The organism is Paenibacillus ilasis, assembly GCF_043195395.1.
Lineage (GTDB): Bacteria > Bacillota > Bacilli > Paenibacillales > Paenibacillaceae > Paenibacillus_AQ > Paenibacillus_AQ lautus.
Genome location: NZ_JBHDJG010000001.1, coordinates 1,945,986 through 2,003,656, shown reverse-complemented (window position 1 = coordinate 2,003,656; position 57,671 = coordinate 1,945,986). Strand labels below are relative to the sequence as shown.

The 57,671-nt window shown below is 51.5% G+C and carries 49 protein-coding genes and 3 riboswitches (2 of these 52 cut by a window edge); of the genes, 15 read left to right on the top strand and 34 right to left on the bottom strand.

Translation table 11 applies throughout. The features are described 5' to 3' along the window. A protein-coding gene (locus ACETK5_RS09445; protein ID WP_394055265.1) for an NAD(P)/FAD-dependent oxidoreductase crosses the window boundary here: on the bottom strand, positions 1-268 show its 5' end (the start). Its footprint begins 917 nt before the window's first position; the window shows 268 of its 1,185 coding nt (coding positions 1-268); it begins with the start codon at positions 266-268; its stop codon lies off the left edge, out of view. 68 nt (positions 269-336) lie between these two features. Then, positions 337-1,812: an aminotransferase-like domain-containing protein gene (locus tag ACETK5_RS09440; protein WP_394055263.1), complete on the bottom strand. Its 1,476-nt coding sequence runs from the start codon at positions 1,810-1,812 to the stop codon at positions 337-339. Positions 1,813-1,910: 98 nt separating this feature from the next. Between ACETK5_RS09440 and ACETK5_RS09435 the strand changes: the two genes are divergently transcribed. Continuing rightward, a complete protein-coding gene (locus ACETK5_RS09435) occupies positions 1,911-2,825 on the top strand; it encodes a DMT family transporter (protein WP_394055261.1) in 915 nt (304 codons plus the stop codon). Between the two features lie 116 nt (positions 2,826-2,941). Here ACETK5_RS09435 and gcvH read toward each other — a convergent pair whose 3' ends face one another. Then, positions 2,942-3,331 carry a glycine cleavage system protein GcvH gene (gcvH, locus tag ACETK5_RS09430; protein WP_394055260.1) on the bottom strand — a complete coding sequence of 130 codons (390 nt, stop codon included), beginning with the start codon at positions 3,329-3,331 and terminating at the stop codon, positions 2,942-2,944. Positions 3,332-3,509: 178 nt separating this feature from the next. Continuing rightward, positions 3,510-3,631: riboswitch (glycine riboswitch) on the bottom strand. 189 nt (positions 3,632-3,820) lie between these two features. Continuing rightward, a riboswitch (glycine riboswitch) is annotated at positions 3,821-3,922 on the top strand. A gap of 3 nt (positions 3,923-3,925) precedes the next feature. Continuing rightward, positions 3,926-4,031, top strand: a riboswitch (glycine riboswitch). A gap of 109 nt (positions 4,032-4,140) precedes the next feature. Here gcvH and gcvT point away from each other — a divergent pair. The 4 genes from gcvT (at position 4,141) to ACETK5_RS09410 (ending at position 9,244) form a co-directional block, all read left to right on the top strand. After that, entirely contained in the window at positions 4,141-5,253 is a 1,113-nt protein-coding gene (gene gcvT, locus ACETK5_RS09425) for a glycine cleavage system aminomethyltransferase GcvT (RefSeq protein WP_394055258.1), read from the top strand. After that, positions 5,250-6,599 carry an aminomethyl-transferring glycine dehydrogenase subunit GcvPA gene (gcvPA, locus tag ACETK5_RS09420; protein WP_100537620.1) on the top strand — a complete coding sequence of 450 codons (1,350 nt, stop codon included), beginning with the start codon at positions 5,250-5,252 and terminating at the stop codon, positions 6,597-6,599. The genes gcvT and gcvPA overlap by 4 nt, the downstream gene beginning before the upstream one ends. Then, positions 6,596-8,053: an aminomethyl-transferring glycine dehydrogenase subunit GcvPB gene (gcvPB, locus tag ACETK5_RS09415; protein ID WP_100537621.1), complete on the top strand. Its 1,458-nt coding sequence runs from the start codon at positions 6,596-6,598 to the stop codon at positions 8,051-8,053. The genes gcvPA and gcvPB overlap by 4 nt, the downstream gene beginning before the upstream one ends. A 408-nt stretch (positions 8,054-8,461) precedes the next feature. After that, positions 8,462-9,244 carry an arylamine N-acetyltransferase family protein gene (locus tag ACETK5_RS09410; protein WP_100537623.1) on the top strand — a complete coding sequence of 261 codons (783 nt, stop codon included), beginning with the start codon at positions 8,462-8,464 and terminating at the stop codon, positions 9,242-9,244. A 41-nt stretch (positions 9,245-9,285) separates the two neighbouring features. Here the strand turns inward: ACETK5_RS09410 and ACETK5_RS09405 are convergent, their stop codons facing one another. Next, positions 9,286-9,786: a nucleoside deaminase gene (locus tag ACETK5_RS09405; protein WP_165789717.1), complete on the bottom strand. Its 501-nt coding sequence runs from the start codon at positions 9,784-9,786 to the stop codon at positions 9,286-9,288. 196 nt (positions 9,787-9,982) lie between these two features. On the opposite strand from ACETK5_RS09405, the gene ACETK5_RS09400 reads away from it, so the two are divergent. The 3 genes from ACETK5_RS09400 (at position 9,983) to ACETK5_RS09390 (ending at position 12,700) form a co-directional block, all read left to right on the top strand. Continuing rightward, on the top strand, positions 9,983-10,324 hold the full coding sequence (locus ACETK5_RS09400; protein WP_100537624.1) for a hypothetical protein: 342 nt from the start codon (positions 9,983-9,985) through the stop codon (positions 10,322-10,324). A gap of 65 nt (positions 10,325-10,389) precedes the next feature. Next, positions 10,390-12,096, top strand: coding sequence for an ABC transporter ATP-binding protein (locus tag ACETK5_RS09395; protein ID WP_100537625.1), 1,707 nt, complete (start codon positions 10,390-10,392; stop codon positions 12,094-12,096). Positions 12,097-12,352: 256 nt separating this feature from the next. Continuing rightward, positions 12,353-12,700: a hypothetical protein gene (locus ACETK5_RS09390; RefSeq protein ID WP_100537626.1), complete on the top strand. Its 348-nt coding sequence runs from the start codon at positions 12,353-12,355 to the stop codon at positions 12,698-12,700. A 74-nt stretch (positions 12,701-12,774) separates the two neighbouring features. On the opposite strand, the gene ACETK5_RS09385 is transcribed toward ACETK5_RS09390, so the two are convergent. Continuing rightward, positions 12,775-13,428 (bottom strand): response regulator, encoded by a 654-nt coding sequence (locus ACETK5_RS09385; protein ID WP_100537627.1) that lies wholly within the window; start codon positions 13,426-13,428, stop codon positions 12,775-12,777. Then, a complete protein-coding gene (locus tag ACETK5_RS09380) occupies positions 13,425-14,252 on the bottom strand; it encodes a sensor histidine kinase (protein WP_100537628.1) in 828 nt (275 codons plus the stop codon). The genes ACETK5_RS09385 and ACETK5_RS09380 overlap by 4 nt, the downstream gene beginning before the upstream one ends. A 239-nt stretch (positions 14,253-14,491) precedes the next feature. Between ACETK5_RS09380 and ACETK5_RS09375 the strand changes: the two genes are divergently transcribed. Next, the gene (locus ACETK5_RS09375; protein ID WP_100537629.1) at positions 14,492-15,337 is read left to right on the top strand and encodes a chemotaxis protein; all 846 of its coding nucleotides are present in this window, start codon (positions 14,492-14,494) and stop codon (positions 15,335-15,337) included. 41 nt (positions 15,338-15,378) lie between these two features. On the opposite strand, the gene ACETK5_RS09370 is transcribed toward ACETK5_RS09375, so the two are convergent. The 6 genes from ACETK5_RS09370 to ACETK5_RS09345 all read right to left on the bottom strand — a co-directional run bounded on the left by ACETK5_RS09370 (position 15,379) and on the right by ACETK5_RS09345 (position 21,554). Beyond that, a complete protein-coding gene (locus ACETK5_RS09370; RefSeq protein ID WP_100537630.1) occupies positions 15,379-15,855 on the bottom strand; it encodes a GNAT family N-acetyltransferase in 477 nt (158 codons plus the stop codon). Positions 15,856-15,923: 68 nt separating this feature from the next. Continuing rightward, the gene (locus ACETK5_RS09365) at positions 15,924-17,786 is read right to left on the bottom strand and encodes an ABC transporter ATP-binding protein (protein WP_394055252.1); all 1,863 of its coding nucleotides are present in this window, start codon (positions 17,784-17,786) and stop codon (positions 15,924-15,926) included. Continuing rightward, positions 17,783-19,570 (bottom strand): ABC transporter ATP-binding protein, encoded by a 1,788-nt coding sequence (locus ACETK5_RS09360; RefSeq protein ID WP_394055250.1) that lies wholly within the window; start codon positions 19,568-19,570, stop codon positions 17,783-17,785. The genes ACETK5_RS09365 and ACETK5_RS09360 overlap by 4 nt, the downstream gene beginning before the upstream one ends. 239 nt (positions 19,571-19,809) lie before the next feature. Continuing rightward, complete coding sequence (locus ACETK5_RS09355) at positions 19,810-20,055, bottom strand: hypothetical protein (protein WP_127593143.1); 246 nt, start codon at positions 20,053-20,055, stop codon at positions 19,810-19,812. A 378-nt stretch (positions 20,056-20,433) separates the two neighbouring features. Next, on the bottom strand, positions 20,434-20,988 hold the full coding sequence (locus tag ACETK5_RS09350) for a chromate transporter (protein WP_100537634.1): 555 nt from the start codon (positions 20,986-20,988) through the stop codon (positions 20,434-20,436). Continuing rightward, positions 20,988-21,554, bottom strand: coding sequence for a chromate transporter (locus tag ACETK5_RS09345; protein WP_394055247.1), 567 nt, complete (start codon positions 21,552-21,554; stop codon positions 20,988-20,990). The genes ACETK5_RS09350 and ACETK5_RS09345 overlap by 1 nt, the downstream gene beginning before the upstream one ends. A gap of 107 nt (positions 21,555-21,661) precedes the next feature. Between ACETK5_RS09345 and ACETK5_RS09340 the strand changes: the two genes are divergently transcribed. Beyond that, positions 21,662-22,540 carry a LysR family transcriptional regulator gene (locus tag ACETK5_RS09340; protein ID WP_394055245.1) on the top strand — a complete coding sequence of 293 codons (879 nt, stop codon included), beginning with the start codon at positions 21,662-21,664 and terminating at the stop codon, positions 22,538-22,540. Between the two features lie 121 nt (positions 22,541-22,661). Here ACETK5_RS09340 and ACETK5_RS09335 read toward each other — a convergent pair whose 3' ends face one another. Then, positions 22,662-24,899, bottom strand: coding sequence for an MMPL family transporter (locus tag ACETK5_RS09335; RefSeq protein ID WP_394055243.1), 2,238 nt, complete (start codon positions 24,897-24,899; stop codon positions 22,662-22,664). A gap of 167 nt (positions 24,900-25,066) precedes the next feature. On the opposite strand from ACETK5_RS09335, the gene ACETK5_RS09330 reads away from it, so the two are divergent. Then, positions 25,067-25,690, top strand: a complete 624-nt coding sequence (locus tag ACETK5_RS09330; RefSeq protein WP_100537637.1) for a TetR/AcrR family transcriptional regulator — start codon at positions 25,067-25,069, stop codon at positions 25,688-25,690. A gap of 130 nt (positions 25,691-25,820) precedes the next feature. Here the strand turns inward: ACETK5_RS09330 and ACETK5_RS09325 are convergent, their stop codons facing one another. The 4 genes from ACETK5_RS09325 to ACETK5_RS09310 form a co-directional block, all read right to left on the bottom strand. Continuing rightward, a complete protein-coding gene (locus ACETK5_RS09325) occupies positions 25,821-26,456 on the bottom strand; it encodes a nitroreductase family protein (protein ID WP_394055240.1) in 636 nt (211 codons plus the stop codon). 123 nt (positions 26,457-26,579) lie between these two features. Then, on the bottom strand, positions 26,580-27,029 hold the full coding sequence (locus tag ACETK5_RS09320; protein WP_127593148.1) for an RrF2 family transcriptional regulator: 450 nt from the start codon (positions 27,027-27,029) through the stop codon (positions 26,580-26,582). Between the two features lie 129 nt (positions 27,030-27,158). After that, positions 27,159-29,162, bottom strand: a complete 2,004-nt coding sequence (locus ACETK5_RS09315; protein WP_100537640.1) for a Na+/H+ antiporter — start codon at positions 29,160-29,162, stop codon at positions 27,159-27,161. Positions 29,163-29,354: 192 nt separating this feature from the next. Beyond that, positions 29,355-30,113: an SDR family oxidoreductase gene (locus ACETK5_RS09310; RefSeq protein ID WP_326113297.1), complete on the bottom strand. Its 759-nt coding sequence runs from the start codon at positions 30,111-30,113 to the stop codon at positions 29,355-29,357. Between the two features lie 224 nt (positions 30,114-30,337). Between ACETK5_RS09310 and ACETK5_RS09305 the strand changes: the two genes are divergently transcribed. Further along, a complete protein-coding gene (locus ACETK5_RS09305) occupies positions 30,338-30,946 on the top strand; it encodes a TetR/AcrR family transcriptional regulator (RefSeq protein ID WP_394055237.1) in 609 nt (202 codons plus the stop codon). Between the two features lie 186 nt (positions 30,947-31,132). Here the strand turns inward: ACETK5_RS09305 and ACETK5_RS09300 are convergent, their stop codons facing one another. After that, positions 31,133-31,549, bottom strand: a complete 417-nt coding sequence (locus ACETK5_RS09300) for an Lrp/AsnC family transcriptional regulator (protein WP_326113296.1) — start codon at positions 31,547-31,549, stop codon at positions 31,133-31,135. Between the two features lie 170 nt (positions 31,550-31,719). On the opposite strand from ACETK5_RS09300, the gene ACETK5_RS09295 reads away from it, so the two are divergent. Further along, positions 31,720-32,700 (top strand): oxidoreductase, encoded by a 981-nt coding sequence (locus ACETK5_RS09295; RefSeq protein ID WP_394055235.1) that lies wholly within the window; start codon positions 31,720-31,722, stop codon positions 32,698-32,700. Positions 32,701-32,834: 134 nt separating this feature from the next. On the opposite strand, the gene ACETK5_RS09290 is transcribed toward ACETK5_RS09295, so the two are convergent. Further along, positions 32,835-33,425: a TetR/AcrR family transcriptional regulator gene (locus tag ACETK5_RS09290; protein ID WP_394055233.1), complete on the bottom strand. Its 591-nt coding sequence runs from the start codon at positions 33,423-33,425 to the stop codon at positions 32,835-32,837. 70 nt (positions 33,426-33,495) lie between these two features. Continuing rightward, positions 33,496-35,181 carry a glycoside hydrolase family 2 protein gene (locus tag ACETK5_RS09285; protein WP_394055231.1) on the bottom strand — a complete coding sequence of 562 codons (1,686 nt, stop codon included), beginning with the start codon at positions 35,179-35,181 and terminating at the stop codon, positions 33,496-33,498. A 199-nt stretch (positions 35,182-35,380) separates the two neighbouring features. Between ACETK5_RS09285 and ACETK5_RS09280 the strand changes: the two genes are divergently transcribed. Continuing rightward, complete coding sequence (locus ACETK5_RS09280; protein WP_326118337.1) at positions 35,381-36,217, top strand: helix-turn-helix transcriptional regulator; 837 nt, start codon at positions 35,381-35,383, stop codon at positions 36,215-36,217. A 205-nt stretch (positions 36,218-36,422) separates the two neighbouring features. Here ACETK5_RS09280 and ACETK5_RS09275 read toward each other — a convergent pair whose 3' ends face one another. The 14 genes from ACETK5_RS09275 to ACETK5_RS09210 all read right to left on the bottom strand — a co-directional run bounded on the left by ACETK5_RS09275 (position 36,423) and on the right by ACETK5_RS09210 (position 57,025). Beyond that, the gene (locus tag ACETK5_RS09275; RefSeq protein WP_394055229.1) at positions 36,423-37,433 is read right to left on the bottom strand and encodes a LacI family DNA-binding transcriptional regulator; all 1,011 of its coding nucleotides are present in this window, start codon (positions 37,431-37,433) and stop codon (positions 36,423-36,425) included. A 103-nt stretch (positions 37,434-37,536) separates the two neighbouring features. After that, on the bottom strand, positions 37,537-38,337 hold the full coding sequence (gene iolB, locus ACETK5_RS09270) for a 5-deoxy-glucuronate isomerase (RefSeq protein ID WP_100537648.1): 801 nt from the start codon (positions 38,335-38,337) through the stop codon (positions 37,537-37,539). Between the two features lie 65 nt (positions 38,338-38,402). Then, positions 38,403-39,434 carry an inositol 2-dehydrogenase gene (iolG, locus tag ACETK5_RS09265; protein ID WP_394055227.1) on the bottom strand — a complete coding sequence of 344 codons (1,032 nt, stop codon included), beginning with the start codon at positions 39,432-39,434 and terminating at the stop codon, positions 38,403-38,405. A gap of 24 nt (positions 39,435-39,458) precedes the next feature. Continuing rightward, complete coding sequence (locus ACETK5_RS09260) at positions 39,459-40,904, bottom strand: CoA-acylating methylmalonate-semialdehyde dehydrogenase (RefSeq protein ID WP_326113288.1); 1,446 nt, start codon at positions 40,902-40,904, stop codon at positions 39,459-39,461. Between the two features lie 248 nt (positions 40,905-41,152). Continuing rightward, entirely contained in the window at positions 41,153-42,166 is a 1,014-nt protein-coding gene (gene iolC / locus ACETK5_RS09255; RefSeq protein ID WP_394055226.1) for a 5-dehydro-2-deoxygluconokinase, read from the bottom strand. Positions 42,167-42,418: 252 nt separating this feature from the next. Further along, positions 42,419-43,333: a myo-inosose-2 dehydratase gene (iolE, locus tag ACETK5_RS09250; RefSeq protein ID WP_394055224.1), complete on the bottom strand. Its 915-nt coding sequence runs from the start codon at positions 43,331-43,333 to the stop codon at positions 42,419-42,421. A 79-nt stretch (positions 43,334-43,412) separates the two neighbouring features. Next, positions 43,413-45,278: a 3D-(3,5/4)-trihydroxycyclohexane-1,2-dione acylhydrolase (decyclizing) gene (gene iolD, locus ACETK5_RS09245; protein ID WP_394055222.1), complete on the bottom strand. Its 1,866-nt coding sequence runs from the start codon at positions 45,276-45,278 to the stop codon at positions 43,413-43,415. 135 nt (positions 45,279-45,413) lie between these two features. Continuing rightward, entirely contained in the window at positions 45,414-47,639 is a 2,226-nt protein-coding gene (locus tag ACETK5_RS09240) for a glycoside hydrolase family 88/105 protein (protein WP_326118333.1), read from the bottom strand. Beyond that, a complete protein-coding gene (locus ACETK5_RS09235; protein ID WP_394055220.1) occupies positions 47,636-49,408 on the bottom strand; it encodes a hypothetical protein in 1,773 nt (590 codons plus the stop codon). Before ACETK5_RS09235 ends, ACETK5_RS09240 begins: the two co-directional genes overlap by 4 nt. Before the next feature lie 27 nt (positions 49,409-49,435). After that, positions 49,436-50,311, bottom strand: a complete 876-nt coding sequence (locus tag ACETK5_RS09230; RefSeq protein WP_100537656.1) for a carbohydrate ABC transporter permease — start codon at positions 50,309-50,311, stop codon at positions 49,436-49,438. A gap of 26 nt (positions 50,312-50,337) precedes the next feature. After that, entirely contained in the window at positions 50,338-51,240 is a 903-nt protein-coding gene (locus tag ACETK5_RS09225; protein WP_100537657.1) for an ABC transporter permease, read from the bottom strand. Positions 51,241-51,333: 93 nt separating this feature from the next. After that, the gene (locus ACETK5_RS09220; protein WP_394055217.1) at positions 51,334-52,962 is read right to left on the bottom strand and encodes an extracellular solute-binding protein; all 1,629 of its coding nucleotides are present in this window, start codon (positions 52,960-52,962) and stop codon (positions 51,334-51,336) included. 447 nt (positions 52,963-53,409) lie between these two features. Continuing rightward, positions 53,410-55,662, bottom strand: coding sequence for a helix-turn-helix domain-containing protein (locus tag ACETK5_RS09215; RefSeq protein WP_326118330.1), 2,253 nt, complete (start codon positions 55,660-55,662; stop codon positions 53,410-53,412). Positions 55,663-55,984: 322 nt separating this feature from the next. Beyond that, complete coding sequence (locus ACETK5_RS09210) at positions 55,985-57,025, bottom strand: Gfo/Idh/MocA family protein (protein WP_394055215.1); 1,041 nt, start codon at positions 57,023-57,025, stop codon at positions 55,985-55,987. Between the two features lie 191 nt (positions 57,026-57,216). Here ACETK5_RS09210 and ACETK5_RS09205 point away from each other — a divergent pair, with 191 nt between their 5' ends. Beyond that, positions 57,217-57,671, top strand: the 5' portion of a protein-coding gene (locus tag ACETK5_RS09205) for a helix-turn-helix transcriptional regulator (RefSeq protein WP_394055213.1). 433 nt of this gene lie beyond the right edge of the window; only the first 455 of its 888 coding nucleotides appear in the window; its start codon is at positions 57,217-57,219; the stop codon falls past the right edge of the window.

The window sequence follows — 57,671 nt, the reverse complement described above, 5'->3', positions numbered from 1 at the left end:
GCATGCTCTGCTTATCAATGCCAGTTACCCTGCCCTGTATAAACCGGGTACCTTCCGGCATGACTTGTTCCCATGGAACCGTAATTCCCTCTTCGCTCACTGCAGGACGGAACAAAAGCACTTTCCGCACATGGGCGGAACCTTTATCGATAAGGATCAGGCGCAGCTTCCTTCCGTTAAGTCCTTTGTGACAAGCTTTTTGAATCGCTTTTAGGGTGTGTATACCCGCAAAGCCTCCACCAACAACAACACATGTAAGATCCTTCATGAGACAACCATCTCCTTTGTTTTATGCGATTTTGCACATAACACGAGAAGAGGGCTGTTTTTGTGACATTAAATTAGACCATTTTTAGAATAGGATTCTTGCTTCACCCGTTCCGATATCTCGATGAGACGACGTATCCCTTCTTCCAGCTGAATCTCGCTGATATACGAATAACTCAACCTGATCCACGAATCCATCTGATCCAGCGGGTCGCATATACGCCCCGGTACAAAAGCTACCGACTCCGCTAGGCATTGCCGCAACAACGCATCCACGTTGACGTTTTCCGGCAGCTGTATCCACAAATTCAAGCCGCCGCCGGGGCTGTTCCATCGCCATTCTGTGGGCTCAAGCAGCTTCTCCATCCTCGCTTTACGAAGCTCCAGCGCAATCCGAAGCTTGGCCACATGCTCCTGAAGTCTGCTCGAGAAGAAATAGTGCTGGAAAATCTTTTGCGTCAACAGCGGCGTCCCGTTGTCCGACAGCGCCTTGATCGGAAGGATGACATTCATCAGTTCCGGACGGGCAGCCAGCACCGATATCCGCAAGCCGGGGGCCACATATTTGCTGAAGCTTCGAATGTGAATGACATAGCCTTCAGTATCGTAATAAAAAAAGGGCAGCGGCGGCGGATCTCCAAAATAAATGTCGTGATATACCTCATCCTCCACCAGAATGCACTGATATCGTTCCGCCAGTTCAACCAGTGCTTTGCGCTGTGCGATCGGAACCGTGTATCCCGTCGGATTCTGAAACGTTGGGTTCATGTAGAACAGCTTCGGTTTCTCCGTTTGCATAAGACCTTCAATTCGTTCAAGGTCATACCCTTCCGGCGTTATCTCAATTGGAAGCAGCTTGACATTTTGCTGCACAAAAACATCGATCGCCGGACTATACGTCGGTCGTTCGATCAATACGCAATCTCCGCTTTTGACGAGCGAACGCGAGATTAGGTCGATCGCTTGCTGGGATCCCGTCGTAATGAGCAGCTCTTCCGGATGGACCGTTATGCCTTGTTTGTCCATAAAATAGCGAGCCATCTCCTCGCGCAGCTCCAAATCTCCGGACACGGAAGAATACGTGCTTAATACTTTCGGATACATGTCAAACACTTGTTTCACGTGATTGGACAAGAATGCATTCGGCAGCAGTGTAGGATCAATCAGCGCTTCCGACATCTGGTAATCGACTTGATGCCTGTGTATTTCGGACAAGCGGCTGCGATTGACGTATATCGATTTGGCTTGATATGCCCATGGCGGGCTGGATGAACAGCGTTCCGGCAATGTGACAGGGGCCTTCGCCGCTACGAAATATCCCGATCTGTATTTAACTTCCACGATCCCGTCCTCTAACAGCTGCTGATAAGCCTTCAGCACCGTTAATCGATGAACGTTCAAACGTTCGGCCATCGCCCGCACGGACGGGATTTTGCCCTTCTCCTTCCACTCTTCCCGAGCAATTCCTTCCAGAATGGTGTCATAGACCGACTGCTGTAATGTTCGCTTCCCTTGATGTTTGTCGTCCAGCATTGATATTTCCATCTGTTCTTCCCCCGATCCCAATAAAGCATATCTGTTCTACCTATCACCAATCTGTTCTATTAACTACCTATTATAGTATAGAAAAAGGAGGATGCTACATGATTATTTTTAACTACTTGCTAATGTGCGCCATTTTCAGCACGACGTTTCTCGCCATCAAGATTGGAGTTGAAGCAGGATTGCCGCCGTTTCTCTCAGCGGGACTTCGATTTCTTCTGGCGGGCGCCTTCATCTTCCTATGGATGATATTACAGCGGAAGGCAAAACCAAGTCTTCTCCTGCGAAAGGAATTCCTTCTAATCGGGATGACCAGCACATTCTTGACGTTTGCAACGCTGTATTGGGCCGAGCAGCACGTATCCTCGGGGATCGCTGCCATTCTATCGGCAACAGGCCCCATGATGATTCTGATGATCCAATCGGTCGTGATGCGGAAGAATGCCCGGCGCAGTGATTATTGGGGGTGCGCGGTCGGTTTTGCGGGGGTATGTTTGCTTATCATGCCCGAGATGGCGATGGGGAGCGATCTCATCTGGATTCTGAGCTGTATCGCCATTCTTATAGGTGAAATCGGCTATAGCGTGGGCTCCCTGGCTACCCGGAAGTTATCCTTTGACATGCCGGTTATCTCACCGATTACGATCAATGCGGTGCAGATGATGTATGGCGGCGCAGCCCTATTGCTGTTATCCCTATTCAGTGAACATGTACAATGGAATGGTATTCAAACGTTACCAGCCATCGGATCCGTCTTGTATTTGACGATGGTTGGCTCGATGCTGGGCCATAGTCTGTATGCCTGGCTGCTAAAAGCAACCAATGCTTTTTTTCCGTCCACCTGGCTCTTTGTTTCTCCCATCATCGCGCTGGGGCTGGGCGCATTTATGTACGGCGAAGCGATTTCTCTCTATTCCATCGTTGGCAGCATGCTCATCATCGGCGGAATTCTGGTCGTGAATCTGCCTGAGCTTCGAGCACGCCGGATCGCACGCCGTGTGGCTTCGAGCACTTGATATCGAACCTGCTAGGTTCCTAGAATTAACGCCAAAAATAAAAACGGCTGCTACTCGTAAACCTCATCACGAGTAGCAGCCGTTATGTTTCATGATTCAATGTTATGATTCCATACTTAATCCACTTTAGCCCGATAAGCTTCCGCAGTCAGCAGTTGTCCGAGTGCTTCCTCCAAATCGCCTTCCACCTCTACCTCAATGATCCATCCGCCTTCGTACGGCTCTCCGTTCACAAGCTCCGGCTGATCTTCCAGGGAAGCATTCACTTTCGTAATGATTCCTGCTACAGGGGAATACAGTTCCGATACGGTTTTGACCGACTCAATGGTACCGATGCTGTCACCTGCTGAAACGACAGCGCCCGTCTCGGGGAGTTCAACGAATACGATATCGCCCAGCTGGCATTGCGCATGATCGGAAATACCGACGCGCACCACATTTCCATCTACCTTCAATGCCCATTCATGATCGTCGCTGTACACCAAATTCTCTCTGATTTCGCTCATTTACGGATACTCCTCTTTTCTTAAAAGAAATGAAATTAGGGTGAATAAATGAAAAAAAAGGACGCGAAAAAAGGCATTCGCCTTTTCTCTGTCCTCGGTACCTGAGAGTTTATGATCGACCGTTTCTTGCACCGGTTCGATCTTTCCCCTTGGGTGGCTTGCGCACTCTCCAGAGCTGCGTCAGATGGCGGTTCGTGTACCTGAGAGATTACTCGTCAGCCCGGCAGGCATAACGGTTTGCTCCTTCGGTGCCGCCAAGGTTTCAACCCTCGTGGGGCGGTCTCTCCCATCCATCGTCATCCGCATATTCGGTTGGCTTATTCTCCCACAGAATAAAACAGGGACGAGATGATGTCAAGATATCTGACAAAAATTTTAAGAATGAAAATAATTTGGTGAAATAAAAGGTTGACACTTTATGGAGCGACACGTTTATAATAATCACAAGAACGCAAGGAAGCTGATGACAACTCAATAATTTTCACGCGGATGATGGTAGCGGGAGAGATTACCGACAGGATTGACAGGTAGCGCCGAAGGAGTAAGCCGTAACACGGTGAATCTCTCAGGCAAAAGGACCTTTACCGGACGCACCTCTGGAGAGAATTCTGAATGTAGAATCACCCACGGGGAAACTCACACACGCTTGACATTATACTTACATGACATGTGGGGTAACTCTCAGGTACAAAGGACAGAGCAGAAGGACTACGCAACGGGCGGGCTTTTTTAGCACGGCTTGTTATCCTTCTGTCTGTCCTTTTTTGGTGTTTCCCCGATTGATCATGCCAATTAGAAGAGGTGAAGAGATGAGTTCATTACAACGTACACCGCTTTACCCGCTTTATTCCGATTTTCCTTCTGCCCGCTGCATCGACTTCGGCGGCTGGGAACTGCCCGTGCAATTTTCCGGCATTGTTCAAGAGCATGAAGCCGTACGCAAGCACGCCGGCCTGTTCGACGTCTCCCATATGGGTGAATTTATCGTCACCGGACAAGACGCTGAAGCTTTTATCCAGAAGATGACCACGAATGACGTAACCCGCATATCAATTGGCCAGGCCCAATACACGTTAATGTGTTACGACAACGGCGGTACGGTAGATGACCTGCTTGTGTATAAACTGTCGGCAGATCGATTCATGCTGGTTGTGAACGCATCCAACATCGACAAAGACTTTCAGTGGCTTCAAGACCATCTTGCAGGTGATGTCACCATCCGGAATGTGTCCGAAGAAACAGCTTTGATTGCACTTCAGGGACCTGCCGCCGCGAACATCATGTCACAGGTAACGACCGAGGCGCTAGGCGAACTCCCTTCCTTCCATTTTATCCAGAACGCACAGGTATGCAGCTGTACCGCCCTACTCTCCCGTACTGGTTATACCGGAGAAGACGGCTTTGAAATCTATTGTTCCGCTGGGGATGCTCCCGTCATTTGGAGAGATCTTTTAGCAGCCGGAGAACCACATGGTCTTGTTCCAACCGGACTCGGCGCCCGCGATACACTCCGTTTCGAGGCGAAATTGCCCTTGTACGGCCAAGAGCTCTCAAACACGATCTCTCCGCTTGAAGCCAGTCTCGGTTTCTTCGTGAAGCTGGACAGCGGTGATTTCATCGGTCGGGAAGCGCTTCAACAGCAGAAGCAAGACGGTGTGCAGCGTAAGCTGGTTGGCATTGAACTCATCGATCGCGGAATTCCGCGCTCCCACTATCCTGTATACAACGATGAAGGAGAACTCATCGGTGAAGTGACCAGCGGTACCCAATCCCCTTCACTCAAGCGAAATCTCGGATTGGCCCTCATCGAAACCCCATATACGGGCCTCGATACCGAGGTATGGGTCGAGATCCGCGGTAAGAAGTTAAAAGCCAAAGTGGTAAAGACACCATTCTACAAAAGAGGAGCTGCCTTAACATGAAGCATCGTTACTTGCCTATGACGGATCAGGATCAAGCCGATATGCTTGCTGCGGTCGGCGCGGAAACGATCGAAGATCTGTTTGCCGATATCCCCAAAGCGGTCCGTTACAACGGCGTCCTCCCCATGTCAAAACGGCTGGGTGAGCCTGAGCTTCTCAAGCATATGCGCCGCCTGTCAGACCGCAATGCCGATTTCGACCGTTATACAAGCTTTCTGGGGGCTGGTTTGTACGACCACCACATTCCTGTCGTGCTCAATCATGTGATCTCCCGCTCTGAATTCTACACCGCGTATACGCCATACCAACCGGAGATCAGCCAAGGCGAGCTGCAAGCGATTTTTGAATTTCAATCCTATATCTGTGAATTGACCGGCATGAAAGTTGCCAATGCCAGCATGTATGACGGTTCCACGGCACTTGCCGAGGCTGCGGCGCTCGCCAGCGGCGCAACCAAACGGAAGAAAATCGTCATTTCGCGTGCTGTCCATCCCGAAGCCCGTGAAATCGTTCTGACTTCGGCCCGCGGACTCGATCTGGACGTCGTGGAAGTCGGCATCGTCAATGGCGTTACCGACCAGGATGCACTCGCTGCAGCCATAACGGATGATACCGCCGCCGTGCTGCTGCAATCACCAAATTTCTTCGGCTGCATCGAAGACGTGAAATCAATCGAGCCGCTGGTTCATGAGAAAAAAGCACTGCTTGTGCTGAGCGTTAACCCGCTGTCCCTCGGTTTACTGGAATCCCCTGGCGTGCTCGGAGCCGACATCGTTGTCGGCGATGCCCAGCCTCTTGGCATTCCAGCTTCTCTCGGTGGACCGACCTGCGGATTCTTCGCGGTATCCGAGCCGCTGATGCGCCGCATTCCCGGTCGTATCGTGGGCCAAACCGTCGATCAGGACGGCAAACGCGGATTTGTACTGACGCTGCAGGCGCGCGAACAACATATTCGCCGCGAAAAAGCAACGTCCAACATTTGCTCTAACCAGGCCCTGCTCGCCTTGTGCGCGTCCGTATATATGTCCACGCTGGGCAAAGCCGGCATGCAGGAAGCCGCGCTTCTGAATGTGCGCAAATCCCATTACGCTGCCGACCGGATCGCCAAAGGCAATTTCTCCCTCCCGTTCAGTTCGCCGTTCTTCAATGAATTTGTGGTAAAGCTGCCTGAAGGAACGAACGTGAAGGAGGTCAACTCGAAGCTGCTGGGTGCAGGTTATATCGGCGGTTATGATCTTGGTACAGCTTATCCAGAGCTTCAAGGATGCATGCTGATCGCCGTAACCGAACGGCGGACCAAGGAAGAAATCGACCAATTTATTGGTGAATTGGAGGCGATCGTATGAAACCGGAAAAAGCCTTGATATTTGAACTCAGCAAGCCCGGCCGTGTCGCCTATTCCCTTCCCGAATGCGACGTTCCGGAGACCGATGCCGCTTCATTGATTCCGGAAAGCCTGCTTCGCAGCAAACCGGCGGAACTGCCTGAGGTATATGAAGTGGATGTGATTCGTCACTATACCGAGCTGTCGAGACGGAACTTCGGTATCGATAACGGCTTCTATCCGCTCGGCTCATGCACGATGAAATACAACCCGAAGATCAACGAGGATGTTGCCCGTTTTGCCGGCTTTGCCAAGATTCATCCGTACCAGCCTGAAGAAAGCATACAAGGCGCTCTGGAGCTGCTCTATACTCTGCAGAATGATCTCGCTGCACTGACCGGCATGGATCAAGTAACGCTTCAGCCCGCTGCGGGAGCGCATGGGGAATGGACAGGGCTGATGCTGATCCGTGCTTACCATGAAAGCCGTGGCGAGAAGCGAACCAAGGTGATTGTTCCCGACTCCTCGCACGGTACTAACCCCGCCAGCGCAACGGTGGCCGGTTACGACACGATTACGATTAAGTCCAATGAACGCGGCATGGTGGATCTGGATGCCCTTCGTGCTGTCGTTGGTGACGATACGGCGGCTTTAATGCTCACGAACCCTAGCACGCTGGGACTGTTCGAAGAGCAGATCTTGGAAATTGCGGAAATCGTACACGAAGCCGGCGGCCTGCTTTACTATGACGGAGCCAATTCCAACGCCATCATGGGCATTACCCGCCCAGGCGACATGGGCTTTGACGTGGTCCATCTCAACCTGCACAAAACGATGAGTACGCCGCATGGCGGCGGCGGTCCCGGTGCAGGCCCTGTCGGCGTGAAAAGCCTGTTGATCCCGTTCCTGCCCAAACCGATCGTGTCCAAACGCGAGGACGGCACCTTCTATTGGGATTACGACCGTCCACAGTCAATCGGGCGCGTAAAGGCGTTCTATGGCAACTTTGGCATCCTGGTCCGCGCCTACACGTATATTCGAACCTATGGACCGGAAGGACTTCGCCGCGTCTCGGAGCTCGCCGTACTAAATGCCAACTACATGATGCATCGTCTGGCCCCATACTACGAAGTGGCCTACCCGGGGCTGTGCAAGCACGAATTCGTGCTGTCCGGCAGAAAGCTGAAGGAGTACGGCGTGCGAACCCTGGATGTTGCCAAGCGGCTGCTTGATTTCGGCTATCATCCGCCAACCATTTATTTCCCGCTCAACGTGGAGGAATGCATCATGATTGAGCCGACCGAGACGGAGAGCAGAGAAACGCTGGACGGTTTCATCGACACGATGATCCAGATCGCCAAAGAAGCCGAAACCACGCCGGAGGTTGTCATAGGCGCCCCTTATACCACGGTCGTGAAGCGGCTCGACGAAACGACGGCGGCACGCAAACCGGTTCTGAACTGCACCTGCGGTTAATGTTGAGTTGATCGATTATATAAGAAAAACGTCTATCGACGTACTTTCTCAGAAGACAAACCGCATATAGCGAAAGTTTTTCTTTCTTACACGGCAAAGGTTGTAAGCCTCTGAAGTTTATACTTTCTTCTCTCTTAAGAAAGGGTGTCCCTCGCCAGAGGATTGGCGGTCGGGACACCATTTTTGTGCTGCATAAGACCAGTCGATGGTGATCTTCATCCCCTTCCATGTCGTATTTAGCAGGAAGCCTCATCAGCTGCCCGAAGGGACGTGATATCCATGGGCATAGTCCCTCTTCCGCCTCCTTCTTGTTCTCTATTAGAACGCCTAAATATATGATATAAAGGATATAATTATATACGGCTTACTTCTACCAAGCTGACAAAAGACGAAAGATGCGGTGATCGAATGAGTAACCCGATACAAGGCCTTGACGTAAACCAATATCTTGAGCGTATTGGATACACGGGCCCGATTGTAAACAGCGCTTATATGCTCGCCAGATTGCAGGAACAGCATGTGCATACCGTACCCTATGAAAATCTCGATATCCTTCATCAAATTCCGCTTTCCCTGGATATCCCCGATCTTTACGATAAAATCGTAACTCGGCACCGCGGCGGCTACTGCTTCGAGCTTAATGCGTTGTTTGGCTGGCTGCTGCAGGAACTGGGATTTAAGGTCACTCATTACTTCGGACGCTTCTGGCGGGATGAAACCGATACGCCTGCTAAGCGCCGGCATCATATTCTGCAGGTGGATATCGAAGATCAGCGATATATTGCCGATGTTGGTGTCGGAGGAGCCGGACCGCGTCACCCTTTGGAATTGGTTGATGGCCTTGAGCAAACCCAGGGAAACGAAACCTACCGGCTCGTCCAAACCGAAGCGTATGGCTGGATGCTCGAAGAGTGGAAAAAAGAAGCGTGGGATCCCGTCTTCTCCTTTACGGAAGAGCCTAACTTACCGAGAGATTTCATCACCACCTCATTCTGGTGCGAGTATGCCCCCGATTCGCCTTTTAATAAAACAGCTCGGGTATCCATACGCACGGCAGAAGGCAGAAACACCGTGGATGATGACGAATTCAGAATTTATAAAGCCGGCGGCGTCCACACCTTCAAACCGGGTAATGCGCAAGAATATGCTGAAGCGCTCTATACCTATTTCGGCATCCCTATCCATAAATAAGAATAAACCGGGCTTCCCTTGAAGGGAGCCCGGTTTTATGTTTAATATTCGATTTTGCGCTCGGAGGAGCTCCACGCTTGGAATGGCAGCAAATAATCCGCTGTTTGAATCTGCTTCATAGGGATGGAGCGCTGGTCCATCGGCATCGCGATTTCATCGTATATGAAATGATCGTCGAATCCGATCTCAGCCGCATCCTGCTTCGTGCTTGCATAATAAACGGCATCGGGCCTGGACCAGTAAATGGCCCCTAGACACATCGGACAAGGCTCGCAGCTGGTATAAATCGTACAGCCTTTTAATTGAAAATCCTCCAGGTGCAAACATGCTTCCCTTATGGCTTGCACTTCGGCATGAGCCGTCGGATCGTTCAGCGCAGTAACCAGATTCCGGCCCCTGCCGATCACTTGACCATCCTTCACCACAATCGCTCCAAAAGGACCACCCTCCACATGTTGAACGTTTCGATGGGCCTCCGCAATCGCTTGACGCATCCAGTACTCATGATTATGTTCGCTCACTATGTACAGCTCCCTTCCCATGTTCATCCTGATCCCGGTGTTCGTATTCATCCATGTCAATCTCCTGGGACTGCTAACTATCATCATAGCATATCTTCCTTCGCTCTCCTCAATTTTTCCAATCTAATGGAGAAAAACGGGTTGACGAATTGTATACAAATGTATACAATCACTTTAAATAGTATACAAACGTATACGTAAAGGAGGTTGATGTTATATGCGCCAAGAGGATCAGGATACAGCGAGTCAAATACGGTCGGAGCCTCGCGACCGGGATAACCACCGGCACGGCGGGCGGCACGGAAGACGGCGTGAGGAAGGGCATGGCGGCAGGGAAGGCGGCAAGATGGCGCAGACATTCCGCCGGGGGCGCGCGCTTTCTTTTCTGGACCATTTAGTTGTGAAACGGGAAACCTTGAAGAAGCAAGTCAATGACCCGGACTTTGAAGCCATCCGAGAAGTGGTCAGCGGAGAGCTGAAAGCAGTAGACCAGATCATTCAGGAGTATATTCAGGCGTTTGAGCTGTATGATACGAACCCATCGCAAGACAGCCAATAATGGCTGTCCGCCAACCATTCAAACCAATTACCATGACAGAGGTAGAACTTGGAGCGTGATAATTCTTGATCAGAAAGTTTTTTTCGTACTATCGGCCCTACAAGGGACTGTTTATTTTGGATTTTACGTGCGCCGTTATTGCCGGACTGCTGGAGCTTGCTTTCCCGCTTGCCGTCAGCAAATTTATTGACGACCTGCTGCCAAGCCAGGATTGGCCGCTGATCCTGATTGCCTGCATCGTCCTTCTCTCGATCTATGCGCTGAATACCGCGCTGCAATACATCGTCACTTATTGGGGGCATATGCTCGGGATTAATATCGAGACGGATATGCGGGAAAAAATGTTCTCCCACATTCAGAAGCTCTCCTTCCGTTTCTTTGATAACAACAAAACCGGACATCTCATGGGACGCATCACGAATGATCTTAATGACGTGGGAGAAGTAGCCCACCACGGACCGGAAGACGTATTCATCGCCGTTATGACGCTGCTCGGTTCCTTCTCCTTAATGGCTTACATCAACCTGGAGCTTGCGCTGCTGACCTTTATCATCGTGCCGCTGATGGCATGGCTGATCATTAAATTCGGCGGCAGAATGACCACGACCTATCGGCAACTGTTCCGTAATGTAGGGAATTTCAACGCCCGCATCGAAGACAATGTCGGTGGTATCCGCGTGGTTCAATCGTTTGCGAACGAAGAGCATGAGAATAAACTGTTTCAGGAAGAGAACAAGCAATTCCGGGCAACCAAACTGCTGGCTTATAAAACAATGGCAAAAAGCACGTCCATCAGCTACATGCTGATGCGTTTGATCACGGTATTCGTCATGATCTGCGGCGCGTGGTTCTTCATCCAGGGCAAAATTGAAATGGGTGAATTCATGGCCTTCCTGCTGCTCTCCAACATCTTCTTCCGTCCGATCGAGAAGATCAATGCAGTCATTGAGAGCTATCCAAAAGGAATTGCCGGCTTTAAACGCTACCTGGAGATTATGGATACCGATCCGGAGATCGCCGATGTGCCTGATGCCGTATCCCTTTCCTCCGTGCGGGGAGATATCCGCTTTGAAGGCGTTACCTTCGGTTACGAACCCTCCCGGACGATACTGAATAACATACATCTCACGATCCATGCCGGAGAAACGGTTGCGTTTGTCGGACCATCCGGTGCGGGTAAGACAACCATCTGCAGCCTTCTCCCCCGCTTTTATGATGTGGATCAGGGCACGATCACGGTGGATGGAATCGATATCCGGAATATCAAATTGCAAAACCTCCGCAAGCATATTGGCATCGTGCAGCAGGATGTGTTCCTGTTCTCCGGTACGATCCGCGACAATATCGCTTATGGCGACTTACAGGCAACGGACCAGCAAATCTGGGAAGCCGCACGGCGTGCTTCGCTGGATGAACTGATCCGAAGTCTGCCGGACGGTATGGAAACGGTGATTGGCGAACGCGGGGTTAAGCTGTCAGGCGGTCAGAAGCAGCGCTTGTCCATTGCAAGAATGTTCCTTAAGAACCCGCCGATTCTGATCCTGGACGAGGCCACGTCGGCACTCGACACGGAAACGGAAGCGCAAATCCAGAAGTCTCTGGCTGAGCTGTCCGTCGGCAGAACAACGCTGGTGATCGCTCACCGACTCACCACCATTCAGAGCGCGGACCGGATTATCGTCGTCAATTCCGAGGGCATTGCCGAACAGGGGACGCACCAGGAATTGATTCATTCCGGCGGTGTGTACAGCAGGCTTCACCAAGTTCACTAATGAAGCCAATGATCTGTAGTTAAACATGGATATTAAACTGAAAGTGATGAAATGCCGTAACATTATATTTAAAAGGATGACTCCCCTCAGTAGGGAGTCATCCTTTTTTTTCGAGACGGCTTAAGAATCTAATCCTTATGACAAGCTGTCATGATATCACGCAAGAGAACTTTGGCCTCATTGTCCTTGGATAAAAAAGTTGCTGTATGGAAACATTAATGGCGTACTGCAAAGACATCGTTACAGGAGGCGCTTTATGTTTTATATTTATAGTGTCGGTCTACTCTTCGGCGGACTGTCGATCATCAACCTTGTCTTCTCGTACCAAACCAAGTTTATCCAGCACCTGTTCTGGCCTACGCTGCAGTTTCAGTTATTCATGCTTCCTCTGTTCCTTATGGCCAACATGTGCATCGGATACGGGATCCGTTATGGATTTAAAGCCACCGACCAGTTAGGCTATACGTTGATCTTCTCCAAGTGCCTCGAAATCCTAATCTCGTTAGGGGTGGCTTATTTGTTCCTGAAGGAAGTTCCAACCTGGAAAAATTGGGCCGGCATCGGTATCATTGGGCTGGGCATATTCCTTGTTAAACAGAAATAAACGCACGCCCTCCTTCGACGCCTTTCTAGCTTACAATCATTCTTTGCTTTTATCTTAGCGAAAGAGCGTGACCGTTATTTTTTCCCCATCCATCCTTGTTCGTAGGCATAACGGGTCAGCTGTACCCGATTTTCCAAATGCAGTTTTTGCAAAATGTTCTTCAGATGGTTCTTGACCGTATTCTCGGATATGCACAAGGCTACCGAAATATCGCGGTTGGACAATCCCTCGGCTACAAGTCCCAAAATTTCTTTTTCCCGGGCCGTAAGTGGACTATTGCTTGGGTCCGGCTTATCGTACTGCGAAAACTCCTTCAATATACGGAAAGCTAGTTCCCTGCTCATCGGTGCTTCGTCCACGGCAATGGCTTTAAGGTATTCGTGCCATGATTCGGGATTCAGATTCTTCAGCAAATAGCCTTGGGCTCCACGTTTCAGTGCATCAAACAAATGTGCGATGTCGTCGGACACCGTAACCATGACAATTTTAACGTAAGGAAATTTGTCCTTCACTCGCTTGGTCGCTTCCAATCCGTCCATCCCAGGCATCTGAATATCCATGAGGATAATATCAGGCATCCATAACTCGGTCAGCTCCAGCGCTTCCTCGCCGCTTTGTCCTTCGGCCACGACCTCAAAGGTCGGGTCGCTGCTTAGAATGGTGCGAATGCCTTCTCTCGCAAGATCGCTGTCATCGATGATTAACACACGAAAAGGCTGCTCGTTCATGCGGTTCTCTCCTTCCGAATGCTGATTATCGTCTTGTGGTTATGTCTTTCCACCATGAACTTCCAGCCCATGGCCTCGGCCCGATCCTTCATGATTTTGATTCCATACCGGTTGCTGCCGAGCGGCTTGTCCAACTCAAAACCTTTGCCATCATCGCTGACAGAACAGTGCCAGCTCGAATCCGCCGCTGTCGCGGTTATCTTCACGTGCTTTGCTTCGGCATGCTTATGGATATTCAATAAGGCTTCCCTGATCGAAGCCAGCAGCTCCACCTTTTCTTTGGCGGACAGCATGTCATCCGGGATTCCCCACTGAACGTCGAAATGCAGATTCGTCTCCTGCTTGATTTCCTCAATTAAGCTGTTCATGCTATGCATCCACGGAATGGCTTGCGGATCTGCCGGATATCGGAGATTAGCGATGGCTTCTCTTACGTAGGCATTGGTTCGGTGAACACTTTCCTTAATTTCCTGGTATGGAATTTCGCCGGTTAGCCCCGATTTCTCAATTCGGTCAATCTGTGCGTTCAGCAAGAATAAGGATTGGGCGATTCCGTCATGGAGCTCCCGGCCAATCTTCTCCCTTTCATGCATGGCTGCTTGCAATGCCCTGGATTGGTTCAGTTCCTCCTGGTTCCGTTCAATCAATGAGAACAACTGAGTAAGAAACAGAATGGAAACCAAGAACACGATAACAGGTGCCAGCAGATTGCCAAGATCCATCGATATATAAGGCAGCAGGAACTCATGCCTGACATACTCCCAAATGCCAATCGTCAATGTGGGAATGATCAGAATCAACCATTTTATTTGTTTATAGGACATACCCTGCCTCCTAATTCAATCTAAACATGAATGTACCTGCCTCTTTATCTATCATGTTACCACTGGTTATCCCTTCATTGTAATCAAATTCGGCCCTGGACGGAATGACTCTAAAGTGCTACGGACCTTACCGGTTTCACCCGTACTGTAATAACCTATTTACAATTCGAGTACAAATCGCGTATAAAGAGTAAAAGATATCCATTCATTCCATTTCCGATGAAGGGAGCTGCAGTTAGATGAAGCAAAAAATTGCAGTGATCATTGTACACGGATTGGGAACACAAAAGAAAGACTATGCGGATAAATTTATGAAAAAGTTGAGAGAAACCTTCTCCCGAACCTCAGGTATTCCGCATGAGCAACTGGCCATGGAGGCTGTTCATTGGGCCGATGTATTCGCAGCACGCGAGTCTGAGTTAATCAGCAGCAGCATTAAACCTTACCGTTTACGTTATCAGCACCTTCGGCAGTACGTGATCCACAATCTGGCGGATGCCGTTGCTTACCAACCCGTGGAATCCGAGGATCAGAACTACGAAGCCATTCATCGGACAATCAGTGAAGCGCTGCACCGACTTGCCCTCTCTGCCGGTCCCCAGGCTCCATTATGCGTAATCTCTCATAGCCTGGGATCTGTAATCGCCAGCAATTTCTTCTATGATCTGCAATTCTCCTCCCGCGGGCATCACCTGGTCGTTGACCCGGAAGCTCCGTTGGAGCGAGGAGAGCTCCTGACATTATTCTATACGCTGGGAACCACCTTGCCGCTATGGAGCATGCGGTATCGTGATTTTGACAAGCCCATTGACGTCCCTTCCGGGCAGCTGAAGCACTATCATGATCAGCTGCTGGGGGAATGGGTCAATTTCTATGATAAAGACGATATACTGGCCTATCCCATTAAGAGTATAAATGAAGCGTATGACCGCACCGTACGTAACGATATATCCGTTAACGTGGGAAACTGGTTAACCTGCTGGAATCCCCTGTCACACAGCGGTTATTTCTACAGCAAACCGATTCTGGAGTATATCGCTTCAAGTTTGGAAGCGACCTGGCGGAGCGTCAACCAAGTTAAATAAAGCAATGCCGCAAAGACCAGGCGTCTTTGCGGCATTTTATTTCAGATGGTTATATTCATAACCCATTGTTCTCCGATAGGCCCCATCCTTCTTCTGCCCGTATCTTCGAAACCAACCCGTTCATACAGCTGCTGAGCCGGAACATTCTTATGGTTCACGACCAACACCACTTCATCGCAGGAAGGAAACTGACTTCGAATGAACGATGGCAGCGCAAGCATCCCTCTTCTGGCATACCCCTTACGCTGCTGACGATGGTCAATGGATAAGGCAGTAAGCAGCATGGCATGAGAATTGCTAGTATACTCCTTGACGCGCTCCGTGGCGTGCAGGATAAAGAAGCCGACAGGATGATCATCAGCTAAAATAACGATGGGAAACTGACCTTCCACTAGGTTTAATGCTTCTTTCGGATGAGCGGTAAATTGGACTTGATCATCCGGAAGCTCGAATTCATTCAAGATAGGCAGGTGTTCTGCCGAACGGAATTCCAGCTGAATTTGTTCCGCTTTTTGCATGGGGGATATCTCCTCTGTCATTGGTGAAATGGATACATCTTTTACTCTATCGATTGCAATCTTGCTTATTAACCTGTTTCTTCGCCATACCACAGCTGCCGGAAGCTTTCGCTTGAAGCCAGCAGCTGTTCTGCCGTGCCTTCAGCCTCAATCTCTCCGCCATTCAACACGATGATATGGTCCGCATAGTGAAGTGCTGCTTTTCGATGTGATACGACAAGGCAAGTCGCCCCGCCGCGCTCGCTGAACAGCCGCTCCCATAACTTACGCTCGGTCTCAACATCCAATGCGCTGGATAAATCGTCAAATACATACAGCTCCGCGTCCCGTACCAGCATCCTTGCGGCCGCTGTCCGCTGAGCTTGACCGCCGGACAGCTTGACTCCTCGTGGTCCTACCATCGTCTCCAGGCCCTGCTGCAGATGCTTGATATCTTCTTCCATTACAGCCGCATGTAGTGCGCGGTCCAGACTGCCCGGCTCCTCGATTATACCTAACAGGATGTTGTTACGCAGTTTATCGCTGTACAGCCTGGGGATCTGCGCAGTATACGCACTCTGTGGAGGTATAAAGAAATCAGCGGGTTCTGTTATCCTCTCACCGTTCCACCGGATCTCGCCCTTTTCAGCTGGCAGTAAGCCCAGCAGGGTGCGAACCAGCGTCGTTTTACCGCTGCCGATCATCCCTGTAACGACAGTAAAGGTACCACGCTTCAGGGTCAGATTAATATTCGAGATGCCGCGTCCGGTCTCGGGATATTGATACGACAGCCCTTGCGCTTCAAGCAGCGAGAGGGGCGGTGCCTCGATAATAGCCGTTTCCATGCCGTCTTCGGCAACGGAAACAGCGGAAGGATTGTGTCTTCCATTGGTCAACGAATCTCTCTGTGCCCAGCGATTAGGATGAGCTTCCTTCTCTTTATTCCGTTTGTTCTTAAACTTACCGATACCGATATAATTGGCTGCCGTAAGCAGCGAAGCCGGTGCCCCTTGCAGCATGGATTGGATGCGCTGAAAGCTGACGCCCATCTGCTTGTAGTAAGTCATGAAGTTGCCAACGTTCGATATAAGCTGTGTGACAAAAGTTAAATAATATACAAAGAGCGACAAGTCCCCGACCGTAAAATCGCCACTTCGCATCTTAAGACTCGCAAGCACGAGGATCAATCCTGTGCCGAGATTGACGGAGTTGGTGAATACGGAAGACAAGGTTTCCGTTAACAGCTTATCCTTCACCATGGACTGGCGCCGCTTCTCACTAAGGCTTACAAACCGTTCCACTACGCGTTTCTCAGCCCCTGCGACTTGAATGGCTTGCACATTGGCAAACATTTCGCTGATCGCACCGGTTACCTTGGCCGTCGATTCCCGGCTTGCCGCCCTGTATTTCTGAATGCGTGCGGTCGCAATCTGGGCCGCAGTGACCACTAATATCAAAGGAACGAATACGAGAATCGTCAGCTGCAAATCGATGGATATAAGAATCCAGCTGGCAACAATGACGAAACCGATAAGTCCTAACGTATCTACGGACCAGCTTGTCGCTTCTTCGGCCTGATCGACGTCATCCCGGAAATTGCTGATGGCTTCTCCGGGCGAGCAAGGTATTGCCCGTGCTCCAGGCTCTTTCATGACATGGGACAGCATATTGCGGCGAAGCAAGGTGCTGATCCGGAAGCGGAAATGCACGTCTGTCATGAAACCGCCGAAGATCAGTGCAATTCGGGCTAATGCAGCGCCAATGAGCAGCACGGCAATTGCCCAAACGCCGTAGGGAAAAGCATATGTACCTTCCAAATGGTCGAAGAAAGCTTTGGTTAACAATCCGGGAACCAGCGGTGCCATATGAATAAGGGACCATGCCAGCAGGTTGATAAGATACAGACCCGGCCGGTACAGAATCAGCCTCCAGAAGAAATGTCTTGTTTTCATGCCAGCACCTCCTCCATTCCAACGGCAAGCATGCGGCTAAACCGTGATTGCGGGTTTGAGGCAAGCTCTTCCCGGCGACCGCTTTCGAGCATTCTGCCATTTTCCAGAATAAGAATCCGGTCGGCACGCTGAACCGTGGCCAAGCGGTGGGCAATGATAATACATGTCTTCTCCTGCAGCAGACGCGTAATGGCTGCTTCAATCCGGTATTCCGTTAACGGATCAAGGCGGGACGATGCTTCATCAAGGATGACGAGACCCGGATCCGTCAGAAAGACGCGGGCAAACGCCAACAGCTGGGCCTCACCGGCCGACAGGCTCCCACCGCCCGAGGCCAGGCTCGTATCGAGCCCTTCGGGAAGCGAAGCATACCAGTCTCCAAGCCCAAGCTCCTCTAGCACGGATATAATTCGGCTATCCTCGATGCCTTCATCAAACAAGGTCAGGTTATCACGAACAGTCCCTTCCAAAATCTCAATATTCTGCGTAACCATCGCGACCTTGCGCCTCAGTTCATGAAGCTTGCAGACCCGGATATCCGTTCCTGCCAGCTCGATGCTTCCCTCCTGAGGATCATAGAAACGCAGCAGCAGGCGGGCGATCGTCGTTTTGCCGCTGCCTGTGCGCCCGAGCAGCCCCAGAGTCTGGCCCGGCTCGAGCCGCAGCTGAAGATTTTCGAGCGTAGCCTGCCCGCCCTCTTCATAGGTGAAGTTTAGGTTGCGGAATTCCACCGATAGCGGGCCTGCCGGAAGCGGAGCTCCGGGTCCGTCTTTAATCTGGGGCTCGGTTGCAAGCAACTCCCGGACTCGCATCAAGCTGGCATCTGCCTTTTGCAGGTCCTCCAATTGGGTGCGGATCTTCTCGATCGGTTTGGCTAGCAGCTCGGTATAATAAAACACTAAATATATGGAGCCGATTGTCAAACCGCCTTGTCCGTTCTTCCATAGTATGGCGCAGACGATAAATGCGGCCGCATTGCCAAGCGCAAACACCAATATCGTTGTGCTCCACATCAGAAAAAATCCGATGAACGCACGAACGCGAACCGGCAGCATCCGCCTGGCCATCTCGTAGAATCGATTCATGACATATCCTGCCGCCCCGTTAGCACGCGTATCTTCAGTGCCTTCGAGGTGTTCGCCAATGAATCCGTAGAAATCCGCATTCAGCTCGCGCCAGCGCTTCCATACCGGTATTGCAAACCGCCGGATATGTTGAATGACGTAAATGCTGCCGACAACAAACACGGTCATGACAAATCCAATCCAGAAGTTCTCCCGATACAGAAGAGCCAGAATTCCGATCATAAGGAGCAGATTGCCGAACAGATGGATAATAAAGCTGGAGAAGAAATTGGCAAGCGCATTCACATCGCCATCGACCCGTTCGATTAAAGAACCCGACGTTTGGGTTTTGTGAAAGCTCATATCCAGCGACAGGCAGTGCTCCGCCAATTCAGCGCGAAGCTTGTTGGTTGTCGTCCAGCCCAGATTCTCGCTATAGTAAGCAGCCGCAATAGAAACGCCTTGTTGGAGCAATGAAAATACGATAAAAAAACCTGCCGCATAGTAAAGGGACGTCAGACTTCCCTCTCCTTGAGCCGTATCGATAAAATACCGGATGATCTGCGGATTTATCAGTTGCAGCCCGATTGAAAATAACAGCAGCACCGTTAGGGCTGCCAGCAGTTTCTTATGCGGGAATACGTATCGGATTAACATCTCCCGGTACATGCCAACCCCCGTGGTCCTTCGCTTGCTGTTTAACGTGTGATCGCTTTGCATTCGTCTATAATCCCCCCGCTTCAGGTTAACCCTCTTGATAATAATAAGCTTCCTGGGAAGATATGACAAGAACATGGGTTCCTGTATTCGAAAAAAATTACAGCCGATTGATTATTGATCATCTGCTGCCGCAAAATCGCTCTGTTTAAGAACTCTATTGAGCCCCACGCCAAAAAGACCAGCCCCCTCAGTAGGGAACTGGTCTTCAAAACCGTTACGTATAGAGAATCAACACTATCTTATGTCTCTGCCACTAATTTTAAGAATTGATTAATCATTTCGGGGGTTATTTCCTGGTTCTCGGGCACTTTGACTGCCGGGCTCTTATCAACGGATTGGATGGCAATATTGGATCTGACTGCACTTGAAGCGATACCGGATCGGGCTTGTCCATCATGCACATTGTCATGGTTAGCTAGCATCATCATCAGAAAAGCACTCCCAAGTCCTATCGACCACATGCTCATTTTGTTTTTCTTATTCATCTGCGTTGCTCCTTCCATCACTTGTAGTGACATACTTAGTATAAGGTCCAAACCTTAACGAGAGATGAAGGCAGCCTAAAATCCAGTTAAGTAAAGTGAGGATATGATCATTTCCATGAAACCCCATCCCTTCTGCTATATGCTATATTTTTCGTATTAACTGATTTTAATTTTTAGTTTACATAACATAAGTTATGTTTGAGATCACACAAACAAGCGCGAAAAACGTATGCTACGCAAGCATTTATTCAAACAAGCCGGAACCTGGCTCCTTGATCCCTCCTCGATCGGATAACTTCGATCCCATCCTACTAACACTTGCGGAACGGCGGAGTATCAGCTCCGCTGTTTTCTGCGCGACGAGCCGCGAAGCTTTTTTTAATAAATAATGCCTCCCAGTATCCCCGTCAGAACCATGAGAAGGATCGGATTCATCTTCCATTTTCTCAATACAAACAAAGATCCTGTAAATACACTTACAGCAATCCCATTCACTTTAGAAGCCACGTTTATTGCTGAAGTCCCAAGAAACGTCATTAGCAATATGGTTGCAGCAGCCGAAATAATAAGCCCCAGTGAAGCCGACTTCAGGCCATTCAAAGCTTCAAACACATAGATCGATTTATTGAATTTTTGAAAAAAGCGATACAGCAAAATAGAAATGCCGACACCTGAAATCACGCAGCCGAAAGTTGCAATCATTGCGCCTGGTATCCCCGCGACCTGTAAGCCAACAAATGTGGAGGTGTTTACTGCTAATGGGCCGGGTGTCATTTGCGAAATGGTAATGATATCGGTAAAAACCCTTTGTGATACCCATGCGTATTTTTGAACTGCCAGTTCCTGAATGTACGGGATGATGGCGTACCCACCCCCGATACTGAACGAACCGATTTGAAAAAAGACCCATAACAGTTTCAATAGTTCCCCCATTATTTCTGCCGCCTTTCATTAAGTCGCACTCGCACTATGCATAAAAAACAACACGAGATGAGGATAATGGCTACATTGACTTCAAAGATAAAATTCGCTAAAAATGCTGCCGGAATCATCAGAGTAAGAAATAGAGAACGTTCTTGGATCATCATACTGCACATATCCACAACGAAATCAACGATAAGGGCTGCAACGCCTGCCTGCATTCCTCTCAATACTGCGGAGATTAACGGATCCGCCGCAAACGCAACATAGAACGTGGAGATGAATCCCAATATGACGAGGGATGGAATGACAGCAGCAATACAGCTGATTACAGCGCCCGTCATCCCCGCTACCCGAAACCCTGCGAGAGTTGACAAGTTGATTGCGATTGCTCCTGGTGAGGACTGTGCGATAGCAGCCATATTAACGAGTTCATCTTCGCTGAGTAGTTTTTTCCTGGATACAAAATACTTCCGAATCATCGGAACAACAACATACCCACCGCCAAATGTAAATGTGCTGATAAACAAATTTATGCCCAGAAGCCAGAGATATAGTTTGGTTCTTTGGCTTATCATCAGTTCGCCTCCTTGTCACCCTGTTATTATGGAGGTTGATGATCGATTAGTAAAATGATATTATTTTGCAATAACGATTAGTTTTATTCATGAGAGGGGAAGCATCAATGATGACTCTTCGACATTTTGAAATATTTCAGGCAGTAGCAGAAACGGGAAACTTCACAAGGGCTGCGGAAAGGTTATATATCACGCAATCGGCAGTTTCTCATGCCATACGTGAACTGGAAGAAAAGGCAGAAACAGCATTGTTTGACCGACTTTCAAAAAGCGTTCAGCTTACAAAAAGCGGCCGGCTTTTGCTGGAGGAAGTTACACCGATTCTATCTTCGTGCGAAGCATTAGATGCACGGATCAGCTGTTTGGAAAAACAAGCTCCCCTGCACATCGTTTCCAGCATTACCATTGCAGCGTTCTGGTTACCAAAAATCTTGAAAGCCTTTCAAAAAGATTGGCCTGATATACTGATCCATGTCGATGTGGTCAGCGCAGCGAATGCCATTGAAATATTGCGAAACGGCAAAGCTGACATCGCTTTGATTGAAGGTGCGGCTCCCCAAGGGCCTTTTACATGCATCCCTTTTGCTTCCTATCCGTTATATGTTGTGTGCGCCCCTGACTATCTCATCACGCACAAGGAGCTGACTCTGCAACAATTTTGCTCTGAAAAACTATTGTTGCGTGAAAAGGGAAGTGCGATCCGCGATACTTTAGACAGCGTTCTTTATTTGTCCGGACATACCGCGCAACCTGCCTGGACAAGCGTAAATTCCCTAGCATTGATCGAAGCTGCCAAGGCTGGATTCGGCATCACGATTTTGCCTGATGTTCTTGTAAGTGAGCACCTATTGCAGGGGGACTTGATTTCACTGTCTGTTCAAGACCTCTTGTTGAGAAATGAATTGCTTGCCGTTCACCATCGAGATAAATATTTGACAACTCCGTTAAGGGCCCTTCTTTTGCACATAGAATCTACGATGTCATGAAGCCTCCTCCTTATCTTACTAACCCCCCTTCACACTCGTCAAAATCGGCAACAACCACCTTCATCTCTTACATAACCTTAAGATGAGGTGGTTGTCACAAGAAATCCTTATTAAGTTAAGGCTACGCTTTATTCTCAACGGTCAATGTAGATTTCTCTTCGGTAACCAACTGTTGTTTGCCTGGCCAGAAAGCCCACTTGCCCAGGAGCGTTGTGATCGCGGGTACCAGGAAGGGTCTTACAATGAACGTATCCAGCATAACACCGATGGCCGTTATGATCCCAAACTGTACCAATACTTGAATCGGAAGCGTGGCCAGTACGGCGAAGGTCCCTGCCAGGATTAAACCGGCTGAGGTGATAACCGAACTCGTCTCGCCCACGCCTTCTTTAATCGCCTGCTTCAGCGGCATCTGCTTCCGTTTTTGCCATATGCTCGAAATCATGAATATGTTGTAGTCTTCGCCCAGCGCGACCAGGAATACAAACGAATACAGCGGTATGGCTCCTTGGATGGCTTCTGCCCCCAAACCGTAATGAATGATAATCCAGCCAAGCCCCAAGGCGGAGAAATAAGACAAGATGACTGTGGCAATCAGATAGACGGTTGCTACAATCGATCTCAGATATACCAGAAGCAGCAGCGTAATCAAGCCGATAACGACGGGAATGATCAGTTTGGCATCATGTTCTCCCGCGATCTCCGTGTCATACTGGGTAGCCGTTTGACCGCTGATCCACACGGCTTCCGCCGGATTCTCGACTCCTGCCTTCTCAAGTGAAACCTCCGCGATCTCCCTGAGATCCGGAATATGCTGCATCGCTTCCATAGAGTAAGGATTCATGGATAGCTCGATTTCATAACCGATAATATCGTTATTCTCCGCCCCATTCTGCGGTTCGGATACACGATCCACATAATCCAGAGCCTTCAGACGTTCTTCAAGATCTAAAGCTTGCCCGGCGCCATCCACCATCAGCCGAACCGGCGCAAGCTCTCCTTCGGAGAACTGTTCGCCGATGACGGTGAATCCTTCGCGGGAAGGAACATCCTCAGGGAATGAGGATAGGAGATCGTAGGTGAATTTGATTTGGGATGAGAAGGTCGCAAGTCCACCCAGCAATACTAATGCTACCAAGACGACGGTCCATGGCTTCGTTGTCACCATACGGCCAATCCGGCTCTCCTTCTCTTTGTGCGGTGCAGGAACCGGCTTTCCTTTTTTCTTGGCGCGCTCCGCTTGCATCTCCGGCGTTCTCGGAATGAAAGGATAAAAGGAACCTCTCCCGAAAATAGCCAACAATGCCGGTACCAATGTCAGACTGGCTATGAACATGATCAGAATTGACAAGCTGAAAGGCACCGCAAATCGTTGGTATGCCCCGTACTGAGCCAGAAGCAGCGCAAACAGAGACAAAACAACCGTGAAGCCGCTCATCGCGATGGCGCCCGATGAACTCGTAATCGCCTGGAACAAGGCTTTGCGTTTATCGGGTTCATGCCATAGCAGCTGGCGGAATCTCGAAATCAGGAACAAGCAATAATCCGTCCCGGCTCCAAAGAGCAGCACGGTCATAATGGCGATGGATTGGGAATCCACGGTGATTACGCCTTGATCCGCCATAAAACCGAGAATCGGGCTAGTTACCATATAGGCAAAACCGACTGCTACAAGCGGGATTAGGGCAAGAATCGGTGAACGGTAAATCAGCAGCAGCAATATCAGCACCAGAAGCACGGTTGCAATCATGAGCGACACGTCGGCATCCTCAAACAATCCGGTTGCATCAATAGAGATTCCAACCGGACCTGTTACGCGAGCACTGATTCCGTCTCCGCTCTGGATGGCCGTCTGAAACGGATTACCGCCCAGCAATTGTTCCGAGCGCTTCTCAAGCTCTGCCGTTCCTTCCTTAAGCTGGTCCGTCTCCTGGTCTTCTTCAAAAAATAGCGGCATCACCAGCGTGCTCTGATCCTCTGACAACTGGGCGCTTAAAGCCTGCGGAGGCAGCTGATGGAAAGGAACAACGAAGGTTTGATACGGGAGCGGATCGGATTCCAGGCTCGCCGTCAACTCCTGCAGCTTGGTTAAATCCCCTTCGTTCAATCCATTGGCTTTATGCCACTCGATGAGAGCCGGTACTCCCCCGTTGCTAGGAAATTCCTTATCGGCAATGGCTTCCGCTATGACGGATGGAGCATCCTCCTTCAGGTTGGCTGCATTGTTATCCTCTTTATCTGCAACAGCCGGCCATAGCAAATTCAACGCCAGTGCGATGAGTACCCATACACAGAGCGTGACCCATTTGCTTCGCTTCCCTGCAACCCATTTACCGTAATTCGGTCCTGATCCGTGCATTTGTAGATCCTCTCCATTCCGTGATGTTCTTTATCATGATCTTGTTTCTTTCTTTGTAAGACTGAAAACAAACCGCGCAAATTAATTATATATACCGGTAGGTTAATTTTCAATATTCATTTTGAAAAAACGACCTGCATGTCTTACACTATACACAGGAGGTCATCATGACAAAAATACGAAACCCCCGAAATCCCGGGCGTCCCAAAGCAGCTGCCGATCAGGCTCCTATCCAGGAAACCATCCTCTGGACCGCCTCCAAGTTATTCATGGAAAATGGCTACGAGCCCGTATCCTTGCAGCAGATCGCGAAGGCTTGCCAAGTGACCAAGGCTTCCATCTACTATCATTTCACAAGTAAACCCGAGCTGTTTAAAATAGCGGTAACCACGATTCTAGATAAAGCATATGCTTCTACTCGTCAGTTTCTGCAGGAAGCCGATACCCTAGAGTCTGGATTGATCCGGGTAGCCGAAGCGAAGATTGCCAAGCCTCATGCCGAGATGGAGACCATGATGCGGGAAGCACAGCCTTTTTTATCCCAGGAGCAGATGGCCGCTATCCGTGAGGCGGAACAGCGCATTCATGAAGTCATCGCCGATCGATTTAATCAAGCCATGCGTTCTGGTGAACTTCGGGAAGGCAATCCTTTGCTCATGGCGCAGGCTTTTTCGGCGATGCTGATGCTGGGCAATCGTGAAGATACCCGAAGCGGTTATGCCAGCCCTCGTGATATGGCTGTTGAGATCGTAGATCTATTCTTGCACGGAGCAGTGAAACTTCCGAAGTAACACGCTGCTCTATAACTGCATGCTTCACACATGAATCAAGAGATTTAGTTCACGAATCATGAGCATCGATCATATCAACGCAAAAGAACGGAGATCATCAAACAGGATCTCCGTTCTTTTTGCTTATGTTTTAGATTTCATTCCAGAAAGCAACGTCTTCAAGCGGCAATCTTACCGTTGGCCGACCTGGAGCGGCTGCTTTCCCGATGGCAATCAACATAACGCTGCGATAATGGGAAGGAATACTGAACTCTTCCACGAATTGAACTTTGTTATATCCGCCCATCGGTACCGTATCATACCCTCTGGCCCGTGCACTCAGCATCAGCTGCATGGAGATCAATCCGGCATCCACATCCACGATGCTTTCTTTAACGGATGGGTCCAGGTTCGCATACATATTTTCGGCCGTATAAATGAAGCGTTCCTTCACCTCTTCAGTCATATAACCGGCTTCTTCAGACATGGAATAAATCTTCTCGCCTTTTTCATACCATTTCAGATCGCCCAATACGGCGATGACGGCCGAGGCTTGAAGAACATGCTCCTGATTGTTGGCAATCGGATGCAGCTTCTTCAAAAGCTCAGCATCATCAATCACCAGAAAGCGCCATGGCTGAAGGTTGCTTGAGGAAGGTGCCAGTGTAGCGTCCCTAAGGATGGCTTCCATCTCTTCTCTTGGAATCTTTACCGACGGGTCATATTGACGAACCGAGTGGCGTTCCCGAATCACGGTTTGAAAATCGGATTTTGTTATTGTTGACATGGTTTTCCCCTCCAAAATTATATTGTGCATTTTTTTGCACAGTTTAAATCGCGAGCTAACTGTGTTGATTTATGCACAGTATATAGCAGACTGAATTTCTTTGTCAACAACATTTTGAACGGTTCACTGAGCCATGTCCGCAATCGTGCGGGATTCCAGTATTTTCAGGGTGCTGTCCTCAATCTCGGATAAAATTCCGACAAAGGATTCCTTGATTTCCTCGGCAAAACAATGTCCGGAAGCTGCATCCAGCATACTGTCGCTGATGGAGCTGTGGACCTGAAGAATCGAGTAAACTTCAGCCAGCGTAATGTCGCAGGCATTCTTCTTTAGCCGGTATCCGCCGTCTCTTCCTTCACGCGATTCAATCATATCGGCTTGCGCAAGTGTTTTCAGCACCCGTCGAATCAAAGTCGATTCCGAATGCAGATACGATGCGATATCGCCGCTTGAGCATTTGCCGGAGTGACGTTCAAGCGTAACCAGCGCCTGTACGGCCAGACTGAAGGTTTTATAAGTGGACGGGCAGGCCATTGTCGATTTTTTGGAAGCCGCTTCTTTATGGATGCTCATGTTCCTACCCCCTTTAAGATTGGAATTGCCTTTAATAAGTATTCTGCTGCTTTAGCTGTGGTTCCCATCAAGCTTTTCATTATTGTAACGTAAACCTGACACTCCATCAAGAACAACAAGGACCATCGTCTAATGGCCCTCGTCTTCAACCAAGGCTTGAGACTCATACAAATTCGCCTCACGGTAATTCACATCCATTCTTAAATGGCTCGCTAATGCCCGGTCAATATCGCCCTGTTCGAACATGTTTTGGATCTCGTTTCGCTCGGACTGAATGGCTTTTAGTTCCAGTTCTCTGCGTTCACTGCTAAGCTTCTGCTTTCTTCGGCTCCATACACGATCATTCTGAAGAAAATGCTCCATTGCACGGTAGTCTGCAATAACCGCTTGCAGGATTTCCTGCCTCGGCGCCGGTTTCACTGCTTGGATCTCATGTATCGCTGCACGAATTGCCGCCAGCTTCAATGCCTTATACATGTCCCAATTCGGATGATCCGGAGACATCGGCGTTTCTTTGGCCTCGTTTTTTTTCAACAGGCGCTTCATTTTCCGCCATACAGTCTTCGTGAGCAGCTTGAACTTATATCGGCTGGTAAGCAGCATCTCGACTTTGTTCAGCGAGGAAAGGAACTGCTCCGCGACCCTTGCAGAAGCTTTATCTTCCTTAAGCCATATTTCTGCAACGTTCCGTTCCGCAGTAAGTCCGATTTTTCTGACTGCGATCGTGGCTTCCCAGAACGCTCGCATGTCGTTTTTATCCGTGATTTGAGATTGCTGAAGCCGCTTGGTATACGCATAGATGAGCTGAACCGCTTCCTCCCTGTTTTCATCCGTCATCTCTTCCCGCACGGTTCGTATTCCCGCTTGCAGCATATGAAGCCGCGCTTCTTTCTCGCGATCGATGGCCACAGCCGAATCCGCATGTTTCTCACGTGTCAACAGCGGAAGCAGAGCACTTGCGATGACCAGCGTTAAGAGGATGACGCCCGCGCAGATAAATAACATTAAGCTTCGCTCTGGAAAAGGACGATGATCCGCAAGGGTGAGCGGAATGGAGAAAGCCGCGGCCAGCGTCAATGCCCCCCGTACGCCCGATAGTGCAGTCAGCAGGGAAGATTTGAACTGACGGTTCGTTGAAGCCCATACCCATACGAAGCGCAGCAATATCAGTACAGCCGTAATCAGCAATATATAACCGACGACTTGTCCATTGTTATAGGCAGGGTCACTCCATATTTGATTGACAACCCCCGGGATTTCATGCCCGAGTAGAAGGAACACCAGCCCGTTTAATGTGAACAGAATGACGGACCAGGTGCTGTCTGATACAACTCTAAGCTTAATGGATGCCGATCGCATACGATCCCTCTCCACAGCGTGGGTAACACCCGCCGCAACGACAGCCAGAATCCCGGATAGATGAAATTCTTCGGCTATGAGATAGATAATGAATGGCGTCAGAATGATGATCAGCATATGAAGCGTGACATCCTCCATTCCGAGCCGGCGCAGCAGCATTCTGAACCAGATCACAAGAAATCCTAGAAGCGCCCCGACAACGATGCCTCCAACCGCAATGACAAAAAAACTGCCGATCGCATTCGTTAAAGAAAAATAACCCGTCACTGTAGCCGCAATCGCAAAATTAAATGCCACGAGACCGGACGCATCATTCATGAGCGCTTCGCCTTCAAGTAAATGCATGATTTTTCCCGGCAGCTTCACCCTGCCTGACAGGGAGCCCACCGCAACCGCATCGGTAGGCGACAGTATTGCCGCCAACGCAAAGGCAGCCGATAACGGTAGGCTCGGAATAAGCCAATGAATGAAAGGTCCCGCGATCAGAACCGTTGCAAATACGAGGCCTAGCGCCAGCAGCAGAATATTGGACCTGAGCTTCCATAACTCGCTCCGCGGGGTCAGCTTCCCGTCATTAAACAAGAGCGGTGCGATAAACAGGACCATGAACAATTCCGGATTCAGCGGCACGTGATGGAAACCGCGGATATAGGCGGCCCCGATCCCAAGCGCAATCTGGATCAACGGGACAGGAATGAATGGCAGAAATCGATTGATGATGTTGGAAATACCGACAAGGACGAGAAAAATAAGTACCATAAGAAATATTTCCACAATGCATCTGCTCCTTCCTCGAGAAGAATAACCTATGTAAGCATGGGCATATCCGTCAGTAGACGGATTTAGGTTGTGTAGAATGGGAAAGGTTTATTATGAGTTGGAGAAGTTTCAACCCTCATGCTGCCTTAAAAAAAGGCTTCCTAAAGGAGAGGTCCTTTAGAAAGCCCTTGAGCTAGTGATTGCTTATTAATATGCCGTCCAGCCTGCATCGGCTGTAACCACCGTACCGTTTACAAAGCTGGCTTCATCGGAAGCGAGGAACAATACCACCTTCGCGATCTCTTCCGGTTCGCCTGCCCGCGGGTTCAAGTTCATTCCAGCCATCGCTCTTTCCATGCCAAACGAATTCGGCGCGTTGATGGTGGTGCTGATATTGGTGCTAACAGCACCTGGGGCAACCGCATTACACCGGATTCCCTGCGTTGCATATTGAAAACCGACATTTTTGGTCAATCCGACAACGGCATGTTTAGCCGCCGTATACGCTGCACCTGCTCTGGATCCCATAAGACCTCCAGCAGAAGCAATGTTGACAATGACTCCGCTCTTCTTCTCCAGGAAGATGGGCAACGATTTACGAATGGTTCTCATCGGTCCGGTTGTATTAATGGCAAATACGCGATCCCACAACTCATCCGTTACATCTGCAGCCGGTACGAAGTTGTCCATAATGCCGGCATTGTTGATCAAAATATCAAGCGTTCCATATTCATTAACGGTGGCATCCACCAGCTGCTGCACTTCTTCTTCCTTGGCCACATTCGCTGCCAGTGCCAGGGCCGTGCCGCCTTTCGCTGTAATTCCGTCAACAACGGCCTGAGCCGCCTCAAGACGTAAGTCAGACACGACAACTTTTGCGCCTTCGGCAGCAAACAGTTCCGCTGTCGCTTTTCCCATACCGGAAGCGGCACCTGTAACAATCGCAACTTTACCAGATAATCTCATGTTCCATACCCCCATTATTGGTTGTGATATCATTTTGGAAATCAGGGACAACATTCAACAGCTGTACAATACACGACATATGTCTATTCTAGTATAATCGTAGTATGATTTAGGTCACAATCATTAAAAAACGTGGAAATGTACGATACCGAACAAAAAGCATAAAATTGTTTATATTTTAACTATTAAATTCGTTATATTTTTAACCGAAAGGAATCGAATCTATGCAAACAAGCAATAAAATGACCGATCGTCGCATCGTCCGCAGCAAAGAAGCTTTAAAGCAAGCGCTCCTATCACTCCTCTCCCAGAAGAGCTTCTCCAGCATTTCCATTACGGAAATCGTGGAGCTAGCCAATTACAATCGAGGAACCTTTTATACCCACTACGACAACAAAGAGGCTCTTCTGGATGATATCCTGACTCCTTTAATGGAGGAACTGATCGCTTCCTTCAGGGCTCCTTACGGGGAAGTCGACGTATTTCATATCGAAGAGCTGCCCGCCAATGCGGTAAAAATATTTGATCATATTCATCAGAATGCCGGCGTGTATACGTCGCTGTTCAAAAGCGATGTGCTGCCGTTAGTCCGGGATAAAATGTTCTCGGCATTAAAGCAAATCGCCTTGGAGGACTTGGACTATCCAAACGAAGAGCTAAATCATGAGCTTCTCATCATCTACAACATGCACGCCTTAATCGGCCTGGTATTCCACTGGATCGAGAACAATTTCCACTATTCCGTCCCTTATATGAGGGATCAGCTGGTTCTCATGATTAACTGGAGGCCGAGAAGCGTAAGAACACAGATTAAGCGCACGGATCATACTTGAAATCGGTGAGCAGATGACAGTAGAAAAATAACGTAGACAAACCATCAACCCGTTCAAAACGCAAATTGAACGGGTTGATGATTTTAGTTGATGGTTTTGGTTGCTGAGTTAACGGTTTTTCTTACAACGCCTCCTGCCGCCAATCTGGTCCAGATCGTGAAACAGTCTTATCCCCGGCGGATGTTCTTATGCTTGTTGGTCCAGAGGCATGGAGAGAACCGTCATCGTCGTGGTATGGCCGTACTCGCTGCACTGATAAATGAAGGTTTCAAGCGACTTCATGGAAGCTGTCTCGATTTTCATAAGAAAATTGTATTGCCCGCTGACTTGGTAAATCTCGGCGACCTCCTGCGACTGTTTGGCGAATGCCGTCAGCCGGTCACAATGGCTGGCTTGAATCAGGATGAAGGCCGTTACACCCTTCCCCATTTTGTCAGGAGATAGAACCGCACGATACCCCGTAATTACGCCCTTCTCCTCCAGACGCTTCACGCGTTCGGATACCGCAGGCTGCGTCATATTGACCTTTCTTCCCAATTCGGAGAAGGAGATTCTTGCATTATGTTTTAATAGCTCCAAGATTTGAAGATCGATCTGATCCATGTTTACACTCCTCTGCCTTACCCAAATTCAATTTCAAAGTCGAATGCACGAAATCGCTATAAATTCAAAGTAATACGGTAGGGATGCCTTGAGTTTAACCTGTAACTATAGGGCTCCGATTTATACAATGGAACTAGGTTAACAATCATTCATTCAAGGAGGAATATACAATGACAATCACCCTGCACGATCCCATACAAATCGGAACGGTACAATTGAAGAACCGAATGATCATGGCTCCTATGCAGCAACATCAAGGAACGCCGGATTCTTATGCAACGGATTACCATGTGAAGTTTTACAGTGAACGGGCGGAACATGTCAGTTTGATCATTATCGAATCTACCGTCGTGTCTGCAAATGGCCGGCTGTTCCCGGACGATATCGGGATATATACTGAGCAGCATACTGCTCCCCTACGCAGGATTGTCGATGCCGTCCATGCGAAAGGAACGCCGATCTTCATCCAATTGACCCACGCCGGTAGAAAAGGATGGCCCACCGTCACCGAAAAAAGGTTAGCCCCTAGTTCGATTGCCTACGATGATGAGTATGGACTGCCCCAAACGATGTCCCAAGCGGACATTCACGCAGTCATCGACCAGTTTCGGATGGCAGCCCGTCGAAGCCTGCAGGCCGGTTTTGATGGAATCGAGCTTCATGCCGCCCACGGGCATCTGCTCCATCAATTTCTCTCTCCGCTGTCGAATCGGCGAACGGACGCGTATGGAGGAAGCCTGGAAAACAGAGTCCGATTGATCCAAGAAATTCTGGGCGCCATCCGAACCGAAGTAGGGATCAACTACCCGGTGCAATTGCGGGTTTCTGCATCCGACTTCGCCGATGGCGGCCTGACACCAGCAGAAGTTGCGCTCGCCTTGACGTACCTGGAATCCGAACTGGATGCCGTGCATGTTTCTTCGGGGGGTCTCGTTCCTGCGGCACCTTTAGCCACACCGGAAGGCTACCAAACACCTTATGCTGCGGTGATCAAACAATATGTAAAAATACCGGTGATCGCGGTCGGCAATATCCGCACCCCAGCGTTCGCCAATTTCATTCTAGCAGATGAGATGGCAGATATGATAGCCATCGGCCGCCCATTGCTGGAAGATGCAAATTTCGGTGAACAAATGCTGTCCTTAGCTTAAAGGCTACGATCTCAAGTGACATATTCGTTTACTTGCGCTATTCAATAGAAAAGCCAAAGGCCGTCTCCGAAGGTAGGTTTGAACCACCTTTGGGTGCGGCCTTTTCATTAATATCGATTAATTTAATCTACATTCTAGAAAATAGCGTCGAGTGTACTTTCGACGATTCGATCGGCCAGCTCGCGATTCATCGTAGCGGAGTTCATCACCCGCAGTCCATAGTAGCTGCTTAAGAATACGCTGGCCAGCTGCTTCGCAGAGCGTTCAGCCGGAATCTCCCCCGATTGAACCGCCTCTTCCATCACGCTGATCAAGTCTTCCTCGAGATCATAAATATACTGCCCGAATATCCGTTCAACCATCGGGTCCCGCCCCGCTCGTTCCATGCTGATATTAACCGCCATACAGCCGCGGTGATTCGGGTCTGAAAAATCCATGCCGATCGCCCATTCAAACAAGGCGCGCAGCCTTTCCTTAACCGGGATGGAGCGGCCCAAAATCTCTCTGGATATCTCCAATCCTTCATCATTGTAACGTTGAAGCACCTGCTCGAATAACTCATTTTTGCTGCCGAACGCATTGTACAGGCTCCCTTTACCCAGCCCTGTCTTCTCGCACAGCTCATGCGTAGAACTCGCTTCATAACCCTTGGACCAGAATACGTCCATGGCCGCATCAATGACCGCATCTTTCTTGAACTCACGTGGTCTTCCGTTCGTGGTCATTCCCCTCATCCCTTTTGAACATAATCGTGTTACCTAAAAGTATAGGGTTTATGTACCACTCAGTCAAATATTATGGGGTTCCCCCCGAAAAGATTCGTCGAACGGTTTCATACGCCAGCTTCGGACGACGATATTCATCCACGATGCCCTTGCTGTTCCGCGTACATGAACGATTCAGCAGCCAGCCAAGCCCTTCCGTCACTCGGCAATCGCTGAATTGCCATATGAACATGCCGGAAATGTATTCACGCTCCATGTATGCCTTCAGATTACCCGCGATAATATCGGCCTGACGCTCCTCGGAGCCTTTCTCCCGATTCGGACTGCGGAATCCGTAGAACCCGTCCCCTCCGAATTCACTTATGATCATGGGTTTTCCTTCTCCGCCAAGCGCATCAGCCCACCCCCTAGCCAGATCCGCCAGTTCCCCCGGATTCTCGTCGGTATACCAGCCTGGATAGAGATTGAACGACACGATTTCCGCCAAGTCAAAACATTTCTCCTGTTCCCGATGATGGGAAGCGAAGGACCGGGGCCTGCTTGGATCAAGCTCCCGAATGATGGTCAGCTGCTTCTCGTAGTGAGCTCTCCCCTCTTCAGTGTGACTGGCGCATTCATTCAGAATGGCCCATATAAGGATGGACGGATGGTTAAAATGCTGCTGCACCATTTCACGAGTCACCTGCTCGCTTTGCCAACCGAAATTCGGGTGCAACATCTGCTCCAGACTCAAGCCGCGGGCGTGATTTTCTTCCCACACCGCAATACCTCGTTCATCGCATAGATCGAGAAATCGCTCATCGTTCGGATAATGGCTCGTTCGAACGGAGTTACACCCAAGATCTGTAATGAGGTCCAGATCTTTTACCATGAGTGGCAGAGGAAGCGAGGAACCGGCCATGGGATGATCCTCATGCCGGTTAACGCCTTTGAATACGAGCTCCTGGCCGTTCAATTGGATTTTTCCGTTATGCGTGGTTACCTCACGAAAGCCTACGCGGTCCAGCCAATCATCGCAATCGGTATCATCAACGGCAAGTACCGCTTGCAGTACATACAAATTCGGGTCGTCCAGCGACCATTCCAATATGCCTGGATAGGATACGGCGGTTATGATTTCGACCCGCTCGCCTGGCTTCGCTTCAAAGCTTCCGAGCGGTTCCTCGACCTCAGCCAGCGTACCGCGGAGTGATCCTTTCTTCACAAGGTTTCCAATGTTTCGGATCACTACCTTCCAAGAACCGTGCCAAACCCCGTCCTGTTGATATGGAGTGAACATGACGTTTTCAATGTATAAATCGCTTATCTCTTCCAGGGCAACCGGTCGAATGATGCCGCCGTACGTATAGTAATCATTAGGAACATGAAGGGCCGATTCTTCGTTGAAGGAATTATCCACGTACACCAGCAGTTCATGTTCACCGGCTTGAACTTCCGGGATGATCATGTCAAAGGCGGTATAGGCATTATAATGACGAACCGCCAATTCCCCGTTGAAATAGACATGCGCCGTATGGCTGACCCCTTTAAATTCGATTCGCAAATTGGTTTTCCGAGACAGCGAGATCATTTTGCGATATACCCCGACTCCCCTATAGTTCCCAAAGCGTGGGTGCATCTCCCAGCAACCGGGAACAGGCAGCTTGTCATTGTAGCTTGCAGGTCGCTCCCCCATGCTGGCTGCCGGTGCAAACTCCCATAGACCCTCCAGTTCCTTGCACGTTCGAATGTGGTGGGTATCAAATAATCGCAGCATCTCTTCTCCTCCTATCCATCATGCGGCTTTGAGGTTTCCCCCAAGTCCGGATAGGTATAACACTAGATTATTGTAACGGCGTATTCCATAGAAAAGCCGATACAAAACATGTAAAAATCGCTCCTGGTGTTCTAGCGAATATCGTGATCCTGAGTTATTCTTTTAATATATCGCCTATCGAATGGGAGGCTGAACTGCATTGTACGAAGCACGAGATTTGGTCGTAAGGATCAACTGGACCTTCCGGAAGACAACCTCTTCCGATTGGTCGGATATCCGTAATAACACGGCCGTGCACAGTTTCTACTGGATCCATGAAGGCAGCGGGATCTTCCATACGGATCAAGCATATCCGGTAAGTCAAGGCATGCTGTTTTACATGGAACCAGGCCTGCAGATGCGGATGAAGAGCGCGCCGGAAACTCCTCTTACCATTAGCATGGTGCTGTTTGAATGCTGCAGCCTTCATCATTGCCGGTCTCAATGGCAGTTCCCTCAAAGCGTTCAGCGGCTTGAAATCCCATTTATGGCTCATTATCTAGGCGAGAAGGCCATCGGGATGGACCATGCTTTCAGCGAGTTGACAACGACTTGGGTTCCCGGGAATACGGAGAGTGAGCTGGAGAGCAGCGCCCTTCTACTAAGGCTGATCGCCAGATTACATCAGCAGAACAAGCCGCCTTTCATAGAGCCCGCATATGAGGCATACCAACGGATTAAATCAGACATCGAGGACCATTACGCCGATCCGCTTCATATTGGAGCATTAGCGAAGAGACATGCCATTTCGGAGTCGTATTTGCGAAAGCTGTTCATGAAGCATCTACATGTTTCTCCCAAGGACTACCTGACCGACATCCGTATGCGGCATGCAGAGCGTTACTTGGCATACACGTCGTATACGCTGAGGTTCATCGCCAACGCATGCGGGTACCATGATGAATTTCACTTCAGTAAAGCATTTCATAAGTACAAAGGGATGGCACCCGCAGCGTTCCGCAAAACCTCAAAACATGCGAATCATTCAGACCCATAATGGTTGCTGATTGGTGTCTCGAAGTGTACCTTTCGGATCTAAAGCAACTTATGTAAGCGAATGAGGTTCTAAATAAAAGACGGACTTAAGAGACGTTATTCAGCAGATCAGCAGCAAATAGACGGCCACCCCCCCTTTATAACGACTCTATAGCCCGTTTCACGTGCAAAATGATTCCTTAGTGGACCATAAATCTCCCAAAATTTTATGCCGGCAGCGGGGCCGTGGATCGGCGGATGATCAGCTCCGGAGGGAGCACAATCCGCTGTGCAGGCTCTCCCTGGCTGGACAGATTCCTGACCACTAGATCCACCGCCAGTCGACCCATCTGTTCCATCGGCTGGGCAATAACGGTGAGCGGCGGATCGGTTACCCGGGCCAGGATCGTATCGTCAAAGCTGACGACCGAACAGTCCTCCGGAACGCGCAGCCCGAGCTCGCGGATCGCCTGAAGGGCGCCGATCGCCAGCAGGTCGTTGCAGCAAAACAGCGCCGTAGGCCGTTCCTCCAGCTCCAGCATAGCTTTGGCTCGGCGATATCCATCCTCGATCTTATGGTCACAGGCTGCAATATAGTCGGGAGAAGGCCCCAAACCGAGCGAGGCGGCAGCTTCGACAAATCCCCTTACCCGCTCATTGCTGCTCGTCACCCGTTCATGCTCGGCTAGTACCGCCAGCCTGCGGTGACCGAGACAAAGCAGATGCTCGGCAGCCAGTCGCCCCCCTTCCAAATCATGAACCCGGACGCTGCTGGCGCCAAGTACCGGATTGTCCCGGGCGATAAGCGCTATAGCCAGCGAATGCTCCTGAAGCGGCTTAAGCAGCTCACCATGGGATATACCCGTACCGATAATAACGCCGTCCACCTGCTTTTGTCTCAGCAGACTAACATAGCGCTTTACCTTCTCTTCCTGGTTGTCCGTGCTGCAGATGATCACGCTGTATCCAAGCTGATGCCCATGATCCTCGACCGAGCGTGCAATCTCGGCGAAAAACGGGTTGGAGATGTCGGGGACGAGCAATCCCAGGGTATAGGTTTTTTTGCCTGCAAGGGCTGAGGCAATCGCGTTCGGTCGATAATTCAGGCGCTGCATGATATCCAGAATCTCCTCACGCCGTTCACGACTGATCTTGCCCTTGCCGTTCATGACATGAGAGACGGTAGCAATGGAGACGCCGGCTTCACGCGCAACGTCATAAATAGTCGCTCTTATCATCCCTTGTGCTCCATTTGTTTAATTTTGGCATTTCAATTTATTATGAGCTTTCAACTCATTTAGCGCAAGACCGTCTTACCCTTAATGCAGCCTTCGGACACTTTTATCTCATAAGCCAATCATGATCCGGATCATTGCGGAATTTCCATATTCGCTTCGGCCCCGCCATGACGTTCAAGTAATACACATCATACCCGGGAGGCGCGGATACCGGATGGTAGCCTTCGGGCACCATAACGGCCTCGCCGTCTTTGACCGCCATCGTTTCATCCAGCGAACGGTCATCGGTGTAAACCCGCTGCACGGCAAAACCGCACTCCGGCTGAACCCGGAAGTAGTAGGTTTCCTCCAGCAGCGATTCCTCCGGCAGCTCGTCGCGGTCATGCTTGTGCGGCGGGTAGCTGGACCAGTTCCCCCCGTCCGTAAACACCTCGACCACCAATAGGCTGTCCGCCGGCTTTTGCTCCGGCAAAATGTTATGCACCAGACGCGACATGCTCCCGCTCCCGCGGTTCTCCACGCCGACATCCTCCGGTGCAATGAGTCGGGCCTGATGAGTGCCTTTCCCAGGGGCCAGGCACACTGCCAGTTCCACCTCGGTTCGTGCCGTGACCTCGTACTGTTTGTGTGCAGGTACATAAACCGTATAGGGAGGCGTCTTCTCAAACACGCTCATGCGCTTGCCAATGTTGTCCCAGCTCTCTCCCCCGGCCTTCACGTCGGCTCGCCCGGTCAGCAGAACAAGAGCTGCTTCCTGATCTCCCGTGGCGCGGTTCAGCGTCTGTCCTTCCCTTAAACGGAAAACTTCAAAGCCCACATATACCCAGCCTGCGCTTTGCGGCGTAATGGATAGCACGCGCCCGTCCAGGTCCGGCTTCGTAATGGGTACAATTAAGTTCGGCATGGTGTTCCTCCTTTATGGTTCTGCTCTGGAAATGATGAAGCTCCGACGGCTACCCTTTTTCGGGTTTAGCCTGCCGATATGCCGGTGGTGAGCTCGACCAGCTTCACCGGGCGGCCTTGCTGCAGCGAGCGCTTAGCCGCCAGGGCGATCAGCTCCGCCTGAAGGCCGTCATGGCCGCTGACCGGCACCGGCGTCCCGTTTTGCAAGCTGTCGATAAATTGCCGTGTCTCGTTCATGTACGCTTCCTTGTACCGCTCCAGGAAGAAATACAGCGGTTTATCGCGGGTGACGCCGTCCGGACCGCTGATAACAGCGGTGCTTGGATAGTCGTTATCGGCGGATACGCTGCCTCCGGAGCCAAACACCTCGATCCGCTGATCATAACCGTAGACGGCCTTGCGGCTGTTGTCGATGACGCCAAGCGCACCGCTTTCAAACCGCAGCGTTGTGAGGGCGGTGTCGATGTCGCCCAGCTCCCCGATAGCAGGGTCCACCAATACCGCTCCCTGGGCGTACACTTCGACGACCTCGCTGCCCGATAGATAACGAGCGATGTCGAAATCATGAATGGCCATATCCATAAACAGCCCGCCGGACACTTTAATGTAATCCGGATGCGGCGGGTTTGGATCGCGCGAGGTGATCTTGATCAGATGCGGTTTCCCGATTCTTCCCTCGGACACAATCTCCCGTACCCGGCTGAAGTTGTGGTCAAACCGACGATTGAAGCCGATCTGCAGACTTACACCGGCCGCTTTCACGGCCGCCAGCGCCTCGCGGGTCTGATCCACGCTCATGCTGACCGGCTTCTCGCAGAAAATATGCTTGCCGTTCGCCGCGGCCTGCTTGATCAGCGGGACATGCGTATCCGTCGAGGAGCAGATCAACACGGCATCGATATCCGGATGCTCCATGATATCGTTACTATTAGTGGTAACCATAGGAATGCCGCGTTCCACGGCCCAGGCCTGCAGCTCGTCGCCTGCGAACAAGTCGCCGATGGCCGCAATTTCCGCGCCGGGCATGCCCAGCAGATGATCCGCATGAATTTTGCCGATTCGTCCGGCACCGATGATTCCGATTTTAATGGTTTTCATATGAACGTCTCCTCTGCTTAAGGGCTACCAGCGCGCCGTCACCATCTTCTTTCGGGTATAGAACTCCACGCCGTCCGTTCCGTTCGCATGCAGATCCCCATAGAAAGAGTTTTTCCAGCCGGAGAACGGAAAGAATGCCATCGGCGCAGGAACGCCAAGGTTGACGCCCAGCATGCCGGCCTCGATATGCTCACGGAACTGGCGCACATCGCTGCCGTCCTGCGTGAACAGACAGGCCCCATTCGCGAAGTCCGAGCGGTTGGAGATTTCAATCGCTTCCTCCAACGATTCCGCACGCATGACGGACAGCACCGGGGCGAAAATTTCGTCCTTCCAAATCTTCATCTCGCTGGTCACTTCATCAAAAATCGTCGGTCCGACAAAATATCCGTCACCGCTCACGGCCTCGTCGCTTCGTCCATCGCGCACCAGCTTGGCACCTTCCTGCTCCCCCGCCTCGATATAACGGATCGTGCGCTCCTTGTGAGCTTGCCTAATCACCGGCCCGAGGAAAACACCTTCGTCCGCTCCATTGCCGATGGTAATCTCATCGGCCGCCTGCTTCAGCTTCTCCATCAGCGGTTCCGCCACGTCGCCCACTGCCACGACGACGGAGCAGGCCATACAGCGCTCGCCGGCAGAACCGAAGGCCGCGCTGACGATCTGGGTCACGGCCCCATCCAAGTCGGCAGTCGGCATCACGATGCTGTGATTCTTCGCCCCCGCCAAAGCCTGCACGCGCTTGCCGTGGGAAGAAGCGGTTTTGTACACGTACTCCGCCACCGGCTGGGAGCCAACGAAGGATACGGCAGCGATGCCGGGATGTTCCAGAATGCCGTTGACCACATCATGCGCGCCGTGAACGACGTTCAGGACGCCGTCCGGCAGACCGGCTTCGGCGAACAGCTCCGCCAGACGCTGTGCCAAGAGCGGCGTGCGCTCCGACGGCTTCAGCACGAACGCATTGCCGCAAGCGATGGCGAGCGGGAACATCCAGCACGGTACCATCATCGGGAAGTTGAACGGTGTGATTCCCGCCACTACGCCGATCGGATACCGGTACATGCCGGACTCCAGGTTGGTGGCGATGTCGGGAAGCTGCTTGCCCATCATCAGCGTAGGCGCACCGGCGGCAAACTCCACGCATTCGATGCCGCGCTGTACTTCGCCGTAGGCTTCTGCATAGCTTTTGCCGTTCTCCGCCGTAATCAGGCGCGCCAGCTCCTCCCAATGCTCCACCAGCAGCTGTTGATACTTAAACAGAATGCGCGCGCGGCGAGGAACGGCCGTCTTGGCCCAGGCACGCCCCGCTTTGGCGGCTGCCTGCACGGCCTCATCCACTTCCTCTTTCGTGGATAACGGGACGTAAGCAAGAATCTCTTCCGTTGCCGGATTGTATACGGGATCGGTTGTTTCGGATCGGGATGGAACGAATTGTCCCCCGATATAATTGCTCAGGGTTTGCGTCATGGCTGTTTTGCCCCTTTCGATTGGATCTGCGAGCATTGACAAAATGAAAACTCTGCTCTGTAAGAAAAGATGAATTGGCAAAATTACAAGAATAGGTGAAATCTAATGAAAGTGTGTAGTCTCACGAACATGGGGAATCTCAAAAACAGGTCTAATCTCTAAACACGAAAACCTAAGTACGCGAAATCTTAAGAACACGAAATATCAGTGATGACAAAACTCAATAAAATCCTAACCATGGACTAAACTCAGGAATTGGCAGTAATCTCGCCTCGCTTGCAGCGCTCGATATAATCGTGAACCGCCGTGCTCGTCGGCATCGCATCGGAGCAGCTGTGGCTGGAGATGACGATGCTAGCCGCCGCACTGCCGAATTCCATGCAGCGCTCGACGGTCCAGCCCTGCATCAGGCCGTACAGAAAGCCGGCAGCGTATGAATCCCCCGCCCCGAACGTCTTGATGACCTTCGCCGGAAAGCTCCGAGCCGTATGGCTGGCACCGCCTGGGGTATATGCGATGGAGCCTTCCTTGCCGTGCTTGATAATCACGATCTTGGCGTTATAATCAAACCATTTGGCCGCCGTGATGCGATCGCTGCGCTCCGGATTGCCCCCGAACTGCTCCATCATGTCAAACTCTTCGCGCGTGCCGAGAATAATGTCGCATGTTTCCGCCGCTAAATTGTAATAGGTAGCCGTCTCCTGCGGGGATTTCCATGTGTACGGACGGTAATCGAGGTCAAACGCGATCACGGCGCCGTGGCGCTTGGCATAGTCCAGAGCCAGAAACACGGCCTCCCGGGAAGGACTGGCCGCGAGCGCGGTGCCGGAGATCAGTACCATTTTGGCGGATGCGATCAGCTCCTCGCTCACATCTCCCGTCTCCAGCAGCAAATCCGCGGCGTTGTCGCGGTACATCAGAATGCTGCAGTCGGTCGGGCTCTTGATCTCGGTAAAGGCCAGACCCGTTACGGCTCCCGTACGATCGATTGTCACGCCCTTCGTTGCAATCCGGTTATCTTCGAGGTACTTTGTAATAAAACGCCCCATCTGATCGTCTGCCACCTTGCCGATGAAGCCTGTATTCAGGCCCAAACGCGCCATCCCGATACAGATATTGGCGGGTGATCCTCCGACATATTTGGTAAACGTGGTCGTTTCCTCCATCGGCCGGTTAATCTCATTGGCATTCAGGTCGATGCACAGCCTCCCTACTGCCACAAAATCCATCGGTTTTGCGTTATTGAACGTGATTTCACTCATGGATAAACCTCCTTGATCAGATCAGCCGCGGCTGAGCATTCATATGATTTCATGACTCCGTTCGCCAATAGCCGTAATCACTTGCAGCTCTCGTAATACTTTCAGTTCAGAGTACTTCCAACCGGTAGACACTCCCAGCTTGATCCGCCCGCACTTGAATGAGTTTACTTTTGTCCGATAAGTATGTTACGATTCCACCCTCGAACTCAGTTGCATCGCCTTGAGCCTGGCTCGACCCTCGAGCCTTGGTCTTCAGCCCTGCATCTTCGTCAGGTCCTCCAGGCCGTCCAGGTATTCAATCGCCCGTTGAGCATACTCCTTGGCCGGATGAAGCGCAGGATCCTGCTCACCCTCCAGCATCGCCCAGCCGTCATAGCCGCGATCAACAAGCTCTCCGATAATCGGCGCAAAATCGATGCATCCGTCGCCAGGAACCGTAAACACGCCCCTGCGGATGCAGCTTACGAAATCGCAGTTGTCGAGGCGCGCCTGTTCCAGCACATCAAGCCGGATATCCTTCAGATGGATATACGCGATCCGGTCATAATGCTTGCGTAACAGCTCCAGCGGGTCGTTTCCTCCGTAATAGGCATGACCGGTGTCGTACAGGAGAGACACCAGCGAAGGGTCCGTCATGGACATCAGCCGGTCGATCTCGTACGGCTGCTCCACAACCGTGCCGCCATGATGATGATAAGCCAGCTTCATGCCGTAGCTTGCCGCAATCTCTCCAGCCTGGTTCAGTCCTTCCGCCAGGCTTTCCCATCCGGCGTCATCCAGACGGAGAACGATGCTCTCATTCGGCGTCCGGCGGGGATCGAAGTGCAGCGATCCCCCGACCTCCGCCGTGCTGATGACCTTGCTGCCGAACCCAGCCAGAAACTCCGCGTGCCGTCGGTAATCCTCCAGCTCCTGCTTGCGAGAGTCGGGATCGGAGAACAGCACCGACTTCCACTGGGAGACTAGCTGAATGCCGCGCGCATCCAGCTCCCGTTTCAACACTGCCTGATCCTTGGGGAACTTCCTTCCCATCTCCGTGCCTGTCAGACCCAAAGCCGCAATATCATTCACAATCATCTCAAATGTCGTGTCGTCTCCATGCTCCCTAACGTCCTCGCCGACCCAGTTAATCGGATGAATCCCTAGCTTGAACAGCCTGTCACTCATGACCATCGCTCCTTTGCTTTGTTTGGTAGAGGTTTTCTTCTTTGCTCCGGGCCAAATAGTATGGGACCTGCTCCAGCCGCTAGTAGGGCCTTGCTTCCTTGCTTCGGGCCGCCATCTGGCGCTGCGCCTCGGTCACCTTGCTTGAGGCCGACACCTCCGGCACCTCTACGCGCCACCAGGACTCATAACCGTCGGTGTTCGTTCCCGGAACGACCGGAATCTCGATCAGCGTCGTCACGTTTTCCTTCTGCGCCAAGAGCAGCGCTTCATGCAGTGCCTCCGGCGTGTTGGCCTTGTAGGCTTTAGCGCCGAGCGCACGCGCGTGCGCGGCAAAATCAATCGGGAGGTACGCTCCGGTCAAGCGGCCAGTCCTCTCTTCGCGGCGTCGGAACTCATTGCCGAACCCGTCGCTGCCGTTGCTCCGCTGCAGATTATGAATGCATTGGAAACCGTGGTTGTCGAACAGCAAAATCGTTATCTTCCGCCCTTCCTGCAAGCTGGTGACCAGCTCCGAGTGCATCATCAGGTAACTGCCGTCGCCAACCAGCGCATAGACTTCACGGTCCGGCTCCGCGAGGGCCGCACCCAAGGCCCCGCTCACCTCGTACCCCATGCAGGAGAAGCCATACTCCATGTGGTACGTCTTCGGTTCGGAAGGTCTCCATAACCGGTGCAGGTCTCCCGGCAGACTGCCTGCCGCACAGACGATGACGGAAGATGGGGAGATGACCTCATTGATAACGCCAAGGGCTCTCGTCTGCGACAAGCCGTCCGGATGCTCGGCAGCGTACAAGCGGTCCACCTCGCAGTCCCACTCCGCTTTCAAACTGGCAAGCTCGCTATCTTCGTAACCCGCTTGATAGCCGTCTCGAGACAGCTTCTGATGCAGCGCTTTCAACCCTTCCTTCGCATCGGCAATCAGTGCTTCGCCGCCGAGCTTGGCGCCGTCCGCGCTGTTGACATTCAGGTTCAGGAACGATACGTCCTCCCTTTGAAACGCCCATTTGGAGGACGTTGTAAAGTCCGAATACCGGGTGCCGACGCCGATAATCAGATCAGCAGACGCCGCGACGCGATTCGCCGCCAGTGAGCCCGTTACGCCCATGGCGCCGAGGTTCAGAGGGTGTTTCCAGGAAAGCGCGCTTTTCCCGGCCTGCGTTTCAGCAACCGGGATGCCGAAAGCTTCCGCAAATGCAGTCAGATCCTTGGCAGCATCGCTGTAGTGCACGCCTCCTCCGGCAATGATGAGCGGACGCTTGCTGGCTGAAATCCGTTCCGCCGCACGCTTCAGTCCTTCGGCCGACGGCGGGCGGCGGTCGATGACGTGTACCGTTTTCTCAAACAGCGAATCCGGATATTCGTACGCCTCGGCCTGCACATCCTGAGGCAGTGCCAACGTAACCGCCCCCGTCTCCGCCGGATCGGTCAGCACCCGGATCGCCTGCCGGACGGCCGCGATAAGCTGCTCCGGCCGGGAAATCCGGTCCCAATACCGGCTCACCGGCTTGAATGCATCTGCGGCCGACACGGTGTAATCCGACGGGGCCTCAATCTGCTGCAGCACCGGATCAGGCTGGCGGCAGGCAAAGTTGTCACCAGGCAGCAGCAGTACCGGGATGCGGTTTACCGTTGCCGTAGCTGCGGCGGTGACCATATTGAGCGCACCGGGTCCGATGGACGAGGTGCAAGCCCATATCTGCCGACGGTTTTTTTGCTTTGCGTATGCCGCGGCGGTATGCACCATACCCTGTTCGTTTTTGCCCTGAACATAAACCAGGTCTCCCGGGCTTCGTTCCAAGGCCTCGCCAAGACCGGTTACATTCCCGTGTCCGAATATCCCCATCACCCCGTGCACGAATTTCGTCTCCACTCCATCAACAGAAATATACTGTGCATCCAAAAACTTCAGCAGTGCTTGCGCCATCGTTAATCGTGTCGTCGTCAACCGGTTCATCTCCTTTTCAGCTTTTCATTGTCGTTGCATCCTATGGATAAAGCTTAAATGTGAATTAAGCGCTTAACCTATTGGATCGAGGCGCTTACCAACTAAGGGTTAAGCGCTTTACAGAAAGTGTATGCCTTACTGGCCGCCCAGCATGCCTTTCAATTTTATGATTTCCACGCCCGCCAGCATCATGATGCCGGTCCCGTGATTGTCATTCACCACCGTGAGCAGATCATGCTTGTAATAATCCCCGGTAAAGGAATATCGGGACCCGCTGCATACCCCGTGCACGCTGCCGCGGCGGTCGATGGCTTTTCCGGTCAGCCCCTGCCATGCCCGAATGGCGGCATCGGCGAACGGCGCGGGATTCTCCAGCCAGCCGAACCGCACACCTCTAGCAAAGGCATAGGTGAACATGGCCGTGCATGAAGCCTCTTCATAAGCATCCGGATCGATGATGACCTGCCTCCACAGTCCCGATTCTCCCTGGTAGGAAGCGATCCCGGCACACAGCTCGCGGAAAAATTCAATCAGGGCCGGCCGATCCTTATGATCCTCCGGCAGGCGTTCAAGCAGTTCGGACAAGGAGAACAGGCTCCAGCCGTTTCCACGTCCCCAAGGAATTCGGGTTGCCTTCCCGTATTTGAAGTCAAACACGTGGCTCATCACGCCTTCCTCCGGCATAAACAGGTATTCCCGATACCTCAGAAACTGGTGGGCCGCGTCATCCAGATAAGAGGAATCGCCTGTAATCATGGCATACCGCGACAAGAACGGCGTGCTCATGTACAGATCATCCGCCCACATCGTATCCGCAGAGTACTCCGATATGCAGAGACGGTAGAATGCACCGTCCTCCCGGCGTTCTAGGCGGTTCGTCATAAAGTCCGCTATACCTTCTGCCACATTCAGATCGTCCGGATTGCCGCTTTCCATGTAGGCTTCCAGCATCGCGGAGCCGAAGGAACCGCAGTTGTCCAGCATTTTGATCAGTACCAGCTGATGGTTAATGGACGGAAATCCATACGTATCCCGGTCCCAAACGGCGTATTCGTACCATGAAGTACAGATGTCGATATGCGCGCGGGCATATTCCGCCATATCCGGCCGCTTCAGAACTCGCGACGTCTGAAGCAGGCCATACATCGTCACCCCAAGCGGATAATCCCAGCGCCCGAAATTGCTAGCAGAGCCGGAGGTCCATTTATTGCTCAGCATCGCATTCTCATAAAACGGCCTGACCCGGCGACCCGGCGCATCCAGGGACCAGCCAATCAAACCGCGGCCATCCGCACGCGGGAACAGCCTTTTGACCGAGCACACCTCCTCCGGCGTTTCCTCCTTCTCGTCAGCCAGAGGCCCCGCAAACAGCCAAGGAGAGGGTGCGCCCTGTACCGGAACCGGAAGCACAAACCCCAGCACATTCTCTGAACTGTAGGCCTCAAGCTCAAATCCCCAGCCGGACGGCCCTCGGCAGCTGCGCACGAGAAGATCCCCTCGGCAGGCCGCAGCAGGAAGCTCACAGCCAAAGTCGCCTCCCTCTTGAGTGTCCAGTACAGGCTGCCCGCCGATCCATATCTCCGTCCGCCCCAGAGCGCGGCCTCTAAGCACAACATGGTCAACGCCTGCCGGTACATTCAGCCGGCTCCAGGCATAGCCTGCTGCCTGAAGCTCAGGCAGTCCGAATAATCGCTCAAAATTCGGCTTCGCCGCTTCTTCCTCGCTCCAGCCTGTAACCGGGAGCCAACGAACACCGGTCTCGCCTTCTGTTCCGTGCGCATTCGGAAAGATGCCGCTTTCGCCGAACATGCCGGCAGCCAAGGGTCCGGCGTAAACCCAGCCGGCTGCTTCCTTCCGGTTCGTAAAAGGGGACAGCACCTGCAGAATTCTGACCTTGCCCTCCTGGGCGCCAAAACGGCAGCCAAAGCCAGCTTCGGTCCAACGCGCCTCGATCAGCAGCGTATTCCAGCCGGGTTTCAGAACAAGCGAAATGACGATCTTGGCATCCGGCTTCATCTCGTCCTCGGCTCCCGAGCGGTACATCAGCTGATCGTTCAGATAGAAGCGTACGGGGCTGAACGGCAGGATCCCGGCGTCAATCGAACGCTCATCGTCGCTCCATACCAGACCGAGCGCATAAGCGGCTTCCCCCTGCTTCGCATCCCGGAACCGTTCACCGAAGTCCAAATCATAATATCCTTCCTCTGTCTGAAGAATGCCCGTTTCGGCGAACGACCGCAGCGCAAACGGAATTTCCGGGTTTGCCCCGATGTAGCGGCCGGCAATGGTCTTCAGCATGCCGGCATCATCATCGCCCATCCAATACCGGATGCTTTCCCGGGCTTCGATATAGCTTGTCATGAAGATACGCCCCCTTCCGTTCGAGCGTGTTCTGCCGCTGGAGAAAGCTTAATATGAATCTCCTTCACGAACGGGGTCACCATATTCAGCAGCAGCGTTCGGAAGCCGAGCGGATATGCTGCCTCCCGGACGCCCGCCGCCGTGTGCTGAAATCCAGCGCCGCTGATTTCCATCCAATCGCCGTCCATTTCGTAACGGATGCTCCCTTCCATCCAGAACTGGGCATCCACGCCGGCGGGAGCAAGCTCTCCGCCGTTAAGGGTTCCGGCTGCCGGAAAAATGAGCGAGATCTGCGACACGACCTCCTCCGGCTCCGTCGACGAAACAACCAGCTTCCAGCCATCGCTCGCTTCTACCACATCCACCTCCACCTTGTGCCGCTGGACATGAGTCTGCGGACGGCAGTGATGCGGCAGCAGATACCAAGGGCTGATGTCTGCCTTGGCACTTGCAGGCAAATCTGCTTCCGGCACCGGTCCGTTGTAGCCCTTTTCCTGTTCGCCGGATAGCCGATATCCATTCTCCAGCGTCGCCAGCCGGCTCATCTTGACAAAACCCGGGTCGAAATAGGAAGCGAACTGCACGCCCAGCAGACGAGCCGCTCCATGACGAATAGAAAAGAAGGAGGACATCTCCGTGCTTACGGTCACGCTGGTATGTCCTTCACGGATTCGCGCAACCGAAGCGCCAAAATCCGTGTGCATCCGGCTGTAACGGATGACACCGTGATGGCCGGCACCCGCAAATCCGGACAAGTAACGATCCCTTGGAAAATCCGCGTTCAGCACGACCCTGTAATGGTCCGGCATCGGCGTTGTCTCTGCACCCTGGCGCTGTAGCACCGGATCCAAGAGCAGCCGAACGGCTGCGTTGGTTGGTGCTCCGCCGGGATGTTTCAGCAGAGACAGCGACTGTTCCGCCATACCTTGAAATACCGGGTCGTGGTCTAGGGAAGCCATCATCAGACACGGCAGGAAATATCCCGACATATCGAAGCTTTGACCAAAATCCTGCCGCCCGGAATATTCCGTGACGATCTCCCCGTCAGGATGAACCAGATAGGACATCATCTTCAGATTGGCCCGGACCGGTACCAGAAGCTCCGGCCGCTTCAGCAGCCTGGCCGCATGAATCAGCATGACATCGCTGACGACGTTATATATCCCGTTGCTGCGCTCGGTCCATTCCCCGTCGCCCGTGGCATCCATACCTTCTGAGAGCCACGCTTCCGCCCGCTTCAGGGCATCTGGCGAATCAAACAGCTCATTCAAGAACCCCAAAGCCGCACAGATCACCCACCGATGGTTCGGCGTGTGGCAGCCTCCGGTGATCAGCGCAGGCAAGGTGCGTTCCAGAAACAGCAGCATATCCGCAGCCGCTCCCTTCAGCTCCACCCAACCGTCAGCCAGAAGCAGCTGCGCCGCTTGCGCGTAACCAACCACGACGAAGGCGGTATCCGGAGGAGAATGAAAATTGGTCCAGCCCGGCGAGATCGTACCGTCGCTGTGCTGAGCCTCCAGCATATAACGCGCCGCAAGCGTTAATCTGCGCGCCAGCTCCCTGCTGCGGTAATAGTCGGATGCCGGATTGCAAAGCGCGGCAGCCCAGATCGCCATGGCGGTCGGTGTCCCGCTGTTATGGTTAGGCGAAGGCAAACCGTTTTCGACGGTACGAACCCCGCCGAACCAGCGGTGCCCCTGCTCTATAATCTGACGGTCCATCCCCTCCCGAACCCAGCTGTCATTTACTTCAAAAACCCTGTTATACATATACGATCCTCCTGATATCCGTCGTCCTTAGCCTTTCACGGCGCCCAGCATCACGCCGCTGACGAAGTAACGCTGCAGCCATGGGTACACGATGAGAATCGGCACCGTGGCAAATACGACGCTCGCCGCTTTCAGGCTTTCCGTGGTTGCTCTGACACCCGCTGCGGGTCCCTCGTTGCGGGTCAGATCCGTAATCATATTGTTCTGTACCAATTGATACAGCTTCAACTGGAGCGGATACAGCTCTTCGCTTGTAATGTACAGCAGCGTATCCTGAAACCCGTTCCAGCGCCCGACCGCATAGAACAAGCTTAGTGTCGCTATGACCGGCAAGGACAGCGGCAGAATAATCCGAAGCATCGTTCCGATCTGACTTGTGCCGTCAATCTCAGCCGCTTCCTCCAGGCTTTCCGGAATTCCATTAAAGAACGAGATCAGGATAATCAGATAGAACGGACTGATCAGTCCCGGAAGAACGAGGGCCCAAATCGTATTCAGTAAATTCAGGTCTTTCACGAGAATATATTCCGGGATAATGCCTCCGCTGAAGAACATGGTCACAATGATGATAAACATGAAGATCTTGCGGCCTTTCAGCTTCTTTTTCGTCAGCGGATAAGCGGCAATGATGGTCATGATCATGCACAGCACCGTTGTCAGCAAAGTCAGCGTGATGGTAAAGCCAAGTGACCGGATCATGCTGGAATCGGAGAATACGGATTTGTAAGCCTGAAGGCTGAACTCCACCGGAAACAACGTCACGTCACCGGACGTTACCGCACGGTTCGAGCTGAAAGAAATGGCGATAATATGGAAAAAAGGGGCCAAACACAGAAGTACAAAAACCGTAAGCAGGATCATGTTGACGGTATCAAAAACACGGTTCGACGCTCGCTCGCTCATGTGTGATACTCCTTTCTGCAACAACGTTAAATGATGGACTCGTCTGTCAGTTTTTTGGATGCATAGTTGGCACCAAGGATAAAGATCAAGCCAACAACAGCCTGGAACAGGCCGACCACCGTCGCAAGTGTATACTGCCCGGATTCCAGACCCGTACGGTAGACATAGGTACTCAGCACGTCGGAGTAATCCATGACGGCTTTATTGCCAATGACAAACGGACGGTCAAAGCCGATCGAGATCATATTTCCGAGATTGATGATAAGCAGTGTAACGACCGTCGTCTTCAGGCCCGGCAGCGTGATATACCAGATTCGCTTGAACCTGCCCGCGCCGTCCACTTCCGCCGCTTCAAACAGCTCCTTGTTGATGCCGGTTAGGGCAGCCAGATAGAGAATGGTTCCCCAGCCTGCGCTCTGCCACACACCCGTCGCCAGGTAGGTGATGAGCCACGTATTTTTTTCTGTTAGAAAAGGTACCGATTCAAAACCGAGCGCCATCAGCATGTTGTTGATCATGCCCGATTGCGTGCCAAACACCTGGTATACAATGCCGCCTATAATAACCCATGAAATAAAATGGGGAATATACAATATCGTTTGGGATAAACGTTTGAACCATCGGATTCGGAGTTCATGCAGCATAATGGCCAGAATCAACGGGGCCGGAAATGAAACCATGAGGTCCAGCAGATTAAGCATCAGTGTGTTACGCAGTGTTTTATAAAAGTCCTGTGTCTGGAAGACTTCTCGGAAGGCATCCAGTCCAATCCATTCGCTTCCGGTTATACCCTCAAAGAAATTGAAATCCTTAAAAGCAATCTGAACGCCCCACATCGGGCCGTATTTGAAAATGATAAAGTAGACCAAAGGCAGAACAAGCAGTGCATATAGTTGCCAGTACCGGCGCAGGTAAACGGTTCCTCTCATCTGAATCATCCTCTCCTTGCTCATGACGCCGGGAGCGAGGGGACGGCCTCTTGTATATAGCCGTCCTTTCCCTTGTCCCGCTGCGGATTGCCTTTATTCGGATTGCATTTCCTGATAAACCTTGGTCCGCTCATCAAGAATCGCCTGGCCGCCGCTGACCATATAATCCTTCATGGTAGCTTCGAACACTTTCTCGAAGTCTTCCGGTTTCGCCATCGCCGTCTTGACGATCATCTCTTCATATTTAGCTTGGAGGTTCGTGCCGTATTTCGCCTCAGCTTCGATCGGTCGGTCAAAGTTGACCGGCTTAAACGTATCCGTTGCCGCAATTTCAACGGCCTTGCGGTGCAGATCCTGGAACTTCTCCGGGAAGTTGGTCGTCAGCTTCTCTCGGTTCTGTGCCTCGTCACCTACAAAGTTGCCGTTAGCGATAATGGCAATGTCGCCGGAGTTGTAAAGACGATCAATCACATCTTGAGGAGCGTCGGTCTTCATGACGGGAATGCCGTCCACCATTTCATAGTTTTCGCCTTCCACGCCGTTTTGCAGAGCCAGCAGATTGTCAGGATCCGCCATCCAGTTCAAGTATTTAATCGCTTCTACAGCATGGCTGCTTGTTTTCGGAATCATGATATACATGCCGTTTGGCGCATATTCAGGCTTCGCGCGCTTGCCTTCGGAGTTGGTGAATGGATCGATCGGTTCCAGTTTGGCATCCGGCTGGTTTTTCAGCAGCGTATCATAGGTGCCGTCCGCGTAGTACAAGTTCGGATAATCCTCTGTCATGAAGCCAGTGAGGCCATTAGTTACATCCTGGGTCAACTGCTTCTTGTCTTCGTCCAAACTGAAGTCACGGCTGATCAGCCCCTCATTGTACAGCTTGTTGAAGAATTGAAGCGCATCCTTGAAGCCGGGAAGCAGGGTCGGATAGTCATTGGCCCCGAGCTTTTGGAGCTGCGTGTACTTCTGTTCTTCCGTGGTCGGCTGGATAAAGGACCAGATTAACGGATCGTATTGAGCCGGTTCGATTGTCATGCCGAAAGGAATGACCTTGCCGCCGGTTTCGCCCGGATCCTTTTCTTTAAAAGCTTTCAAGACCTCGTACAGCTCATCCGTGGTTTGTGGCACGTCCATGCCGAGCTTCTCTAACCAGTCGGTACGAATAAAGGAAGAATACTTACCCAGGAAAGCCCGCTTGCCAGGAACGGCAAACTGTTTGCCCATGTACTGGCCGTAACTCATCGCGTCCTCATCGAGGAATTCCTTCAGGTTCGGACCGTGCTCGTTGATCAGATCGGTTAGTTCCGTCAATCCGCCCTGCTCCGCGTAGCGATTGAAGGTCGGGGTATCGTACGTAAAAACGATATCCGGCACGTTGCCGCCGCTGGCCATCAGAACGTTCAGCTTCTTGATTTCCTCCGGACGGGGTACCGGTACGAATTCCATTTTAATGTTGTTAGGAGTTCCAAAGTTGTCCTGGATGTATCTCGTTAGGTAGCTGTCGGTTATGGTGTATGGCTTCGGTGTATTGCCGCGGTCAAAAATTTCAACCTTCAGCGTGACCTGCTTGCCGTCATTAGAGCCGGAATCTCCGCTTCCGCTTGAGGTATTGGTGCTGCTGCTCGAGTCTGATGAACAACCGGATAATACGACCGTTCCGGCCAACAGCATGACGAGCGAGAGCTTTGCGAGCTTGCCCCATTTTTTCTTGCTTGCCGCCATAGTTACATCCCCTTTTCTTATTTGGATAATTGCCCTGACGTTCGCGCCGTTCTTTTAATTGAATATATCCTGCGGCTGCATCCCTGCGCTGCTTTGGGATCCATTCATGTAAGCGCTTAACCTCTTGGGTGTCCTCAGTATGCCTCAGAGGCCCGGGAATGACAATAAACCAAATTCCAATCGACAGAACCCGCATGGTTACAAGGTTCCTCCGTTTAGCAATGACTATTTTCGTATCATAAACTGTTTTCACACGACCGCCTTAAAGCCTTGCTGCATGCATGGTTTGATCCTTACGTGGAATATCTCGCCAGATGATGTCCTGGTTTGAAACATGCCGTAATTTTGCGGAAATACGAAACGGGTGCTGCTCCTAGTCGGAAATCTCTGCACCCGCTTCATGATAAACTATAGTCATAAACTGCTTTCGCAATCCGAGCCGCTGATTTAAGATCCCGGCTCCATACCAGAAGACGGCTTCATCTTCAGCTTGCGGTAATCTCCCGGCGTCACACCGGCCGTCCGTTTGAACACCCGCCCGAACGTTATGGCGTTTGCATACCCGATTTTCTCCGCAATCTCCTGTATGGAGAACTCGGTCTCCGCCAGCAGCTCCTCCGCCCGCTTCATCCGCAGCTGAACCAGGAAATCAACGAACTTCATATCGTATTCCATCTTAAACAGATAGCTTGCGTATTTGCCGGAAATCTGAAAACGGTCACTAAGATGCTTCAGGGACAAATCCGGATCTTCAAAATGCTCTTCGATATAGTGCTTCATCTCGCTGATCATGGCCCGGTAGCTTTTGGTTTCGCTAAGCGCAACGTAAGTACGGTAAGTTTCCGTTAACTGATCGCCGATCCTGCTCTGCAGCTCCTCCAGGGTCGCTGCTCCCGCCAGCATATGGTCTTTGCTCTCCGAAAGCTGATTCCGCAGCTCGCCGGATAACACCCCAACCTCCCGGGACAGCAGCTGAAGCATGCTGTTGACCAGAGAACGGATGATATCATCCTTCAGCCGCTCCTCCTTGAACGAAACGAACATATCCTGCAGACGGGTTCTCCAGCCATCGTTATTTAAGCGAAAGTCCTTGACCAGCTCTGAAATTTCCGTCAGATAAGGAAGCAGGTGACTTAAATCCTCCTTGGAAAGCTCATCGCCAACCAGGACGCCATGATCCCCCATCACCAGTCTATGGCCGAGCGCCTCCGAGGCGGAGCGGTACGAGGCCCCGACCTCATGAAGCCCGGTGACCGTGCTGCCTAGCCCGAAGCTCAAAGGCAGACGAAGCTTTTCCTCAACCCAGCCGCGGCATTCCTCGGCAGCGTGGATCAATGCTGCACGAGTCTCACCTTTTACCTCCGGCAGCGCGATCAGAATACCGACGCGGCTGCCGGAGATCCATTCGAGCCAACTGTTGAAGCCGGCATTACGTGAAAGCTCCTGGAACACGTTCATCAAGGCAAACTTCAACACGTTCTGGTCCCGAGCGGTATGAACATCCTGAAAGCCGCTGTAATCATTGATTTCACCGAGCATCATAACGTAGCCCTCCAGTTGCTCCGGCAGGGTCATCGGGGTCAGCTCGCTCATCCGGGATTGCAGCTCCTCTTCGTGCTTCTGCCCGCCGATCAGGTCCATAAACAGCTGACTGCGCTGAAGCTGGAGATTCTCGTCCTGCTTTTTGTCATAATCCATGGACCTGTTGATCAGGCTTTCAAGCGCGCTGTCGATCACGGATAATTCATCCTTGGCCGCCTGCGGCATGTTCAGCTGAATGGATTCTATGCGGTTCATTATGGCTTTGATCGGCTGATAATTCCGCCTGCTAATATAAATGATGTAAATAACGGCAAGCACCACGGTAACGAAGCCGATAACGACCCAAATATAGGATACGACGGACACCCAGGCATAGAGCTGGCCCGCACGGAGACCGCTTTCAAAAGTCCATCCCAGCTGTTCCGATTGCAGCGTTGTCAGCACCTTGCCTTCTTTGCCCCGGTTATCCTCTCCCGTCTGGGATGCTTCGAAGATCAGCTCCCCGCTGGAATCCAGAATATTCAAAAAGGAAACGCTGTCATTTATCATCGGATTGATCATCTGCTCCAAGCGGTACATGCTGACGTTTATCACCAGCAGCCCCTGGCTTCCGAAGGGGAGCGGCAAATTTTTGTACATGGAGATGACCTGCTTCGGTTCGTTCTCCCCGAGACCCGTCATGGAGCGTACGGCCGACCAGCCCCGATAATCGTGGTCCTTCACGGCGTGCTCGATAAATGAACGGTCCGGGAACGACGAGAGGGAGCTCTGTCCGCTGGTGGTCAACACGGACTGATCCGAATGACGGTACAAATAGACCGATTCAATCATGTCGCTGTCCGTTTGCAGCACGCGAAGTCGTTTCACCAGCGAGTACATCAGATTTTGGTCGGATGACGGGGTACTGAACAGATAGCTTGAGTATAGGGAACTCGTCTCCACTTCGTTCAGCACGTTCATCTCAATGGCATGGATGGAGCGGTCCAGGTCTTCCATAATAAACCTTGTGGAAATCCCGTTTGCTTTGGCTGCCTCTTCGCGTGAGGCCTCATTAAACATGATGAAAGAAAGAAACACGATGATTGTAATGGTAATAAGGAAAATGGGAAAATAGGAAAGAAGCAGCTTGCGGTACCAGTTTTGCTGCAAAGAGGTCATTCCTTTCTCTTCCAGGTTAAGCGTTTTACTTATGCTTGTGCTATATTGTAGCACGGCTTTGTCCCTCTCTGGAAGAGGGGTGTCTTCGAAGGAAGGACCACTGGAACTTTTTCATTCTTCCTGCTTCATGGATCATTCGCACCGAAAAGGCAGGTACTGTCTAATCTTCTCTACACGGTACTTAAAACAAAAAAAAGCCGCGAATCCGCGGCTTCATTTACCCTATTTGCTTTCGTCCCCAACCACACCTGCAAGAGCAGGCTACCGTCCAGCCAAGACCAAAGTTGTATCAAAATGTCGAAAGATTACTCACCCGTTCCCTTCAACCCTTCATGAACTCCGATATCAAGACTTTCCGTCCCGTCTTGGCACTCTCCAATGCAGCCAGCACCATCGCCATGCTGAAGACGTTGTCGCTGCAATCCGTCTCCGGCTTGATGCCGGCTCCGAGAGCATGAAACATATTTTCCAGGCAGCCGTGATGTCCGGTCTTCTCCATTTCGGGCAGCGTCCCTTCAATCCGTTCATACTTCCGGATAAAGTTTCCTGATTGATCCCCTTCCGCCACGATCTCCGCATAAATATCATCATGGCCGTCCCAGATCGCAGTCCCTTTCTCTCCCGTTACGCGCCATGCGGCCTCCCAGGAGGTCTGGGCGCCTTCGGCGCACCAGGAACCGCGGTAATTGAACACGGAGCCGTCCGTCATTTCATAGATGCATATCGCCATCGCGTTTCCGGCATACCAGGAACCCGGCGGGTTAAACTCCTGACAGTACACGGATACCGGATCGGCTCCGCTGATCATTCGGGCTTGATCGAAGGTGTGAATGGCCATGTCAAGCAGCAGGGGACTGTCCATCAGGTCCCGAAACCCGCCAAAATGGGCGCCAAGGAAAAAATCTGCCCCTATGAACCCGGGCTTTCCAATCACTCCACTTTCAATCAAATCCTTGAATGCCCTTATTCGAGGATCAAATCGGCGGTTTTGCATGACGGCATGCGTTCTGCCTGCCGACTCTGAGAGCCTCACAATATCCAGGCATTCCGTCATCGATTCCGCTAACGGTTTTTCGCTAAATACATGACACCCGTGCTTAAGCGCTGCCGTGCTAATCCCATAGTGGCTGGCGGGAATGGTCACATCAAATACGATATTCGCTTCGCTTGAAGTAAGAGCCTCCGTAATATTGGTATATGTGGGACAAGAAAGTCCATGCCGATCGGCAAATGCCTTTGCAAATTTCTCCTGGATATCCACGAGGCCCACAATTTCAACGTCCTCTCGCCCTTTCGCATATTCCGCCCATGTATTCGCCATACTGCCGCATCCTGCTATCACAACTTTATATGTCGTGGTCATACTCGCTAACTCCCCCTGAATACGTCATAATGTTGTAAACCGCTTACAATAATACATCCTAAACTGTTGTCATCATTCCAATATTGGCTTAATGTAAATGAAGCAACTTCATTATAATGGCGAAACTCAACAATTTCTCTATACAACCTTGTGCATTACCACTCTTATCTTGCGGTCCGAGGTGAATTCACATGTCCAATCCAAGAGAGCTTCATGAAAATACGAGACTTGACTATAAAGCCTATCCTGTGCAGGTATTTAATAACTTCTGCTCCCATGCCAAATCGAAAGACTGTATCCTGTATCTCCACTGGCATGAACACTTTGAGATCATTAGCATGCGCCAAGGGCACGCGGTATTCCATATTGATACAACTCCGTATGACGTAAAGGCTGGAGAAATGATCATCATCCCCGGCGGCAGCCTGCACGTGGGATATGCCCTTGAAGATGGCGACGTGCGTTTTGATTGTGTCGTGGTGAATGCATCCCTCTTTAACGATTTCCTTCATGATCCGATTCATGCGCGTTATGTCGCTCCCTATATGGAAGGCCGGCTCCGTTTCCCCGTCAAGCCTGCCGAGAGCCACCCAGCTGGCGCAGACTGCTATCCGCTGCTGGATGAAGTGATTGAAGAGCTGGTTGC

Bases quoted from the DNA above. Each gene is read 5' to 3' on its own strand.
- ACETK5_RS09440 (WP_394055263.1), bottom strand. From the start codon at position 1,812: ATGGAAATATCAATGCTGGACGACAAACATCAAGGGAAGCGAACATTA.
- ACETK5_RS09435 (WP_394055261.1), top strand. From the start codon at position 1,911: ATGATTATTTTTAACTACTTGCTAATGTGCGCCATTTTCAGCACGACG.
- gcvH (WP_394055260.1), bottom strand. From the start codon at position 3,331: ATGAGCGAAATCAGAGAGAATTTGGTGTACAGCGACGATCATGAATGG.
- gcvT (WP_394055258.1), top strand. From the start codon at position 4,141: ATGAGTTCATTACAACGTACACCGCTTTACCCGCTTTATTCCGATTTT.
- gcvPA (WP_100537620.1), top strand. From the start codon at position 5,250: ATGAAGCATCGTTACTTGCCTATGACGGATCAGGATCAAGCCGATATG.
- gcvPB (WP_100537621.1), top strand. From the start codon at position 6,596: ATGAAACCGGAAAAAGCCTTGATATTTGAACTCAGCAAGCCCGGCCGT.
- ACETK5_RS09410 (WP_100537623.1), top strand. From the start codon at position 8,462: ATGAGTAACCCGATACAAGGCCTTGACGTAAACCAATATCTTGAGCGT.
- ACETK5_RS09405 (WP_165789717.1), bottom strand. From the start codon at position 9,786: ATGGGAAGGGAGCTGTACATAGTGAGCGAACATAATCATGAGTACTGG.
- ACETK5_RS09400 (WP_100537624.1), top strand. From the start codon at position 9,983: ATGCGCCAAGAGGATCAGGATACAGCGAGTCAAATACGGTCGGAGCCT.
- ACETK5_RS09390 (WP_100537626.1), top strand. From the start codon at position 12,353: ATGTTTTATATTTATAGTGTCGGTCTACTCTTCGGCGGACTGTCGATC.
- ACETK5_RS09385 (WP_100537627.1), bottom strand. From the start codon at position 13,428: ATGAACGAGCAGCCTTTTCGTGTGTTAATCATCGATGACAGCGATCTT.
- ACETK5_RS09380 (WP_100537628.1), bottom strand. From the start codon at position 14,252: ATGTCCTATAAACAAATAAAATGGTTGATTCTGATCATTCCCACATTG.
- ACETK5_RS09375 (WP_100537629.1), top strand. From the start codon at position 14,492: ATGAAGCAAAAAATTGCAGTGATCATTGTACACGGATTGGGAACACAA.
- ACETK5_RS09370 (WP_100537630.1), bottom strand. From the start codon at position 15,855: ATGCAAAAAGCGGAACAAATTCAGCTGGAATTCCGTTCGGCAGAACAC.
- ACETK5_RS09365 (WP_394055252.1), bottom strand. From the start codon at position 17,786: ATGAAAACAAGACATTTCTTCTGGAGGCTGATTCTGTACCGGCCGGGT.
- ACETK5_RS09360 (WP_394055250.1), bottom strand. From the start codon at position 19,570: ATGCAAAGCGATCACACGTTAAACAGCAAGCGAAGGACCACGGGGGTT.
- ACETK5_RS09355 (WP_127593143.1), bottom strand. From the start codon at position 20,055: ATGAATAAGAAAAACAAAATGAGCATGTGGTCGATAGGACTTGGGAGT.
- ACETK5_RS09350 (WP_100537634.1), bottom strand. From the start codon at position 20,988: ATGGGGGAACTATTGAAACTGTTATGGGTCTTTTTTCAAATCGGTTCG.
- ACETK5_RS09345 (WP_394055247.1), bottom strand. From the start codon at position 21,554: ATGATAAGCCAAAGAACCAAACTATATCTCTGGCTTCTGGGCATAAAT.
- ACETK5_RS09340 (WP_394055245.1), top strand. From the start codon at position 21,662: ATGATGACTCTTCGACATTTTGAAATATTTCAGGCAGTAGCAGAAACG.
- ACETK5_RS09335 (WP_394055243.1), bottom strand. From the start codon at position 24,899: ATGCACGGATCAGGACCGAATTACGGTAAATGGGTTGCAGGGAAGCGA.
- ACETK5_RS09330 (WP_100537637.1), top strand. From the start codon at position 25,067: ATGACAAAAATACGAAACCCCCGAAATCCCGGGCGTCCCAAAGCAGCT.
- ACETK5_RS09325 (WP_394055240.1), bottom strand. From the start codon at position 26,456: ATGTCAACAATAACAAAATCCGATTTTCAAACCGTGATTCGGGAACGC.
- ACETK5_RS09320 (WP_127593148.1), bottom strand. From the start codon at position 27,029: ATGAGCATCCATAAAGAAGCGGCTTCCAAAAAATCGACAATGGCCTGC.
- ACETK5_RS09310 (WP_326113297.1), bottom strand. From the start codon at position 30,113: ATGAGATTATCTGGTAAAGTTGCGATTGTTACAGGTGCCGCTTCCGGT.
- ACETK5_RS09305 (WP_394055237.1), top strand. From the start codon at position 30,338: ATGCAAACAAGCAATAAAATGACCGATCGTCGCATCGTCCGCAGCAAA.
- ACETK5_RS09300 (WP_326113296.1), bottom strand. From the start codon at position 31,549: ATGGATCAGATCGATCTTCAAATCTTGGAGCTATTAAAACATAATGCA.
- ACETK5_RS09295 (WP_394055235.1), top strand. From the start codon at position 31,720: ATGACAATCACCCTGCACGATCCCATACAAATCGGAACGGTACAATTG.
- ACETK5_RS09290 (WP_394055233.1), bottom strand. From the start codon at position 33,425: ATGACCACGAACGGAAGACCACGTGAGTTCAAGAAAGATGCGGTCATT.
- ACETK5_RS09285 (WP_394055231.1), bottom strand. From the start codon at position 35,181: ATGCTGCGATTATTTGATACCCACCACATTCGAACGTGCAAGGAACTG.
- ACETK5_RS09275 (WP_394055229.1), bottom strand. From the start codon at position 37,433: ATGATAAGAGCGACTATTTATGACGTTGCGCGTGAAGCCGGCGTCTCC.
- iolB (WP_100537648.1), bottom strand. From the start codon at position 38,337: ATGCCGAACTTAATTGTACCCATTACGAAGCCGGACCTGGACGGGCGC.
- iolG (WP_394055227.1), bottom strand. From the start codon at position 39,434: ATGAAAACCATTAAAATCGGAATCATCGGTGCCGGACGAATCGGCAAA.
- ACETK5_RS09260 (WP_326113288.1), bottom strand. From the start codon at position 40,904: ATGACGCAAACCCTGAGCAATTATATCGGGGGACAATTCGTTCCATCC.
- iolC (WP_394055226.1), bottom strand. From the start codon at position 42,166: ATGAGTGAAATCACGTTCAATAACGCAAAACCGATGGATTTTGTGGCA.
- iolE (WP_394055224.1), bottom strand. From the start codon at position 43,333: ATGAGTGACAGGCTGTTCAAGCTAGGGATTCATCCGATTAACTGGGTC.
- ACETK5_RS09240 (WP_326118333.1), bottom strand. From the start codon at position 47,639: ATGACAAGCTATATCGAAGCCCGGGAAAGCATCCGGTATTGGATGGGC.
- ACETK5_RS09235 (WP_394055220.1), bottom strand. From the start codon at position 49,408: ATGTATAACAGGGTTTTTGAAGTAAATGACAGCTGGGTTCGGGAGGGG.
- ACETK5_RS09230 (WP_100537656.1), bottom strand. From the start codon at position 50,311: ATGAGCGAGCGAGCGTCGAACCGTGTTTTTGATACCGTCAACATGATC.
- ACETK5_RS09225 (WP_100537657.1), bottom strand. From the start codon at position 51,240: ATGAGAGGAACCGTTTACCTGCGCCGGTACTGGCAACTATATGCACTG.
- ACETK5_RS09220 (WP_394055217.1), bottom strand. From the start codon at position 52,962: ATGGCGGCAAGCAAGAAAAAATGGGGCAAGCTCGCAAAGCTCTCGCTC.
- ACETK5_RS09215 (WP_326118330.1), bottom strand. From the start codon at position 55,662: ATGACCTCTTTGCAGCAAAACTGGTACCGCAAGCTGCTTCTTTCCTAT.
- ACETK5_RS09210 (WP_394055215.1), bottom strand. From the start codon at position 57,025: ATGACCACGACATATAAAGTTGTGATAGCAGGATGCGGCAGTATGGCG.